This is a genomic window from Aurantimonas aggregata, assembly GCF_010500835.1.
Lineage (GTDB): Bacteria > Pseudomonadota > Alphaproteobacteria > Rhizobiales > Rhizobiaceae > Aurantimonas > Aurantimonas aggregata.
Window position 1 is genome coordinate 166,041 of sequence record NZ_JAAAMJ010000003.1, and the last position, 57,071, is coordinate 223,111.

Consider the following 57,071-nt stretch of genomic DNA (forward strand, 5'->3'; position numbering starts at 1 on the left):
CATCGAGGACCGCCTCGCCTCCCTCCGCCTGTTCGAGGCGAGCCGCGCCGCGCTCGTGCTCGCCGACCGGCTGGAGCGCGACTATGCGCTGCTGAAGCGCCGCCGCGGCCGGCTGGATTTCGAGGATCTGATCGTGCGGACGGCCGATCTCCTCACCCGCTCGGAGGCGGCTTCCTGGGTGCACTACAAGCTCGACCAGGGCATCGACCACGTGCTGATCGACGAGGCGCAGGATACCAGCCCGCGGCAGTGGCAGGTGATGCGCCAGCTGGTCGACGAGTTCTTCGCCGGCGCGGGGGCGCGCAACGCCGTGCGCACCGTCTTCGCGGTCGGCGACGAGAAGCAGTCGATCTATTCCTTCCAGGGCGCCTCGCCGCGCATGTTCGGCGAGGAGCGCCGCGCGATGGAACGCCGCGCCCGGGACGCCGGGGCGGATTTCGAGGCAGTGCGTCTCACCCAGTCCTTCCGCACCGCGGCGCCGGTGCTGGCGGCGGTCGACAAGGTGTTCGCCGATCCGCTGAACCGGCAGGGCGTCGCCTTCGACGACGAGGCGCCGACGCATCACACGGCACGCGGCGACGCGCCGGGCCTCGTCGAGATCTGGCCGGCCTATGTCGCCGAGCCGCAGCCGGAATCGCGCGACTGGTTGCAGCCGCTCGACCACGAGCCGGCGAACTCGCCCGCCAATCGCCTGGCCCGCCGGATCGCGGCCCAGATCGGCGCCTGGCAGGGCGACACGATCATCCACAAGGGCGCCCCGAAAAAGCTGTCGCCGGGCGATTTCATCGTGCTGGTGCGCAAGCGCTCGGGCTTCGTCGCGGCCATGGCCAAGGCGTTGCGCGATGAGAAGATCGCGGTGGCCGGCGCCGACCGGCTGGTGATCACCGACCACATCGCCGTCAAGGATCTGATGGCGCTCGGCCGGACGGTGGCGAATTTCGAGGACGATTTGTCGCTCGCCGAGGTGCTGAAATCGCCGCTGTTCGACTTCTCCGACGACGAGCTGATGGCGCTCGCTTTGTCGCGCGAGGAGCGGGAGCCGCTGTCGCTGGGCCTGCGGCGCCTCGCCGGTCCCGACGGCCTCGTGCGGCTGCCGGAATTCGTCCCTGACGACACGGCCGCAGCATTCCTCGCCAAGGCGCGCGAAGCGCTCGTCCGGCTCGATGCCCTGCGCGACCGCGCGGGCTTCGAGACGATCTTCGCCTTCTACGCCCGCATCCTCGGGCCCGAGGGCGGACGCCGGCGCCTGACCGCCCGGCTGGGCTCGGATGCCAGCGAGGTCATCGACGCGTTTCTCGACCTCGCGCTTTCAGAAGAAGAGGCCGGGATGCCGGGGCTCGACGCATTCCTCTCGCGCCTCGCCTCGGCGCCGCCGGTGCTCAAGCGCGAGATGGACCAGGGCCGCGGCGCCGTGCGGATCATGACCACCCACGCGGCCAAGGGGCTGGAGGCGCCGGTGGTGTTCCTCGTCGATCCGGGCTCGGCGCCCTTCGTCCACGCTCACGGATCACGGCTGATGGCGTGGGGGACCATGCCGGGGCTGCGGCCTGGCCAGGCGCCGGGCTTCCTCTGGCGTGCCGCCAAGGAGCTCGAGAACGGCATCGTTGCCGAACTGAAGGAAACCGAGAAGCAGCTCGCCGAGGAGGAATATCGGCGGCTCCTCTATGTCGGCATGACCCGCGCCGCCGACCGGCTGGTGATCTGCGGCACCGCCGGCACGCGGGGGCCCAACGAAGCGGCCTGGCTGCCGCGCGTGCAGGCGGCGCTGGAAGCCGATTGCCGGCCGGTCGAGGACGCCGACGGCAGTGTCGTCGCCTGGCGCTTCGGCGACGAGGGGCAGGCAGCCGGCGCGGGGCCGGAGGCGGCATCAACGGAGGCGGCTCCCGCACTGCCCAGGCCGCTCGATCTGTCGCCGCTGCCGGCCGAGATCCTGCCGCCACGGCCGCTGTCGCCCTCCTCTGCCGGCGCGGCCACCGAGATCGAGCCTGCCGAGGTCGCCGAGACCATCAGTGCCGCGTATGTCTCGCCGGTTCTGGGCGCCGGCGAAACGCCGTCGCTGGCCATCCGCCGCGGCCTGATCGTCCACCGCCTGCTGCAGGTCCTGCCGGAGCTGGACGCCGGCGAGCGCGAAGCCGCAGCCGAGCGATTCGTCGCCGCGAGCGCCGACGACATGGGCGTGGCCGAGCAGAGCCGGCTTGTCGCCTCGGCGCTCGCCGTGCTGGAGACGCCGGACTTCGCCCCGATCTTCGCGTCGGGCAGCCGCGCCGAGGTCTCGGTCGTCGGCGAAATCCGCCTCGCCGGCCGCGCCTTCCGGGTCAACGGCACGATCGACCGGCTGGCGGTGACGCCGGAAGCGGTGCTGATCGTCGACTACAAGACCAACCGGCCGCCGCCGGCGAACCTCGCCGCGGTGGCGCCAGCCTATGTGCTGCAGCTGGCGCTCTACCGGGAAATCCTGAAGCCACTCTATCCGGACAGGCCGATCCTGGCGGCACTGCTGTTCACCGAGGCGCCGCGGCTGATCCCGCTCGACGAGGCGACGATGGACGCGGCGATCGCGCGGCGGTCCTCGGCAGATGTCGCCGAGCGCGGCGATCCGGCGGTCGTCGCCGCAGGGTCGACGGAACGTCAACCGAACGCGTCCGTCGCTTGATTTGCCGCGGCCCGACTTCTACCTAGGAAGAGAACTCGTTTGAGGAGCCGCCCGATGGCCACGAAGAAGATCGACACCAACAATTTCAAGACCGACGTTCTCGAGAACGCCAAGCCGGTCGTCGTGGATTTCTGGGCGGAGTGGTGCGGCCCCTGCAAGATGATCGCGCCGGCGCTGGAGGAAATCTCCAACGAGATGACGAATATCGACGTCGTGAAGGTCAATATCGACGAGAACCCGGACATCGCCGCGACGTTCGGCGTGCGCTCGATTCCGACGCTGATGCTGTTCAAGGACGGCAAGCCGGCCGCGGTGCAGGTCGGCGCGCAGTCGAAGTCGAAGCTGGTCGACTGGATCAAGGGCGCCGCCTGAGCGCCTTCGACCACCGAGACCGTTTCACATGAATCAGAAAGCCCGGGGCCAGCGCTCCGGGCTTTCTGCGTCAGGGCTCGTGAAAGGTTAGACTTCCCGTTTCAGGCGCCGAGATAGTCCGCGTCGCCGACCGGCTCGAGCCATTCGACGGCGGCCCCGTCCTGCGCTTCCTGCATGGCGAGGTGGCTCATCAGCGTGTCGGGGCCTGCGCCATGCCAGTGCTTCTCGCCCGGCGGGATCCACACGACGTCGCCGGCACCGATCGTCTGGATCGGCTCGCCGAAGGTCTGGAAGCGCCCGGTCCCGGAAGTGACGTACAGCGTCTGGCCGAGCGGGTGGGTGTGCCAAACGGTGCGCGCACCCGGCTCGAAGGTCACCAGGGTCGCGCGCAGCCGCGCCGGCTCGGGCGCCTCGACGATCGGGTCCTGCCAGACGGTGCCGGTGAAATAGCTCGCTGGCGCTCGCTTCGTCGGCACCGATCCGCGACGGATGATCTGCATCTTTGGCTTCCCTCTTCCGGTTGATCGTTCAAGATCGGCCGGGGCGGCGCCCTCAGGCCGGTGCGAGACCACTCTGCGCCAGCACCTCGCCGACCAGATAGAGCGATCCGCAGATCAGGAAGCGGGGCGTCGGCTCGCTTTGCCAGTTGGTCGAGACGAGCTGGATCGCTTCCTCGACGCTGTCGCAGGGCTCGGCGTCGAGGCCCGCCTCGATCGCCGCGTCGGCCAGATCGTCCGGGTCGATGCCGGCATCCGATGAATTCACCGGCACGGTGAAGACATGCCGGGCCATGCCGGCGAAGGACGCGAAGAAGCCGACCGGATCCTTGGTGTTGATCATCCCGACGATCAGGAACAGCGGCCGCTGCACCCGGTCTTCCATGTCCGCCAGGGTCTCGGCGATGGCGGCGCCGGCGCCGGGATTGTGGCCGCCGTCGAGCCAGATCTCGGCGCCCGGCACGGCGGCGCGCCAGAGCGGACCGGTGGCGATCTGCTGCATGCGTCCCGGCCACTCGACGCTGGCCATGCCCGCCTCGATCGCCGCATCGCTCGGCGAAAACCCGGCATGGCGCAGCGCCGCGATCGCCGTCGCGGCGTTGGTCAGCTGGTGCCGGCCGGAAAGCCGCGGCATCGGCAGGTCGAGAAGGCCGGTGTCGTCCTGGTAGACGAGGCGTCCATGCTCGGCGAAGGCGAAGAAATCCTGGCCATAGGTGATCAGCGGTGCGCCGACGCGGTCGGCCATCGAGGTCAGCACCTCCAACGCCACTTCCTCGCCCTGCTGGCCGACGATCACCGGGACGCCCCGCTTGATGATCCCACCCTTCTCCGCCGCGATCAGCTCGACGCGGTCGCCGAGATAGGACTGGTGGTCGAGCGAGATCGAGGTGATGACGCTGGCCGCCGGCCGATCGATGACGTTGGTGGCGTCGAACCGGCCGCCGAGCCCGACCTCGACGATCGCGACGTCCGCGGGCTGTTCGGAGAACAGGAGGAACGTCACCGCCGTCAGGATCTCGAAGACGGTGATCGGCTGGCCGGCGTTCGCCGCCGCTGCCCGCCGCACGGCATCGGCCAGCATCGCGTCATCGACGAGCGCGCCCCGTTGGCCCGGACGGCCCAGCCGGTAGCGCTCATGCCAGTTGACGAGATGCGGCGAGGTGTGGACGTGGGCGGCGCGGCCGTCGGCCTCCAGGATCGCCTGGGAGAAGGCGGTCACGGATCCCTTGCCGTTGGTGCCGGCGACATGGATCACCGGCGGCAACGCATGCTGCGGCTCCCCGAGCGCGGTGAGCAGCCGGCGGATGCGCTCCAGCGACAGATCGAACCCCTTCGGATGCTTGTGCATCAGGGCCTCGATCTCCGCGGTGGCGAGAGAGGTCGTGGTCATCGCGGACAGTTACGCCAGCGTCCGGGCAGATGCAAAAGCGGCCTCAGGCGACGGGCTCGGGCTGGGTCGCGGCATCGGCGCCGGCTGCCGCTTCGCGTAGGCGGGCGGCATCGTTGGCGAGCGGCGTCTGGGTCAAGAGGCTGAGCAGCGTCGCGATCTTCGCCTTCAGCTCGTGGCGGTGCACGACCATGTCGACCATGCCGTGGGCCATCAGATATTCGGCGCGCTGGAAGCCCTCTGGCAGCTTCTCGCGGATCGTCTGCTCGATGACCCGCGCACCGGCAAAGCCGATCACCGCGCCGGGCTCGGCGATGTGGACGTCGCCCAGCATCGCATAGGACGCAGAGACGCCACCGGCCGTCGGGTTGGTGAGGACGACGATGTAGGGAAGCCCGGCTTCCTTCAGCATTTCCACCGCCACGGTGGTCCGCGGCAGCTGCATCAGCGACAGGATGCCCTCCTGCATGCGTGCGCCGCCGGAGGCAGCGAACAGCACCATCGGCCGCTTCTCGGCGATCGCCACCTCGAAGCTGCGGACGATCGCCTCACCCGCGGCCATGCCGAGCGAGCCGCCCATGAAGGCGAAATCCTGCACGGTCGCGACGATCGGCAGCCCGGCGATCGAGCCCTTCGCCGCCATCACCGCGTCGTCCATCTCGGCCTTGGCGCGATATTCCTTCAGCCGGTCGACATAGCGCTTGGAGTCACGGAACTTCAGCGGGTCGACAGGGGCCTTCGGCAGGTCGATCAGCTCGTAGGCGCCGTCGTCGAAGAAGCTCGCCAGCCGGTCCTTGGCGCGGATGCGCATGTGGAAGCCGGACGAGGGAATGACCCACTGGTTGGCCTCGAGATCCTTGTGGAAGACCATCTCCCCGGTCTCCGGACACTTGATCCAGAGATTCTCCGGCACCTCGCGCGGAGCAAGGAGGCTCGAAATCTTCGGGCGGACGTAGTTGGTGATCCAGTTCACGGCGCAGGGCTCCGGTCTTTGTCGTCAGGCGCAGATGGCGCGTGTTTCAGGCGTCGGCAAGGCGGGCGCTGCGAACACCGGCGGCGAGGTCGCGGACGATCGCGGCAACCGCCTCGACGGTTCCGGGACCGGCGCGGCCATCGACGAGCGAAGCCTCGATGACGTCGACGATCGCCGAGCCCACGACGACGCCGTCCGCTGCCCGGCCGATCTCACGGGCCTGGTCGGCGCTGCGCACGCCGAAGCCGACGCAGACCGGCAGCTCGGTGTGCCGCTTGATCCGCTCGACGGCAGCCGAGACCTTGCCGGCATCCGGCGCCGCCGCACCGGTGATGCCGGTGATCGAGACGTAGTAGACGAAGCCGGAGGTGTTCTTCAGGACGGCCGGCAGGCGCTTGTCGTCGGTGGTCGGCGTCGCCAGGCGGATGAAGTTGAGCCCCTTGGAAAGCGCCGGCAGGCAGAGCTCGTCGTCCATCTCGGGCGGCAGGTCGACGACGATCAGCCCGTCGACGCCCGCTTCCAGCGCCGCCGCGACGAAGGGCTCGACGCCGTAGATGTAGATCGGGTTGAAATAGCCCATCAGGATGATCGGCGTCGTCGTGTCACTCTCGCGGAAGGCCCGCACCAATGCCAGCGTCTTCCTGAGGCTCTCGCCGGCCTGGAGCGCGCGCAGGCCCGCCTTCTGGATCGCCTTGCCGTCGGCCATCGGGTCGGAGAACGGCATGCCGAGCTCGATGATGTCGGCGCCGGCCGCCGGCAGCGCCCTGACGATGGCGAGCGCCGTCTCGTGGTCGGGGTCGCCGGCCATGACGAAGGTGACGAGGGCGGGGCGGCCTTCCTCGGCCAGAGCGCGGAAACGGTCTTCGATGCGTGTGGTCATGTCAGTCCTTGGTCGGCCGGACGGTTTCGGCGATCCAGTCGGCGGTGGCGGCGTCGACATGGTCGACGGCAAAGCCGAGGATCGCGGGCGTGTCGTAGGGATGGTTCTGGCGGATCGCTTCGCAGCAATCGTCGAAGCGAGACACAAGTGTCTTGATCGTCAGCGGCCATTCGTCATGGCGCTGCTTCTCGTCCTGCCAGAGATAGCGGCTGTCGACTTCCTTGCCGATATTGACGCAGGCCGCCAGCCGCGCATCGAGCAGGACATGCGACAGCCGGCGCGCGTCCTCGAGCGTCGGGCAGGTGACATGGATCTCGACGATGGCGGTCATGGTTCCGTGATGCTCGCGGTCCGGACGCGTCGCTGTGGCCCTCCCGCAGCGCCGACGTCCGATCTGGCAATACAGGCCGATGGCCGATGGGTCAAAGCACGGCGGTCAGACGAACAGCGCCCTTGCCAGAATGGCGGCGGCAAGGGCGATCATCACGCCGCCCATCCACTTGATGGTGGACAACTCGCCGCGCAGCGCCTGCATTTCGACCCGGAGGCCGCCCATTTCGCCTTTCAGCTCGCCGCGCAGCGCCTGCATCTCGCTCTTCAACTCGCCGCGAAGGTCGGCCACCTCCGTGCGCATCTTCTGATTGTCCTCGCGCAGTTCGCCGAACTGCTTGCGGAAATCCTGGTCCGACGTCGCCATGCCCTCGGCCGCACGACGGGCCTTGGCCTCGTCGGCGCCGGCGCTCATCAGCGCATCGTAGAGCTCGGAGATCATCATGTTCATGGCCCGACCCTAGCTTGGATCGGGCCATGCTGGAAGATATTGCCTTCGTGAGGCTAAGGGCGACCTCAGGTGAGGTCGACACCCAAATGTTTCGCCGCCGTGAACACGTCCTTGTCGCCGCGGCCGCAGAGATTCATCACGATGATCTTGTCGCGGCCCATGGTCGGCGCCCGCTTGATCACCTCGGCCAGCGCATGCGCCGGCTCCAGCGCCGGGATGATGCCCTCGACGCGGGTGAGCATCTGGAAGGCCTCCAGGGCCTCGGTATCGAGGATCGGCACGTATTCGACGCGGCCGGTGTCCTTCAGCCAGGAGTGCTCGGGACCGATGCCGGGATAGTCGAGCCCGGCCGAGATCGAGTGGCCTTCCTTGATCTGGCCGTCCTCGTTCTGCAGCAGATAGGTGCGGTTGCCGTGGAGCACGCCGGGCGAGCCGGCGGTCAGCGAGGCGCAGTGCTCCTCCCCGTCGAGGCCCCGGCCGCCGGCTTCGACGCCGACCATCTCGACCTCCTTGTCGTCGAGGAACGGGTGGAACAGGCCGATGGCGTTGGAGCCGCCGCCGACGGCGGCGACTAGCATGTCCGGCAGGCGGCCTTCGGCCGCCATCATCTGCTCGCGGGTCTCCTTGCCGATCACCGACTGAAACTCGCGCACCAGTTCCGGATAGGGGTGCGGGCCGGCGGCGGTGCCGATCAAATAGTAGGTCGAATCGACGTTAGTCACCCAGTCGCGCAGCGCCTCGTTCATAGCGTCCTTCAGCGTGCCGTGGCCGGAGGTGACGGGCACCACTTCGGCACCCAGCAGCTTCATGCGGAAGACGTTCGGCGCCTGCCGCTCGACATCCGTCGCGCCCATGTAGACGACGCAGGGAAAGCCGAAGCGCGCCGCGACCGTCGCGGAGGCGACACCGTGCTGGCCGGCGCCGGTCTCGGCGATGATCCGGGTCTTGCCCATCTTCTTGGCGAGCAGGATCTGGCCGAGGCAGTTGTTGATCTTGTGCGAACCGGTGTGGTTCAGCTCGTCGCGCTTGAAGTAGATCTTGGCGCCGCCGAGCTTCTCGGTCAGCCGCTCGGCGAAATAGAGCGGCGAGGGCCGGCCGGTGTAATGGGTGTTGAGGTGGTCGAGCTCGGCCTTGAATGCCGGATCGACGCGCGCCTCGTTCCACGCCCGTTCCAGGTCGAGGATCAGCGGCATCAGCGTCTCGGCGACGAAACGGCCGCCGAAGATGCCGAAACGGCCCTCTTCGTCGGGACCGGCGCGGAAGGAATTAGGCTGCAGCTGCTGGTTCACGAGGCTCGGGCCTTTCTGGGTGGGACGTCCTGTGCCAGACGATCCAATGCGTCGAAGAAGGAATGGATGCGGGCGGGATCCTTGACGCCCGGTGCGCTTTCGACGCCGGACGACACGTCGATGCCCGCCGGCCGGGCAATCCGCACGGCATCGGCGACGTTGCCCGCGTCGATCCCACCGGAAAGCATATAGCGCAAGGAAGGGTCAAGCGCGGCGAGCAGCGTCCAGTCGAAGGCGACGCCGTTGCCGCCGGGCAGGACCGAGCCCTTCGGGCGGCGGGAATCGAGCAGCATGCGGTCGGCAATCCCGTCGAACGCGGCGATCGCGCCGAGATCCTCGGCGGTCGCGACCGGCAGCGCCTTCATCACCTTGAGCCCGGTGCGCGCCTTGATGTCGCGCACCCGATCGGGGGTCTCCGCGCCATGCAGCTGCAGCCAGTCCGGCCGGACCTCTTCGGCAAAGCGGTCGACCAGCGCATCGTCGGGATCGACCGTGACGATCACCGTCCCGGCGCGACCGTCGACCAGCCGCACGAGGTCGGCCATCGCCGCGAGGTGGAGATGCCGCGGGCTTTTCTCGAACGAGACGAAGCCGACATGGCTCGCGCCGCGCGAGAGCGCCGCGTTCACCGTCTCGGGCGTGGAAAGACCGCAGATCTTGATGTCCATCCATTCGAATTAGTGTTTGGCGCGGCGTTTGTCGATGCGCGACACGGCGCAGCGACATGCGGGGCGGGCATTCAGCGCGGCGAAAAATCGATCGCGTGAAGCTGGGCGCCGTGCCGCTTCAGCCAGTCGCGGCCGAAATCCATTTCGGGGCAGAGATCGCGGCAGAGCGCCCAGAAGCCCGGCCCGTGATTCATCTCGCGGAAATGCGCCACCTCGTGGGCGGCGAGATAGTCGAGCACGGCGGGCGGCGCCATGACGATCCGCCAGGAGAAGGCGAGCCGGCGATCGGCGGTGCAGGAACCCCAGCGGCTGCGCGTGTCCTTCAGCGTGATGGCGCGGGGCGCAAGACCGACAGACGCCGCATGACGCTCGACGGACACTTCGAGATCGCGCCGCGCCTCGCGTTTCAGCACGTCGGCTACCCGCCGGGCGAAATGTCGCGCGTCGCCGCCGATCAGGAGGCGTTCGCCTGCCTCGTCGGATTCGAACCGGCTCGTCCGCTGCTCCGGCCGGTGGATCAGCAAGACCTCCTTGCCGCGCAGCTGCAGCGTCGCCCCGTCGGCGACGGTGATGGACGCCGGGATACGCGCCAGGCGCCCCTCCACCCAGCCGCGGTGCCGCTCGAGGAATTCGTTGATGGTGCGAGCGGACGTCGAGCGCGGCGCGGTGACCACGACGCCAGCGCCGCCGGGCGCCAGGCGCAGGATCATCCGCTTGGCGCGCGGGTTGCGGCGCACGGTCACCGGCAGCGGGCCGCCGGAGAGTTCCAGGCGATCCGGAACGGGCAGGTCGGGAGCGGTCCGGCGCAGAAGAAACTTCATGAAGGGAATCAAACGACATCAGTTGAAGGTCGGGCCGATGCACCGACGAGCGAATCGCATTCTACACCGGCCGAGACGAAAATGGCGGCGCCCCGGAAGGACGCCGCCATTCACTGTTTCATAGATGAGACCGACGGCCGTATCAGGCCGGCTGGCCGTCGACGATCGGACCGTCGTCGCGACGGTTGCGGCGATCGGCCATGAACCGGTCGAACTCCTCCTGGTCCTTCGCCCGGCGCAGTTCGCGGGCATAGGAAGCGAACTCGGCCTCGGCGTCATGCAGACGGCGGCGCTCCGCATCGAGACGGGCGAGTTCCTTCTCGCGCCAATCGTCGAAGGCGACGTTGCCGGTCTGGGTAGCGAAGGGCTGGCCCATGCCGGTGCGGCGCATCGAGCCCATGAAGCGGTCCGTCGAGCGGCCGACATCACGCCGGAACCCTTCGAGGCGGTCGCCCCAAAGAATATAAGCTAGCATGGCAAGACCAAGCGGCCAGAATATCATGAAACCACCGATCATCAGGGCGATGGTTGCGGGTGTCCACGCGGGACGAATCAAAGCTTGCGAAGTCATCGCAGTCACGTTCCTTTCGAAAATGGCCGCGATGCGCGAGCACCGCGGGAGTTAGTACTCCTCTACACAGTTTCGAAATGGTGAGTGGCGAACCCCCGTTCAATCACCTGCCGGAAAAAATCGACAAATCCGGAACGGGGGGCCAGGTTTTCGCGGTCAGCCGCCGGCGGCAGGTGTCGGGGTCGCACCAGCCGCCCAGTCCGGCACCTCGCCCATGGTCACGCCGAACAAGGTCGTCAGCAGCAGGTAGCCGAGGCTGGAGATGACGATGAGCGCGGCGAGATTATGCCACACGCCGATCTTCGCCATGGTCGGGATCGACATCTTGCCCGAGCCGAAGACGATCGCGTTGGGCGGTGTCGCGACCGGCAGCATGAAGGCCATCGACGCCGCCAGCGCCGCCGGCACCGCCAGCATCAGCGGGTTCTCGCCCAATGTCAGCGACAGGGCCGCGACCAGCGGCAGGAAGGTCGCCGCCGTCGCCGTGTTCGAGGTGAACTCGGTCAAGAGCAGAATGACCAGCGTGACCAGCGCCACGAGGCCGATCAGCGGCAGATAGCTGGCCGTAGACCCCAGCGCCTCGCCGATCCACTGGTCGAGGCCGGTGCCGGCCACGGCGCTGGCAAGGCTGAGCCCACCGCCGAAGAGCAGCAGGATGCCCCAGGGCAGCGTCGAGGCCGTCCGCCAGTCGAGCACCGCCTCGCCGGGTTTCCTGCCCGAGGGCAGCAAAAACAGGATGACGGCGGCGGCGATGGCGATGCCGCTGTCGTTGAGGTTCGGCAGGATCGACTGGAGCGAGGTGCGGAACACCCAGAGGAAGGCGGTCACGACGAAGACGATGCCGACCAGCACTTCGGGGCGCGACCATTTGCCGAGGCCGGCGAGCTCCGAGCCGATGAGAGCCGTCGCGCCTTCGATCTCGCCGGTCGACAGGCGCACCACGAAGCGCGTCAGGAGCAGCCAGGAGATCAGCAGCATCACGATGGCCACCGGCAGGCCGATCAGCATCCAGCGGCCGAAGCCGAGATCGTAGCCATAGGCCTGGTTGAGACTGCCGGCGAGCAGCGCGTTGGGCGGCGTGCCGATCAGCGTGGCGACGCCGCCGATCGAGGCGGCATAGGCGACGCCGAGCAGCAGCGCGATCGAGAACTTGCTGTCGGTGCGGCCGTCGGGATCGAGCAGCTCGGCCACCGACAGGGCGATCGGCAACATCATCACCGTCGTCGCCGTGTTCGACACCCACATCGAGCAGAACGCCGTGGCGATCATGAAGCCGCCGACGACGTTGTGCTGGCGCGAGCCCGTGCGGGAGACGATGTTGAGCGCCACCCGCCGGTGCAGCCCCCAGCGCTCCATCGCCTTGGCCAGGATGAACCCGCCCATGAACAGGAAGATCACCGGGTCGGCATAGGGCGAGGCGGCCTCGCCCATCGAGCGCGCGCCGAGAAACGGGAACAGCGCCAGCGGCAGAAGAGCGGTCACCGGGACCGGGACCGCTTCGGTGATCCACCAGACGATCATCAGGGCGGCGACGGCGACGACGGCCCAGGCCTCCGGGGTCAGCCCCTCGGGCGCCGGCAGAAGCAGCAGCAGGACGAAGACCGCGATCCCGACGAGAGCCGGCAGGAGGCGCAGCGAGCCGGCGTCCTCGGCCTCCGGCGGCGGTGTCCTGGTGTTGTTGCTGCGGCCGGGCGTCCGGCCCTTGTTCCGCTTGCTCGCTGTCGCCATTGGGTGCCCTCTCCATGCGTTGCGGGAGGGTGATAGGCGAAATGCCGGGCGCCGCCAACGGCTTGGCTGCGGTTTGTCGTCGCCCTGTCATTGCCCTGACGCATCGCCGCTTTATCGATGTCGGCTTTCCCTGGTCCCGAAGATGGTCTGCTCGCCCGATGCCTGTTTGTCCGATCCGTCCCGTCTTGCCGTCCGACCTGCCCCTCATGGACGCCCCCAGGATTCGCCTTGACGCTCGGAGAAGGCTGCGATGATGATGCTGGCAAGAAGATGGGCGGAGATGCTGTCGCGCCGACCGGCCCAAGGCTTACTGGGAGGTTCAGCATGGCTTCGACGATCATCCCGACGCTACGATACCGGAACGCAAGGGCGATGATCGCCTGGCTCTGCGACACGTTCGGCTTCGAACGCCATGCCGTCCACGAAGGCGACGATGGCACGATCGTCCATGCCGAACTCGTCCGCGGCCACGGCATGATCATGCTGGGCGATGCGCGTGACGATGCCTTTGGCGCCCTGCAGGCTCCACCGACCGGCAAGGGGCCGGTGAGCCAGAGCCCCTATCTGGTGGTCGAGGACATCGAGCACCTCTACGAGGCTGCCCAGGCGGCCGGTGCCACCATCGTGATGGACCTGCGCGACCAGAGCTATGGCTCCCGCGAGTTCTCCTGCCAGGATCCGGAAGGCCAGTTGTGGAATTTCGGGACCTACAATCCGTGGAAGACCGGCGAGTGACGGGCTAGGCCACGCGACGCGGAGACGCCGGAGCGATGGGCTGGACAGAGGCGATCGACGGCTACTGCGAGCGCACGAGCGACGCGTTCTGGGCCGAGCCCATCAATGCGATCACCAATCTCGCCTTTCTCCTCGCCGCGCTGATCGGCTTCAGCCTCTGGCGGCGCGCCGGCCGGCGCGATGCTGCGAGCCTTTTCCTGGTCGTCCTCGTCGCCGTGATCGGGGTGGGGTCGTTCCTCTTCCACACCTTCGCCAATCGCTGGTCGAGCCTTGCCGACGTCGTGCCGATCGCGGTGTTCATCTATGCCTATTTCGGTATGGCGCTGGTGCGGTTCGTCGGCTTGCTGCCGCTGGTCGCCGGGCTGGCGACGCTGGCCTTCCTCGGCGCCTCGTTCATCGCCACACCGCTGCTCGCCCCGCTCGCCGGCTCCTCGTCCGGCTATGTCCCGGCGCTGCTGGCACTGGTCGGCATCGGCGGAGGGCTCACTGTCGCCGGACAGGCGCAGGGCAGGCTGGTGCTGATGGCCGGCGGCGTCTTCGCGCTATCGCTGGCGTTCCGGATCGGCGATCAACCGCTTTGCGCGGACTGGCCACTCGGCACGCATTTCGCCTGGCACATCCTCAACGCCACGACCCTCGGCCTGCTGCTGGTCGCGGCGATCCGGGGCGCGCCCCAGAGTCCGGAACGGTCCGACCCGGGCGCGGGATAAAAAAAGGCCGGATGCCTCCCCCGAAGCATCCGGCCCTGGCGGTCCCCCGCCTTGGTAGCTTTGTCGGGGCGTCGCAGCGCGGCGCCCGATCCTTGCGTCAGCGAGCGGCGAGCCGCTCGGAACCCTGGCGAACCACGACCTTGGCATCCATCGGAACGCGCTCGTAGAGATCGATGATGTCCTGGTTCATCAGGCGGATGCAGCCCGACGAGGCCGCGGTGCCGATCGTCCACCATTCCGGCGTGCCGTGCAGGCGGAACAGCGTGTCCTTGCCACCCTGGTGAAGATAGAGGGCGCGGGCGCCGAGCGGGTTCTGCAGGCCGGGGTCCATGCCCTGGCGATACGGCTCGAGCTCGGGCTTGCGATCGATCATCTCGGCCGGCGGAAACCACTTCGGCCAATGCTGCTTGTTGCGGATATTGGCCTCGCCTGCCCAGGAGAAGCCGCTCTTGCCGACGCCGATGCCGTAGCGCATCGCCATGCCGTCGGCCTCGACGACGTAGAGGAAGCGGTTGGGCGTGTCGACGACGACGGTGCCGGGCGCATGCTCGCGGCCTTCCTCGAAGGAGACGCGCTGACGCAGATACTGCGGATCGATCTTCTGGGTCGGGATCGGCGGCAGCGTATAGCCGTCATCGACGGTGCCGGCGTAGCCGAGCGCGGAAGCCGCGGCCATGGTGCCGCCGTTCTGCAGACCGTCCGGCCCCGTATAGGCGGCCGAAATGTTCGACGGTTGCAGGGACGCCCGCTGGGAACTCGCGCAGCCCGACATGGCGGCGATGGACACGACAGCGACGCCGACGAGAAGGAACGACTTGATCTTCATCACGATGCCAATTTCGGTGCGATGGGTGGGGCCCTTACCAGGCTGCGCTGCCTTCGCGGGTCCGGCCATCTTGAGCCAGTCCCTCGATAGGCTGCGCAATCTGGCGAAGCAATGGCAGCATTAGGCACTGCGATGGTTAAGAAAGGCTTTGTTGCGAGCGGGTGACAGTTGACGGCGAAAGCTGCCGCAACATCTCACCGCCAGTGGACATCGAAGCGACAGGCGAGGGCTTCTCATGAACATCGGAGAGGCATCCAGACTATCGGGTCTGCCGCCGAAGACGTTGCGCTACTATGAGGAAGTCGGGCTGGTGACTCCGGCGCGCTCCACCAACGGCTATCGCAACTACCGCGACCGGGACGTCCATATGCTGCGCTTCCTGCAGCGCTCTCGCTCGCTGGGCTTCTCCATCGACGAGGCACGGCGCCTGCTCGCGCTCTATGGCGACGAGAATCGCAAGAGCGAGGACGTCAAGCGCCTCGCGAGCCGCCGCATGGCCGAAATCGACCGCAAGATCGCCGAGCTGATGTCGCTGAAGCGCGTGCTGGTCGACCTCACCGAACAATGCCACGGCGGCGGCGGGCCGGACTGCCCGATCCTCGAGGAGATCGCCGGACGGACGGACGCCTGATCCAACAGCGACTGTTTCCGGTTTGTTCGTTTTCCGCTTGCCGGGAACCGGCCATGACGGTTATCTCTTCGCCATGCCCCTGGTCGCTCCCTTCCGCGCCGATCCGCTGATCGACGGTCGCCAGTCCGAACGCGCGCTGATGGTCCGGCGCGGCGTGCAGCGGCTGATGATGGCGAGCCGCGTCGCGGTGCTGCCGGAGGTTCCGCTGGTATCGGGGCGCCGGGCAGATTTGTTGTGTCTGTCGGAGAAGGGCGAGTTCTCGATCATCGAGATCAAGACCTCGATCGAGGATTTTCGCACCGACCGCAAATGGCCGGTCTACCAGCTGCATTGCGACCGGCTGTATTTCGCCACGCATCCGGGCGTGCCGATCGACATCTTCCCCGAGAGTTGCGGCCTGATCCTGTCGGACGGCTACAGCGCCGAGATCCTGCGCGAGGCCGAACCGGTCAAGCTGGCACCCGCCACGCGGAAGGCGCTGACGCTGCGCTTCGCGCGACTGTCGGCGGACCGGCTGCTGCGGGCGGAATGGATCGCCAACCCCTTCATGACCGGGCCGTTGGGCTGGGAAGACGATAACTGATCCGTCCGCGGCACGCTGCCGCGGACATTGCCCGAGCCGGTTTCAACAGCCTCAGCGCGGCGCGCGCTTGGCGAGGATGCGCTGGAGCGTCCGGCGGTGCATCGACAGGCGACGCGCCGTCTCCGAGACGTTGCGGTCGCAGAGCTCGTAGATGCGCTGGATGTGTTCCCAGCGGACCCGGTCGGCCGACATCGGGTTTTCCGGCGGCGCGGCGCGATCGCCGGGCTCACGGGTCAGGGCGCCGATCACTTCGTCGGCATCGGCCGGCTTGGCGAGATAGTCGATGGCGCCGAGCTTCACCGCCGTCACCGCCGTCGCGATATTACCGTAGCCGGTCAGCACGACGACGCGGGCATCCTCGCGGGCCCGCTGCAGCGCCTCGATGACGTCGAGGCCGTTGCCGTCGGCGAGCCGCATGTCGACGACCGCATAGGCCGGCGCGGCGTTGCGCAGCGCCGCGATGCCGTCGGCGACGCTTTCGGCGGTGGTGACGGCAAAGCCGCGCTGCTCGAGCGCGCGGCTCATGCGCTGCAGGAACGGACGGTCGTCATCGACGAGGAGAAGCGAGCGGCTGCCTTCCGGCAACCTGGCAGGGGTGGCGAGGGTTTCTTCCATCAGCATGTCATGCACTCCCATGAGGCGGCTCGAGCGAGCCGAAACCGGACATGGCGCCGGTTTTGCGGGGTTCAACGGCTGCATCCTGCCCTCACGTCAAACGTGACCGCCGCGTGATCTGCCCGAGCGTCAGCAACGTGTTCGACAGCCTGACTTCGCGCGGCGTTCAGTCGTGGCTGGCCGACCGGCTGGCGAGGAACACGTCGAGCGGCCAGACGATCTCGACGCGGGCGCCGCTGCGCAGACCATCGGCGTAGTTCACGGTCCTGACGGTGGCGCCCGAGCGCTCCAGCAGCGTCTTGGCGATGAACAGGCCGAGGCCCAGACCGCCGCCGCCCTTGCGCTCGGCCGGCTCGCGGTCGGACATATACGGGTCGCCGATGCGGCCGAGGATCTCCGGGGCGAAGCCCGGCCCGTCGTCCTCCACCACGATGCGGATCTCGCGCTCTGTCCAGCCGAGGGCGATGGTGACGTCGGCGGCGGCGAAGTCGACGGCGTTCTCGACGATGTTGCCGAGCCCGTAGACGATGCCGGCATTGCGCCGCGCGACGGGTTCGGGCCCGACGCGCTCGCGCACCACCACCCGCACCGCGACGCCGAAATGCCGATGCGGTTCGGCGACCTCGTCGATCAGCGACGTCAGCGAGAGATTGGCAAGATGCGATTCGCTGGCCGAGGACAGCGAGCTCAGCTGGCGCAGGATGGTGCGGCAGCGCTCGGACTGTTCGACCAGCAGCTCGACATCCTCGCGCTGCGGATCGTCGCGCGGCACCTGCGTGGCCATTTCCTTGGCGACCAGGGCGATGGTCGCCAGCGGCGTGCCGAGTTCGTGCGCTGCGGCTGCGGCTAGGCCGTCGAGGGCGGAGAGATGCTGCTCGCGCTGCAGCACCAGTTCCGTGGCGCTCAGCGCGTCGGCGAGAGCCCGTGATTCCGCCGCCACCCGGTAGATGTAGATAGAGGCGAAGACGAGGGTCGTAACGATGGCGAACCAGAGACCGCCGACATAGCTTGCCGGCAGCATCAGCGAATGGCCCTCGGGCCAGGGCACCGGCAGATGGTAGGCGGCGAGGAACGTCGTCGCGGCGACGGCCAGGACGCTGAGCGCGACGGTTGTCAGCGGCGGCTGCGTCGCCGCGGCGATGATCGCCGGCACGACGAGGAAGACGGTGAAAGGGTTCTCGATGCCGCCGGTGAGGAACAGGAGGCCCGTCGGCTGCAGGATGTCGAAGGTCAGGACCGCCGCGGCGGCCGTTGGCGACATCCGCCGGCTCGCCGGGAAACGCAGTGTCAAATAGATGTTCAGCGCCACCGACACGGCGATCAGCAGCAGGCAGGAGGCGATCGGGAACGGCCACCACAAGCCCCAGGCGACGAAGACGCAGGCGGCAGTCTGGCCGGCCACCGACAGCCAGCGCAGCCGCACCAGCGTGGCGAGGCGCAGCCGCTGGCTCTCCCGCATCATCGTGACAAAGGCGGGCAGGCGCAGGTTGAAGCTGGCTCGGGTGGCTTGATCCATCCGCCACACCTAGCGCCCGGCGCGGTGCGGCGACAGTGGGCAAAGCGGCGCAGCAACGATCACGGGCGGAGACGATGGAACGCGGCAGCCCGTCGAAGGCTTACCTGATCAACCCCATCACGAAAGGACGCCCCATGGCCCTGAACAATCTCAAGGACATCTATATCGACCAGCTGCAGGACCTCTACAGCGCCGACAGCCAGGCCGCCAAGGTCACCCGCGAGCTGGCCGGCAAGGCAAACGACGCCAGCCTGAAGGAAGCGCTGGAAGCCGGCGTCGAAGGCATCGAGGAAGGCATGGCGACGCTCAAGGAGCTGATCACCTCGCATGGCGCCGATCCGAAGGGCGAGTTCTGCCGCGGCATGGAAGGCCTGGTGAAGGAAGCCCGCGCCCACGCGATCGAGGAAGAGATCACCGATCCGGACGCGCGCGACGCGATGATCATCACCCAGTACCAGCGCATGACGCATTATGGCATCGCCGGCTATGGCTGCCTCGTCGCCTTCGCCAAGCGCCTCGGTCTCGAGTCGGACCGCGAAAAGCTGCAGGAATGCCTCGACGCCACCTATGACGGCGACGACACGATGACCGCCATCGCCACCGGCGGCATCAACGAAGCGGCCATGAGCTGATCGGATGGGGGCGGCCGAACCCGCCCCTCTTCCGCCCTGCGATCACCTGCCGCGCCGCGAGAGGCTTCAGCGGCGCGGCTTGGCTCGTGCCGTGGCGCGGGCCCGTGCCGGATCCTCCGGCCATTCGTGCTTCGGATATCGGCCACGCAGTTCGGTCCGCACGTCGGCCCACGACCCTTCCCAGAAGCCCGGCAGGTCGCGAGTGATCTGGATCGGCCGGTGCGCCGGCGACAGCAGTTCCAGCGTCAACTTCAGCCGACCGTCGGCGATCGTCGGATGGCGGATCAGGCCGAAGAGTTCCTGAACGCGGATCGCCAACACCGGCTGGTCGGTCTCGTAGCGGATCGGCACCATCGAGCCGGTGGGCGCCGCGAAATGCGTCGGCGCCATCGCGTCCAGCCGGCTGGCGACGCCGTCCGGCAGCAGGCCGCGCAAGGCTTCCGAGAGTGCTCCCGACGCGATCTGGGCCAGCCCGGTCACCCCCGGCAGATAGGGCATCAGCCAACTCTCCAGCCCGGTCAGCAAGGCCTCGTCCGACAGGTCCGGCCAGGGCGGGCCATAGGCCGCGGCGAGAAACCGCATGCGCCGCAGGAGCCGCTCGCCGTCCTTGCCGAAGGGCAGAGCCTGGAAGCCGAGTCGGCGGATGCCGTCAGCGAGGGCAGTAGCTGCGGCCTCGCCCGCCGGCACCGGCTGCGGCGCTTCCTCCAGCGTCGCGCGGCCCAGCCGGCGCACGCGGCGGGCCCGCACCTGCCGTGCCGCCATGTCGAAGCTCACGACATCCTCCACCGTGCCGCGTTCGGCGACAAGGCGCTCCATCGAGGCCGTCGGCAACGCCGCGGCGGCAAGAATCCGCCCGGCCCGCGCCGCGCCCTGCAGCTCGGCGACGACGATGTACTTCTCCCGCGCCAGAGCCTGCGCGGCGTCGAGCACGCCGCCGCGGCCATTGGCGAGGACGAAATGGCCGCGTGCGCCGCGGGCAATGGCGACGCGGTCGGGATAGGCCAGCGCCAGGAGATCGCCCGGCTCGCTGCCCGCATCGGTGAAGGCCGAATCGGGAACGCCGGGCGACGCCGCGATGCGCCGGGCGAGCTTGGCGGCGCCGCGGGCCCGCGGCCCGTCGTCGTTGCGCATGCGCCGCAGCCGCTCGCCGAGATCGATGTCGGTTCCGCCGAGGCCTCGCTCGGTGAGCAGCACCGCCAGCATCGCCGCATCGCGCCGCGCCGCCGGATCGGCACCCACCACCATGCGGGCAAGACGCGGCGGCAGTGGCAGGGCACGCATCGCCTCGCCGGCTTCGGTCAGCCGTCCGTCGGCATCGAGACCGCCGAGTTCGACCAGCAGGGCCCGCGCCTCCGCCACGGCCGGGGGCGGCGGCGTATCGAGGAAGGCCATCTCGGCCGGCTCGCCGACACCCCAGGCAGCGCAGTCGAGCACGAGGCCCGACAGGTCGCTGGCGAGGATCTCCGGGCGGTCGAAGGGCTCGAGCGCCGTCGTCTGCTCGGCCCGCCACAGCCGGATCGCGGTTCCGGGCGCGGTTCGGCCGGCACGCCCTGCCCGCTGGTCGGCGGCGGCTTTCGAGATGCGCACCGTTTCCAGCCGTGACAGGCCGGTCGCCGGCTCGAACACCGGCCGACGGCGGAGGCCGGAATCGATCACCACCGAGACGCCGTCGATGGTCAGCGAGGTCTCGGCGATCGAGGTCGCCAGCACGATCTTGCGCGTGCCGACGGGGGCCGGCCGCACGGCGATATCCTGCGCCGCGCCTTCCATGGCGCCGTAGAGCGGGGCGACGATCACGCCCGCCGGCACCCCGTCCCGCAGCCGCTCGGCGACCCGCTCGATCTCGCGCTGGCCAGGCAGGAACACCAGCAGGCTGCCGGTCTCCTCCGCCAGCGCCGCGCGGACGGCGGCGGCGACGGCGTTCTCGACTGGCTCGGTGCCCGGCCGGTCGCGGTAGCTGATCGTCACCGGAAAGGCCCGGCCCTGGCTTTCGACCACCGGCGCGTCGCCGAGTAGTGCCGCCACGCGCGCGCCGTCGAGCGTCGCCGACATGACGAGGAGGCGCAGATCCTCCCGCAGCGCCGAGGCGACGTCGAGCGCCAGCGCGAGTCCGAAATCGCCGTCCAGCGAACGCTCGTGGAACTCGTCGAAGATCACCGCGGCGACGCCGGCGAGCTCGGGATCGGACAGCACCATCCGGGTGAACACGCCCTCGGTGATCACCTCGATCCGCGTCCGCGCCGAGACTTTCGTGTCGAGCCGCATGCGCCAGCCGACGGTCTCGCCCACCGCCTCGCCGAGAATATCCGCCATCCGCCGCGCCGCCGCCCGCGCCGCGAGGCGCCGCGGCTCGACGAGCAGGATCTTGCCGTCGCCGCGAAACGCCGCGCCGAGGAGATGCAGCGGCACGAGCGTGGTCTTGCCGGCGCCGGGCGGCGCGACGAGGACGGCGCGGCGACGGCTTTCGAGCGCTTCGGTCAGTTCGTCGAGGACGGCGGAGACCGGCAGGTCGGGCAGCGGCGGCCGGGTCATTCGGGACTTTCCGCGAGATCGATCACCGGCCCGCCGGCCGCCGCCGCGTCGTCGCGATCATGGGTGACGAGGACGGCCGAAATGCCGCGATCGGCGACCATGGCGAAGACGAGGTCGCGGACGGTCGAGCGCAGATCCGCGTCGAGCCGCGAGAACGGCTCGTCGAGGAGCAGCGCCTCCGGCTCGGCGAGCAGCGTCCGGGCGAGCGCCACCCGCGCGGCCTGGCCGCCGGAGAGCGTCGCCGGGTCGCGGCCGAGATAGCCGGCGAGCCCGACCTTCGCCAGCATCGCCTCGGCGGCCTCCAGCCGCTGGCGGCGGCCGCGCAGGCGCGGCGGCAGCGCGAAGAGCAGATTGCCGCCGACCGACATGTGCGGATAGAGCAGCGCGTCCTGGAAGAGCAGGCCGACCCGCCGGCGCTCCGGCGGAAGGCCGGTGAGGTCGCGGCCGTTGAGGCGGACGTTGCCGCCCGCCGTGAAGGCGGGATCGAGGAAGCCGGCGATCAGCGCGAACAGGGTGGATTTGCCGGAACCGGACGGGCCCATGACGCTCAGCGTCTCGCCGCCCGCGACATGGCGATCGATGGCGAACAGGCGGCGCGTCCCGAGCCGGACGGTCAGGCTGTCGAGCCGCAGCCCCTCGTCCTCGTTGGTCATGCGGCCCTCATGCCGCGTCGGCGGCCGGCAAGCAAGGCCGGCACGAGGGCGGCCAGCGCAAACAGGGCGAAGGGCAGCAGCGTCTGGAGCAGCGCATAGACGCCGATGACGCGCCGGTCGCCGCCGGCGGCGAGCGCCACTGCCTCGGTGGTGATGGTCGGCAGCCGCCCGGCACCGATCAGCACGGTCGGCAGGTATTGGCCGATCGAGACGGCAAAGCCGATGGCGAGCGCGGTCATCACGGGGGCTGCCAGCAGCGGCAGCCGGACGCGCGTGAAGGCCGTCAGGCGCCCGCGGCCAAGGCTTGCGGCAACGCGCTCGTAGCGCGGGTCGAGGGCGAACCAGGGATCGGCCAGTGCCAGCGCCGCATAGGGCGCGACGAAGACGAGGTGCACGGCGACCAGCAGCGGCAGCGAGGGCGTCAGCCCGGCGGCGATGATCAGCACCTGCAGCCCGAATACGAAGGCCACCTGCGGCACGATCAGCGGCAGATAGATCAGCCCGGCGACCGTCGGGGTGAGCCGGACGGCGCCAGACCGCGCCGCGGGAAACCGCCGCCGCCGGCCTTCGAGCAGCAGTACGACCAGCACCAGTGCCAGCAGAGCAGCCGCCAGCGCGACGACGAAGCTCGTCCAGAGCGGGCCGGATGCGCTGGCAAGGGCGCGCTGCCAGTTGCGCAGGGTGAGTTCCACCGGCGCAAGATCGGGAAATGCCCAGAAGCCGGCGAACGACCAGAGGACCAGCAGCAGGAGACCGACGATCACCGCCAGCCCCGACAGCGCCACCGGCAGCGCCGCGAGGGTCCGGGCCGGACCGTCGGTGGCGAAGCGCCGGCCCGAGCGCGACAGCAGACGCCGGAGCGCCAGGGCAAGCCGTTCCAGCCCCAGCCAGGCGAGGATGACCGCGAGCGTCACGGCAAGTTGCAGCAGCGCCCCCGCCGAGGCGACGAAGCGCTGCGCCAGATCCGGATCGTTCATCCAGGAGAGCAGGCGCACCGCCAGCGGCGCCGGCGTCGAGGGACCGAGGATCATCGCGACGTCGACGACCGAGGAGGCGAAGGCCGCGACGGCGACGATCGGCAGGCGGATCTGCCGGTAGACGGTCGGCCAGATGGTGAGCAGGAACGCCGCCATCCGCCCGTAGCCGAGCGAGCGGGCGAGTTGCATGCGCCGCTCCGGCTCGGCCTGCGGCAGCGCGGCGAAGGCGACGAGCAGCAGGAACGGCATCTCCTTGGCGATCAGCGCCGCCATCATCGACAGGCCCATCGGGTCGCCGACGATCAGCAGGTCCGGCGGCCGGTCGAGCCCCAGTAACGGCGCGGCCATCCGGAAGACGAGGCCCGACGGGGCGATGAGGAAGAGCAGGCCGAAGGCGGCGGCGGCGTGCGGCACCGCGAGCAGCGGCGCGAGACCCTGGCGGGCGGCGTGAAAGGCCGGCGTGCCGAAGAAGGCGGCGAGGAAGATCGCGATGCCGGCGACCGAGACGAGGGTCGTCAGGAGACCGGCGGCAAGGCTCAGTCCCGCCGATGCGGCGAGGCCCGGCTCCGCGACGAGCTGGCGGAACGGGTCGAGGGACAGGCTGTCGCCGCCCAGCGCGGGCAGATAGCCGAAGGCCGGCAGCGCAACGCCCGCCAGCCCGACGGCAACGGGCGCCGCCAGCAGCAGCGCGATCAGCGAAGGCAGCGCCAGGCCGCGCATGGCGCCCTGCCCGGACGGCCTCAACTGCCGTAGCGCTTCGTCCACTCTTCCTCGATGCGGGTCATCCAGGAGGCATGCGGTTCGGGCAGGACCGGGCCGAGTTCGTCCGGCGAGAGCGTTGCAACGCCGCGGTCGATGGCGGCGAAAGACTCGCGGTCGGCTGCCGGCAGGCTGTCCAGCTTGAGCACGGTCGGGTCGCCCCAGAACTGGGGATCTTCCTTGCGGATCTGCGCTTCCGGCGACAGCAGGAAGTTCGCCAACACCATCGCCCCGGCCTTGGCGCTGGAATTGTACGGAATGGCGACGAAATGCGTGTTGCCGAGCGTCCCGCCCGGAAAGGTGAAGGAGCGGACGGTGTCCGGGAGCTCGCCGGCGGCGATCGCCGCCGAGGCTTCGGCCGGGTTGAAGGCGAAGATGATGTCGAGCTCGGAATCGGCCAGAAGCTGCTTCATCGCCGGATAGTTCTGCGGATAGTCGCGCCCCTCGCGCCAGAGCACCGGGCGGATCTCGTCCAGCCATTGCCAGAGCGGCGCGGTGACGATGTCGAAGGTGGCCTCGTCGACCGGTTCGGCGAGCAGCGCGGCATCCTCGATCTGCTCGATCAGCACCTGCTTGAGGAAGCTCGACCCGACGAAGTCCGGCGGTGCCGGATAGGAGAAGCGGCCCGGATGCTCGACGGCCCAGGCGAGCAGCGCGTCGGTGTCGGCCGGCATGTCGGCGATCGGGCCGGAGCGGGCGGTGTCGGTGAAGAACACCATCTTGGCGCCGCCCCAGGGCGATTCCTGGCCCAGCGTCGGCACGGTGAAATCGGTGGTGACGGTCGGATTGTCGGTGTCGACATAGCGCCAGTTCGGCAGGTCGGTGGCAAAGCCCTCGGCCAGCAGCCCCTGCTCCTGCATCGAGACAAAGTTCTCGCCGTTGATCCAGATCAGGTCGACCGAGCCGCCCTCGTCGCGGCCCGCGGCCTTTTCGGCGACCACCTTGGCGACGGCGGTCGCCGTATCCTCGAGCTTGACGTGCTCGAGCGTCACGCCGAACTGGCGCTTCACCTCCCCCGCGGCCCAGACTATGTAGTCGTTGATCGCTGACGAGCCGCCCCAGGCGTTGAAGTAGACGGTCTGGCCTTCGGCCTCGGCCATGACCGCCGGCCAGTCGGCGGGGTCGGGGTCCGCCGCAGCCGCGGGCTGTGCGAGCGAGACAAAAAGCCCGAGCAATGCACCGAGCCTGAGCAAGTTCACGATCATCCCGCACTCTCCGTTCACCGCATGGCCACTCGACATTTTCGCCGCTTGGCCTCACATCGTGCCAGATGGCCCGGCACTCGTGCTAAAAGCAACCGGTGCCCGGACCGCTCGCATTGCCTTGATCGCCGTGTGATGGCAATCGCCACCACGCGTCCAACTGGAAAGAGATCCGCCGATGTCGCAGACACCAGGCGACGACCGCAAGACACTGGTCCTGACGGGTGCCTCGCGGGGCATCGGCCATGCGACGGTGAAGCGCTTCTCCCGCGAGGGCTGGCGCGTGATCACCTGTTCGCGCCAGGAATTCGCCGACAACTGCCCGTGGCCGGCGGGACCGGAGGACCATATCCGCGTCGATCTGTCGGACCAGGAAGACGTCGGCTACGCCATCTCGGAGATCCGCCGCCGGCTCGAGGCCAACGGCTCGGAGCTGCACGCGCTGGTCAACAACGCCGCGATCTCGCCCAAGGCCGAGGCCGGCGCGCGGCTCGACTCGATCCGGACCCCGATGCATGTCTGGCGCGACGTGTTCCAGGTGAATTTCTTCGCGCCGATCATGCTGGCGCGCGGCCTGTTCAAGGAACTTGCGGCGGCGCGCGGCTCGATCGTCAACGTCACCTCGATCGTCGGCAGCCGGGTGCATCCCTTCGCCGGCACCGCCTATGCGACGTCGAAGGCGGCCCTCAACTCGCTGACCCGCGAGATGGCGGCGGATTTCGGACCGGCGGGCATTAGGGTCAACGCCATCGCGCCCGGCGAGATCGAGACGGCGATCCTGTCGCCAGGCACCGAGAAGATGATCGACGACATCCCGCTGCGCCGGCTCGGCCAGACGGCAGAGGTCGCCGACGTGATCTATTTCCTGTGCTCGAACCAGTCGTCCTACGTCAACGGCGCCGAGCTGCACATCAATGGCGGCCAGCACGTCTGAGCCGGTGCTTCAGGCGGAGGCGATGTCGTCCAGCGCCTTGTCGAGATCGGCCCTGACCAGCGCCGTCAGCAAAGCGGGGAACTGCGCGCGATCGACATGGGCGGCGAGTTGCCGCGCATCGTCGCCGAGGCCGAGCTTGCGGCCGGCTTCCAGCGCGCGGGCATCGGCGAACGGGTAGAGCTCGTCCCAGGCCAGCTGCGCCTCGCGGAAGAAGATGTCGGCACCGACGTCGCCGATGCCCTTGAACTCCTTCAGCAGCCGGCGCTCCGCGGTCGGATCGCGGCCCGCCGCCTCACGCAATTTGCGCAGTTCGCCGCCATAGGCCTTGCGGCAATGGTCGGCCATGTCCTTCAGAAAAGTCGAGGTCTTTTCGTCGAAGCGGGCGTAGCCATTGCGGTTGAGGATCAGCACCCGCTCCTTCCACGTCGCCTCCGCCATGCGCTCGGCGGTGGTCAGGCCCGACTCCTTCAGCGCCTTCGCCGCCTGCAGCGCCTGCTCCGCCCCGATGCGGGCGGAGAACAGGTTGGCTTCAACCAGCCAGAGGAAGAGCGGCATCGGCGTGTTCTGCGACAGGTCGAGCCCCAGGGAACCGGCATAGGTCTCGGCCCCATAGCGCTCCATCAGGCGCCCGGTCACGTCCTTCGAGGCAGCGGCCATCCGTTCAGATGGTCCGGCCTGTCGGCCCGTTGCGGGACCCGAGGGCGGCGAACAGCAATGCCGCGCCGGAGCTGATGAAGGAGACGCCGAGGAACAGGCCGATCGCCCAGACCGCCGTGCCCGGCAGACCCATCACGAGGAAGATCGCCAGCGCGATGTTGATCACGCCGGAAACCAGCAGCAGCCAGAAGCGGCCGGTCGAGGCGCGCACCGCCTGGGCGATGACGATGTTGATGATGCCGGACATGAGGAAATACAGCGCCATCATCCAGGTCAGGGTCACCGATCCGGCGAAGGGATCGTAGATGATGACGAGGCCGAGCAGGACGGCGAGCACGGCCAGGACCAGGTTCGACCAGAAGCCGGGCGCCCCGCGTGCGCGGAAGGCCGAGACTGTGCCGAGGATGCCGCCGAAGACCAGCAGCCAGCCGAAAAACAGCGTAGATGCAAGGGTCGCGGCCCAGGGCGCCAAGAGCGCCAGCAGTCCCACAAGGATCATCAGCGCGCCCTGGAAGGCATAGAACTTCCAGTGATCGTGGAGATAGCGCTCCGCGAGACCGGCGGGGCCAGAGTTCGGGCGGTGGCGGGATGCGGGGTCGACGGTCATTGCCAGATTTCCCTTCGGCGAGGGCCTGTTGCCCGGGACCACCCTATAGCATGGCAGCCGGTTCCGTCACCGCCCGCCCTCGCATACGCTGGTATGGTCTCAGGCGTGGCGACCGAGGCTGCGGGACGTGTCGAGAAGCTTGTCGACCAGGGCCTCGAGCGCGGTGCGGGCGACGTCGTCGGCGAGCCGGCCGGTCTCGTCGAAACTCGCGGCAGCATTGGGCACGGTGCATTGCTCGGTCAGAACTTCGGCGTTCAGCGCCCGCATGACGATGCGCAGCGCTTCCAGGCCGCGCATGCCGCCGAAGCGACCCGTCGAGGTCGATGCCAGGCCCGCGACGATGCCCTTGAAGGGCTGGATCGGGCGGCCCTGCACCTTGCGCACCCGGCTGACCCAGTCGATCGTGTTCTTGATCAGCGGCGTCAGCGAGTGGTTGTATTCGGGGCTGACCAGCAGCAGTCCATCCTGGGCGGCGATGCGCTGCGCCAGGAGGACGGCGTTCTGCGGCACGCCCTGTTCCTCCTCGTGGTCGCCGTCATAGATCGGCAGCGGATAGTCGCCGAGGTCGAGCAGCGTCACCACGGCGTCGGAGAGCGCCAGCATCCGCGTCGCCTCGGCAGCCAGCCGGCGATTGTGCGATGCCAGCCGCAGCGAGCCCGGAACGACGAGGATGTTGACGGTCAATGCGTTGCGGCCCTTGCCGGGGCGCTCTGGTCCTCGTCGTAGACCCAGACTCTCGCCGGCGGAATGTTGCTCCAGACGATCGGCGAGTGCCGGACCGTGAATACGCCCTTCACCGGCTCGACCGGCGGCTTCCAGAGATAGGACAGCTGGGTGAGATTGCCGCCGGGCAGCAGCCGCGAGAAATAGTCGGTGAACAGCGCCTGACGCTTCGCCTGTGAAAAGCTGATGATCGGGATGGCGAAGAGGATAGCGGCGAATTTCTCGTCGCGGCGTGCGCCAAGCGTCTTGTCGAGGTCGAAGCCATCGCCCTGGATGATGTTCACCTTGGGAAAGCGCTGCTTCAGCTCGCGGGCAAACTCGGCATCGTATTCGATCGAGGTGATCCGCTCCGGCGCGACGCCGGCGCTGAGCATGGCGCGGGTGACGACGCCGAGCCCGGGTCCGAGCTCGAGGATCGGTCCGTCCAGCGACGTGGTGGCGTGTCGGACCATCATCGCGCAATAGGACGGGCTCGACGGCGCGACGGCGCCCATCTTGACCGGATGCTTCACCCACGTGGCAAGGAAGCGTGCCCAGTCGCTCCCGCCGCCGTCTCTCACTTCGCCATTCGTCGCCATGTCCGTCCCGCCTTTGGTTTGGCTGCTGCCGGCTGTCCCTCTGCCGAGCGGTAGACCAACACCCGTGCCGGCGGGAGGTTGCGTTTCACCCATGGACTGGTTTCGAGCCGGGCGCCGATACGCTCGGGCTTTACCGGAACGGTCAGCGCGTAGGAGAACTGGATGAAGGGAGCGCCCGCCGGCATCTGGCGCAGCGCGCCGCCGACGACCTCTTCGCGCTTGGCGTCAGGCTTGGTGAACAGCGGCAGGCCGGAGATCACCGCCTCGAGCCGCCGGCCCTTCAACACGTCGCGCAGCGTCTCGTGGACGGCGTAGGCATCGCCTTGGATAACCCGGGCGGCCGGAAAGCGCGCGCGCAGGAGAACGCAGAATTCCTGCGAGTATTCGACGAGGACCAGTGCTGATTCGGGGACGCCGTGCTCGATCAGGCACTTGGTGACGACCCCCGTGCCGGGGCCAAGTTCCAGGACGAGCGAGGTTTCGTCGAAGCCTGACGGATCGGGAACATAGGCGGCCATGGCGCGGCCCAGGCTGCGCGAGGATGGCGAGACCGCCCCCATCACCAGCGGGCGCTGCAGCCATCCCCTGAAGAACCGGGCTTCGTCGCTGACCTTCCGGCGCGGTCGGGTCCGCTGCGGAAGCCGCGGCTCAGGCGTTACCAACACTCGCGATACTCCCTTGCTGCGGAGCCTCTGCCCCGCCCCCTGTGTCGCCCAGCACTGTTACGGATTCACGACAGCGCCACCACAGGGGATATCATCAGCACATGGCGCAGCTCAGGTCTCGCTCAACCCCTCGAAGAATTCCTTCATGCGGGCGAAGAATCCGTTCGACTGCGGCGAGGTTTCCGAAGAGGACAACTCCTCGAACTCCTCCAGCAGTTCGCGCTGGCGACGAGAAAGGTTCTGCGGCGTCTCGATCGTCACCTGGATGAACAGGTCCCCAACCTGCGTCGAACGCAGCACCGGCATGCCCTTGCCGCGGACGCGGAACTGCTTGCCGGTCTGGGTGCCCTCCGGAACCTTGACCCGCGTCGTCGCGCCATCCAGCGTGTTGACGTCGAAATGCCCGCCCAGGGCGGCGGTAATCATCGACATCGGCGCCTTGCAGAACAGATCGGCCCCGTCGCGCTGGAAGAACTCGTGCGGCCGCACCGACAGGAAGATGTAGAGGTCGCCCGCCGGCCCACCGCGCAGGCCCGCCTCGCCCTCGCCGGCTAGGCGGATGCGGGTGCCGTCCTCGATGCCGGCCGGAATGTTCACCGACAGCTTGCGCTCTTCCGGCAGCCGTCCGTCGCCGCCGCATTTGCGGCAGGGATCGGCGATGACCTGGCCACGGCCCTCGCAGTTCGGGCACGTGCGCTCGATCGAGAAGAAACCTTGCGCGGCACGAACCCGGCCGACGCCGCCGCAGGTCGGGCAGGTCTGCGGGCTGGTGCCCGGGCGGGCGCCCGAGCCGGTGCACTCGTCGCACTGGATGGTGGTGGGGACGCTGATCTCGGCCGTCTTGCCACCGAAGGCCTCCTCCAGGGAGATCTCCATGTTGTAGCGCAGGTCCGAGCCGCGCTCGCGGCCCGAGCCGCCGGCGCTGCGGCCGCCGCGGGCGCGTCCGCCCATCATCTCGCCGAAGATGTCGTCGAAGATGTCGGCCATGGAAGAGCCGAAATCGCCGCGGAAGCCGCCGGCGCCGCCGCCGTTCTGGAACGCGGCATGGCCGAAGCGGTCATAGGCGGCACGTTTCTGCGGATCCTTGAGGACCTCGTAGGCCTCGGCAAGTTCCTTGAACTTCACTTCCGCCGCAGCGTCACCGGGGTTCTTGTCGGGATGATGCTGCATCGCGAGCTTGCGAAATGCGACCTTGAGTCCCTTTTCGTCGACCTCGCGGGACACGCCGAGCATCTCGTAGTAATCGGCCTTCATTCACGCTTCCATCGTTTGTTCGGCGGGCTGGGACGCAGCAGACGACGGCGCCGGTGACGCCTTTCGTCGCAAGCCCAGCATGTAGGAATGGCCGCCGGGGGTTACCATAGCGGCAGCCGGAATGGAATCGGGCGGCTTCAGGCGGAAGCCAGCCGCGCTTCGCAAGCCGGCCGCGGCCGCGGGCCGGCGATCAGGGCGCCGAAGCGCTTCTCCAGATAGCGATCCGACAGCATCGCCACCGCCAGCGTCGCCGCCATCGGCAGCAGCCAGAAGACGTAGAAGTCGACGATGCCGGCGGGCTCGAGCCAGCGGGTCCAGATGACGGTAAGGAACAGGAACTCCATCACCGGGTGCCAGAGATAGATGCCGAAAGAGACGCGGGTCACCGGCATGGCGAAGCGCAGCGCGGCGGTGGAATTCGGCCGGGCGGTCTCCGCCAGCGCCGTCGCGCTCAGCGAGAAGGCGAGCAGCGCCAGCACGAGATAGGTCGGCAGTTGCCAGATCATCGCGGCGAGCGCTCCGGCGAGCAGGGCAAGGCCCGGAAGGTGCGATCGAATGTCAAGCGCCCGCCGGGCGACGACCCCGGCGATGCAGGCGCCGATGCAGAAATCGGCGAAGGCCCGGTAGGCGCCCATTGTGTCGGCGGTCGTCCAGTGGCCGGACGGAAAGACGCCCCACTGCGACGCCATCTCGAGCGCGGCGATCCAGCCGAGGGTCAGGAGGCCGAGACCCGGCAGCCCCTTCCATCGCATCGCGACGATGATCAGCGGAAACGCCGCGTAGCAGAAGATTTCGGCACTGACCGACCAGGAAACGAAGTTGAGCGCCAGATGGTCGGTGGTTCCCAGCGCGTGGATAGCCAGGAGATGCAGCGGCATCGCTTCCAGCTCCTGGCGCCATGGATAGTTGTCGGCGCCGGCGATCATCGCCAGCAGAGCCACCGCGACGAAGAACAGCGTGACGATGACGTGCAGCGGATAGAGCCGGGCGATCCGCCGCCGCAGGAAGCCGCGATAGTCGGCGACGTCCCGCAGCTCGCCGCCGTAGCGCGTGGTGATGAAGAAGCCGGAGATCATGAAGAACATGTCGAGCAGCGGCAGCAACCGGTGGAGGAACTCCGTGCCGGCCTCGGCCCCATAGGGTGCCGCGAACAGGAAATGATACGCCATGATAAGGATGGCAGCGACAAGGCGCCAGCAGTCGAACAGGCGAAAGTACACGGCACGCTCCGGTCCGATGCGGGGCAGCGCGATACGCGAAAGCCCGACGTGGAAACGCTGTCCATTGGCACGACCGGCCCCCCACCGTGCAAGCGGAAGGTGAAAACTCCGTTAACAGCGCAGTAGCCACGAGGGTGGGTGCCGCAACGCCGCGGCCATTAAAAAAGCCCCGGCGGTTTGGTCCGCCGGGGCTTTCGTCTGTCTCGCTGTGGTCTGAAGCGTCAGGCCGACTTCTTGCGGTCCTCGTCGTCGACTTCCTCGAAGTCGGCGTCGACCACGTCGTCCTTGCCCGATGCACTCGTGTCCTCGCCGCCCGCTTCGCCAGCGGCGTCGCCGGCCTGCGCGGCCTCGTACATCGCCTGGCCGAGCTTCATCGAGACTTCGGCCAGCCGGTCGCTCTTGGCGCGGATCGAGTCGGCATCGGCCGCCTCGTTCTGCAGCTCGGCGCGCAGCTCGTCGATCGCCGTCTGGATCGACGCGCGGTCATCCGCGGAGACCTTGTCGCCATAGTCGGCCAAGGACTTCTCGGCCGAATGCAGCAGGCTTTCGCCCTGGTTGCGCGCCTCGACGGTGGCGCGACGCGCCTTGTCGGTCTCGGCGTTGGCCTCGGCGTCCTTCACCATCTGCTCGATGTCGGCGTCCGACAGACCACCGGAAGCCTGGATGGTGATCCGCTGCTCCTTGTTGGTGCCCTTGTCCTTGGCCGACACGTTGACGATGCCGTTGGCGTCGATGTCGAAGGTGACCTCGATCTGCGGCACGCCGCGGGGTGCGGGCGGAATGCCCTCGAGGTTGAAGCGGCCGAGCGACTTGTTGTCGGCGGCCATCTCGCGCTCGCCCTGGTAGACCTGGATGGTCACGGCGTTCTGGTTGTCCTCGGCGGTCGAGAACACCTGGCTCTTCTTGGTCGGGATCGTGGTGTTGCGATCGATCAGGCGGGTGAACACGCCGCCCAGCGTCTCGATGCCGAGCGACAGCGGCGTCACGTCGAGCAGCAGCACGTCCTTGACGTCGCCCTGCAGCACGCCGGCCTGGATGGCCGCGCCCATGGCGACGACCTCGTCCGGGTTGACGCCCTTGTGCGGCTCCTTGCCGAACAGGTTCTTCACCGTCTCCTGGACCTTCGGCATGCGGGTCATGCCGCCGACCAGCACGACTTCGTCGATGTCCGCGGCCGACAGGCCGGCATCGCGAAGCGCCGCCTTGCAGGGCTCGACCGTACGCTGCACGAGGTCATCGACCAGGCTCTCGAACTTCGAGCGCGTCAGCTTCATCGTCAGGTGCTTCGGCCCGGAGGCGTCGGCGGTGATGAACGGCAGGTTGATCTCGGTCTGCGAGGCCGAGGACAGCTCGATCTTGGCCTTCTCGGCCGCTTCCTTGAGGCGCTGCAGCGCGAGCTTGTCGTTCTTCAGGTCGATGCCCTGGTCCTTCTTGAACTCGGACGCGAGGTAGTCGACGAGGCGCATGTCGAAATCCTCGCCGCCGAGGAAGGTGTCGCCATTGGTCGACTTCACCTCGAACACGCCGTCGCCGATCTCGAGCACCGACACGTCGAACGTGCCGCCGCCGAGGTCATAGACCGCGATGGTCTTGCCGTCGTTCTTGTCGAGGCCGTAGGCGAGGGCCGCGGCCGTCGGCTCGTTGATGATGCGCATCACCTCGAGGCCGGCGATCTTGCCGGCATCCTTGGTGGCCTGGCGCTGGGCGTCGTTGAAGTAGGCCGGGACGGTGATGACCGCCTTGTCGACCTTTTCGCCGAGATAGGCCTCGGCGGTTTCCTTCATCTTCTGCAGGATCATGGCGGAGATCTGCGAGGGCGAATATTTCGTCCCCTCGGCCTCGACCCAGGCATCGCCATTGTCGGCGCGCACGATCTGATAAGGGACCATGCCCTTGTCTTTCTGCGTGGTCGGATCCTGGAAGGTCCGGCCGATCAGGCGCTTGATCGCGAAAAGCGTGTTCTCCGGATTGGTCACCGCCTGGCGCTTGGCCGGCTGGCCGACCAGTCGTTCGCCGTCGTCCGTGAACGCGACCATCGACGGCGTCGTGCGCGCGCCTTCGGCGTTCTCGATCACCTTGGCCGTCTTGCCATCCATGACCGAGACACAGGAATTGGTGGTGCCAAGGTCGATACCGATTACCTTCGCCATGAGCATTCTCCTTTGCGAGCGAGCCGCCCGGGACCCTCTAAGAGGCATTCCGCCAAGGGCGGCCCCCAGAATTCTTGGATACACCGCCGGGCCAAAACCGTTGAACAATCAGGCTCTGCGGGGCTGGCGGCTATATATGAACCGGCATTTGGGCGCGCAAGGCGGACGGTCGCGGTTTCGTGAGCAGGCCCACAGCGATCGGCCCGAATCCCGGGAATGCGACAACGGTAGGGAACCGCAACCGTTCTCGTGCCCTTTACCGACCATATGATCCCAAAACGGGTGGCCAGGCCAGCCTGAGCGGGGTCCTCGCAACTGGAGTACCGTCATGAACAGTATCATTTATATCGTCGGGCTGGTCGTCGTGGTCGCCATCGTGCTGTCGCTTATCGGCGTCCTCTGACGCACCGCGACGCTTCACCGATCACAACGTGATTTTGGCCCTGCCGGTCCTGCCGGCGGGGCCAAATTGCGTCCGGCGCCAGATTTCATTCTTTCCTAGCCGCCGAAGATGCGACGGAACAGCGACTCGTCGCTTGATCTCCCGCCGCTACCGACGCGGCCCTCCACGGTCAGGCCCGGTGGTGGCGGACCGTCGCTGATGATCGCGCCGCGCGGGATGTCGCCCGGCGGCACCGGAGCGCCTCCCTGGCCATCGTAGTAATAGCCGCTGTCCGGCGATGCCGGATCGTAGTAGCCGCCTTCGCCGTAGCCGCTGTCGGCCGTCAGCGGGGCTTCCTGTTCGCCGATGCGGTAATCGCCCGGCAGCGGCGTCGCCGGCAGACCTTCATGCGCGGCGACCATGAAGGCGTGCCAGGCCTGCGCCGGCAGCGTGCCGCCGGTGACCTTCTGCATGTTGGCGCCGTTGTCGTTGCCGAGCCAGACGCCGGTGATCAGATTGGCCGTGTAGCCGACGAACCAGGCATCCTTGAAATCCTGGGTCGTGCCGGTCTTGCCAGCGGCCTGCCAGCCCTCGATCGCGGCGCGCTGGCCGGTGCCGGCTGCCACGACCTGGGTCATCATCGCGTTCATCATCCCCACCACCTCGGCGGAAACGAGGATCGGCGGGACCTCGGCGCCGCGTTCCCACAGCACCTTGCCGTCCTCCGAGGTGACGCGGTTGACCAGATGCGGCGTCGCCCGGTAGCCGCCATTGGCGAACGGCGCGAAGGCGCCGGTCAGTTCCAGCAACGAAACTTCCGACGTGCCGAGCGCGATCGAGGCATTCTCGACCAGCGCCGACCCGATCCCCAGCCGGCTGGCCATCTCGATGACGGCCGGCGCGCCGACGGCCTCGACCAGCTTGGCGGCGACGGTGTTCAGCGACTGGCGCAGCGCGTCGGCGAGCGTAACCGGACCGCGGAAGCGGTTGTCGTAGTTCTGCGGCGACCAGTTGCCGATCTGGACCGGTCCGTCCTCGATCATCGTCTCCGGGCGCCAGCCTGCCTCGATCGCGGCGGCATAGACGAACGGCTTGAAGGTCGAGCCCGGCTGGCGCTTGGCATCCACGGCACGGTTGAACTGGCTCTGGGCGTAATCCCTCCCGCCGACCATGGCCCGGATCGCGCCGGTTCCGTCGAGGGCGACGAGCGCGCCCTGGCTGACATTCTGCTTGGCACCGTCGACGGTGGCGCGGATCGCCTTCTCGGCGGCCCGCTCGAGGCCGAGATCGATCGTCGTCTCGACGATCACGTCCTCCTTCACCTGCCCGACGAGGTCGAGGATATCGCGCATGACGACGTCGGCGGCGTAATGCTCGGCGCCGTTCCAGTAGCTGCGCGCGCTGGTCGGCTTCTGCGCCCTCGCATCGGCCAGCGCAACGTCGTCGATGAAGCCCGTCTCGCGCATCGCCGAAAGCACGACTTCGGCGCGGGCCTTGGCGGCCTCCGGGTCGCGAGCCGGGGACAGTCGCGAGGGCGCCTTGAGGAGGCCCGCGAGCAGTGCCGCCTCGGCGAGGTCGAGTTCGGACGCCGGCTTGTCGTAATAGCGTCCCGCCGCCGCCTCGATGCCGGTGGCGCCCGAGCCGAAATAGACCCGGTTGAGATACATCTCGAGGATCTGGTCCTTGGTGAACTGGTGCTCCAGCCAGAGCGCCAGCACCGCCTCCTGGAGCTTGCGCTCCATGGACTGCTCGGGGCTGAGGAAGATGTTCTTCGCTAGCTGCTGGGTCAGCGTCGAGCCCCCCTGCACGGTCTCGCCGGCAGCCATGTTCTCGAAGAAGGCGCGGACGATGCCGACCGGGTCGATGCCGTAATGGTCGTAGAACCGCCGGTCCTCGATGGCGATCACCGCCTGGGGCACGTAGGGGCTGATCTCGTCGAGGGCGACGGCCTTGCCGCCGGTCAGGCCGCGATTAGCGAGGACCTCGCCAGCGACCGAGACGATCTTGACGTTGGGCGGCCGGTCCGGGATCGCCCAGGCTTCCTGCGGCAGCTTGACGGCGACGTAGCCGACGAGGCCGGCGACGGCGAGGCCGCCGACCATGCCGACGAGGACGAACAGGCGGAACAGGTGACCGATGAAGCTGCGCCGGCGCCGGCCGCCGCCTGCACCGCCGGAACCGGAGGAGCGGCCGCGGCGCGCGGCGTTCCGGCTGCCGGAAGCGGCGCCGGCCTTGGCGTTCTTGCGCGATGACTTGCGGCGAATGTCGTTGGCGGCGGGCGGCACGGCGCGGTCGTCGGCGCTGATCCGGAACTCGTCGTCGGCCGGCCCGGAAAAGGTCGGTTCGATTCGCTCGTGCCGTTTCGCAGCCATCTGCAGCCCTTGTCCGAAGGGCAAGCCGGCATGCCCGGCAGCCCTGTCCCCACTCGATCCCCCGGCGGGCCGGCCTTCCGGGGAAGTCGGCACCGCCTGCATCGCCGCCCTTGGTCGAAGCGGCGAAACGATCGTCGGGGTGGAGCCTAAATGCGGCGAATTAACGGGGCGTTAAGCAATGCGGCGGGGCATGGACCGGCGGTTTGCTGCCGATGCGGCGAGCGCCGCGCCTACCAGAGGTCGAGCGAGAAGCGCTTCGAGACGCCGAGGCCGAAGGTGAACTGGTTGGCGTCGCCCGCCTCGACGATCGGCGAATCCTTGGCGTCGCCGATCAGCCGCGCATAGGAAGCGTCGGCGTCGACGAACCAGTCGGTGTAGACCTCGTAGCGGGCCGACGCCGCGACGCCGACGCTCTTGAAGCCGCCATCGGGATCATAGGGCTCCAGCCGGCCACCGGTGTTGAAGGATTCCGACGTCGTCACGCCGAAATAGGCGTCCATGTAGTCGCTGGACGCGAAGCTGGCGGTCGGGCCGGCCTTGAGGACAAGGCGCTCGGTCGGCCGGGAAATCAGGTTGGCGCCGATATCGCCGACGACACCGTCAGCGCCGCCGAAGGCGTAGCGCACGGCACCGTAGATTTCGGCATGGTCCCATTCGTAGCCGGCTCTCACGCCCAGCTCGTAGGTGTCGTCGACGTCGTCAAGTCCGTCCAGGCCATCGAAATCCGAGGCGTCGCGCTCGCCGACATAGCCGAAGGAGGGACCGATCGAGAAGCCGAGGCCATCCTTGCCACCGAAGGCGCCGATACCTGGGATGCTCAGATACTCGACATTGATGATCGGCCGGGGACTCAGTTCGTAGTCGTCGGCGCCGTCATACTGCGGCGTGACGGTCCCGCCGATACCGAGGAAGATGACGAGATCGGTGTCGCCGTAATCGAAGGCCGCGGGCGCCGGCGGCGCCGGGTTCGGATCGTAGGGCGCATAGACGTCCGCAGCGGCCGCGCCAAGGCTCGTGCCGAGCAGTAGGGCGAGGCCCGCGGCGGCGGTAAGAATACGCATGTCCTGATACTCCAGCCTTCCGCGTCTCTTCAGTCGCCAGTCAAGCCGGCAGGACGCGTGATGCCCTCCGTTCATACGGGAAATTTATGAATCGACAATCAAGGATTGGTCGCTCTGGCGGCGGTGTTCGATGTTTGCGTGGGAGCGTTGCGCCGCGACAACAGCGACGCGATCCGGGCCACCGTAAACGCAGAAGGGCGCGGCAACCCCCTCGGCGCCGCGCCCTTCCGTCTAACCCCGCTTCCCCGTCGGACGAATCACGCCCAGGGAAAGTGCGGCACCCCTCATAAGTCAGATTGGCGGCAATCCGTTAAGCCTTCCTTAACGCGGCCCGCCGCCCAGCGCCGCCAGCACCCGCGCCCAGGAGCGCTGGCCCTTGTGGTAGGACGACATCTCGTACTTCTCGTTCGGCGAATGGATGGCGTCGTCGCCGAGACCGAAGCCGATCAGCAGCGACTCCATGCCGAGCAGTTCCTTGAACTCGCCGACTACCGGGATCGAGCCGCCCATGGCGATCATCACCGCCGGCTTCGGCCATTCGTCCGAGAGCGCCGTCTTCGCCGCCCCGAGCCAGGGCGAGTCGAAGGGCATCTGGATCGCCGGCGACCCGCCATGGTCCTCGAACTCGGCCGTGCAGTCGGCCGGCAGGCGCTCGGTGACGAACTGGCGGAAGGCGGCGCGGATGGCCTCGGGATCCTGCCGCGAGACCAGGCGGAACGAGATCTTGGCATGCGCTTCGGCGGCAATCACCGTCTTGAAGCCCTCGCCGGTATAGCCGCCCTCGATGCCGTTGAATTCGGCCGTCGGCCGCGACCAGACCTGCTCCAGCACCGAGCGATCCTTCTCGCCGGCCGGCACCGACAGGCCGACCTCGCCGAGGAAGTCCGTCTCGGAAAAGCCGAGCCCGTCCCAGATCGCGCGGACCGAGTCCGGCAGTTCGTCGACGCCGTCGTAGAAGCCAGGGATGGTCACCCGACCGTCGGCATCGTGGATGTCGGCGAGGATCTTCGCCAGCACCCGCACCGGGTTCTGGGCCGCGCCGCCGTAATAGCCCGAATGCAGGTCCCGGCTGGCCGCCTTGATCGTGACCTCCTCGCCGACCATGCCGCGCAGGCCGGTCGAGATCGCCGGCGTCTCGCGGTTCCACATGTTGGTATCGCAGACCAGCGCGACGTCGGCTGTGAGCTCGGATCGGTTGGTCTCGAGGAACGGGCGCAGCGAGGGCGAGCCGGATTCCTCCTCGCCCTCGAGAAAGATCGTGACCTTGCAGGGCAGACCGCCGGTCTCCGCCTTGAAGGCGCGGCAGGCTTCGATGAAGGTCATCAGCTGACCCTTGTCGTCGGCGGCGCCGCGGGCGACGATCCGCTTCGAGCCGTCGGGCATGGTGACGACGCGGGGCTCGAATGGATCGGTATCCCAGAGCGCGACCGGGTCGACCGGCTGGACGTCGTAATGGCCATAGAAGAGGACGTGCGCCGCACCGTCGGGGCCGGCGTGATGGGCGACGACCATCGGATGGCCCGGCGTGTCGCGCACGGCGGCGTCGAAGCCGATCGCCGACAGGTCGCCGGCCAAGTATTCCGCCGCGCGCCGGCAATCGGCGGCATAGGCCGGATCGGTGGAGATGGACGGGATCCGCAGAAGGTCGTTCAGGCGCTCGACCGACCGGTCGAGATTGAGGTCGAGCCAGGCGAGGACACTGTCGAGCTTGGGCATGGCGCGGATCCTTGGAAGGCGGCGGTGAACGCTGGCCGCCACGCAAAGAGCGGGCAGCGCGAGCGGATGCCAATGCCTAGAGGAGCCGGTGCGCCGTGATCAAGGGCGAGCGGCGACATCAGCCGTCATTTCGCGACGCCGAGGTCGGCGCCGAACGGCACCCGCAGGCCCAAAGGCCTAGTAGTTCCGAAGATCACAAATGCCTGGAATGAAGTGATCCCAAAGCAAAGAGAGCCGCCGCGGCCTGGAGGGGGATACACCGCAACGACTCTCTCGCTTTCAACGAGCGACGGTCCCGGAGAGGGGGAAGAGGACCGGATCGCTCTTATATTCGGCACAAGAGCGGGGGACGTGCTTTGGCCGAACACGGCACCAATGATGCCGTCCTCAACAAGATGCGACTCGCCCATAGGGAAATCAAGACCGCGCACGGGCGCGTTCGTCACAACGGCGTGAAGATTTATTAACCGACGGTAACAAACACGGAGTAGTGCCGGAACGCAAGAGGGCACGCATGCCGCAGGGTCAATTATCGTGCTCAGTGGTCTGCGGTCGCGCCGGCCAGCCGCCGTCGCCCGTGTTGCGGACGATTCAAGTCGGACCGCGCCATCCACGGTGCCGCCCGGAGAGGTCTGGCAGCCGATGGACTTGGGCGAAGACCCGCGATACCACCGGCGCATGAACAAGGGTGATCATCTCTTCCTCGTCGACGGCTCGGCCTACATCTTCCGGGCCTATCACGCGCTGCCGCCGCTCACCCGCAAGTCCGACGGCATGCCGGTCGGCGCGGTCGCCGGCTTCTGCAACATGTTGTGGAAGCTGGTCGAGGAGTCGCGCGACACGTCGGTCGGCGTCGCGCCGACGCATTTCGCGGTGATCTTCGACCATTCCTCGACGACGTTCCGCAACGAGCTCTATGCCGAGTACAAGGCCAACCGGACGGCCCCGCCGGAAGACCTCGTGCCGCAATTCGCGCTGATCCGCGAGGCGGTGCGCGCCTTCGACCTGCCCTGCATCGAGAAGCAGGGCTTCGAGGCCGACGACCTGATCGCCGCCTATACGTGCCGGGCAATCGAGGCCGGCGGCGACGTCACCATCGTGTCCTCCGACAAGGACCTGATGCAGCTGATCCGGCCGGGCGTCGTGCTCTACGACCAGATGAAGGACAAGCGCCTCGGCCGCGACGAGGTGCACGAGAAGTTCGGCGTCTATCCGGAAAAGATGATCGACCTGCAGGCGCTGGTCGGCGACACCTCCGACAACGTTCCGGGGGTGCCCGGCATCGGCCCGAAGACCGCGGCGCAGCTGCTCGACGAGTACGGCGACCTCGAGACGCTGCTTTCGCGGGCGGGCGAGATCAAGCAGGCGAAGCGGCGAGAGAACCTCCTCGCCTTCGCCGACCAGGCGCGGCTGTCGAAGCAGCTGGTGACGCTCGACTGCGACACGCCGCTCGACGTGCCGCTCGAGGATCTGTTCATCCACGAGCCGGACGGCGAGAAGCTCGTCGGGTTCCTCAAGGCGATGGAGTTCGTCACGCTGACGCGGCGCGTCGCAGCCCAGCTCGGCACCGACGCCAGCGGCGTGGCGAGCGCCGAGATCGCCGTCGACGGGCCGGCACGCGGTCCCGACCTCGATCCGGCCGCGGCGATGGCGGCAGCAGGATCCGGCACGGCGCAGTTGTCGTTCACCCCGGCACAGCTGGCGGAAACCCGCCGCGCGGCGGCGATCAGCTCCGTCTTCGACCGCAGCGCCTACGTCACCATCCGCGACGCCGCGACGCTTTCCGCCTGGATGGACGAGGCCCGCCAGACCGGCATTCTTTCGATCGACACCGAGATCTCGTCGCTGTCGGCGATGACCGGCGACCTCATCGGCGTCTCCTTCGCGACGCGGGCCGGCCGGGCCGCTTATCTGCCGCTCGCCCATGTCTCGCCCTCCGGCGAGGCGGATCTTCTCTCGGACAAGAAGGTCGAGGAGGAGATCGGTCCGCAGGTACCGTTCGCCGAGGCCATGGCGATCCTGAAAATAGTGCTGGAGGACGCCGCGGTCCTGAAGATCGGCCAGAACATCAAGTTCGACTATCTGGTCCTGCGCCGCCACGGCATCACCGTGTCGCCGTTCGACGACACGATGCTGATCTCCTACGCGCTCGATGCCTCCGCCTCGCTCGAAGGCCACGGCATGGACGAGTTGTCCGAGCGGCTGCTCGGCCACAAGCCGATTTCCTACAAGGAGCTCTGCGGCTCGGGACGCGGCGTGAAGGCGATCGCCGCCTGCTCGATCGACAAGGTCACCGAATACGCCGCCGAGGATGCCGACGTGACGCTGCGGCTGTGGCTGGTCCTCAAGCCGCGGCTCGCTGCCGAAGGGCTCGCCGCGGTCTACGAGCGGCTGGAGCGGCCGCTGGTGCCGGTGCTGGCGCGCATGGAAGAGCGCGGCATCACCACCGACCGGCAGATCCTCTCGCGGCTCTCCGGCCGCTTCGCCCAGAAATTGGCGGGGCTGGAGGCGGAGATCGCCGAGATGGCCGGCGAGGCGTTCAATCCGGGCTCGCCCAAGCAGCTCGGCGAGATCCTGTTCGGCAAGCTCGGGCTGCCCGGCGGTCGCAAGACCAAGACCGGCCAGTGGTCGACCGACGTGAAGGTGCTGGAGGAGCTCGCCGCCGAAGGCCACGAGCTGCCGCGCCGCATCGTCGACTGGCGCCAGCTCGCCAAGCTGAAGGGCACCTACACCGACACGCTGCCGGCGCACATGGACCGCGAGGGGCGGATCCACACCAGCTACGCCATGGCCTCGACCACGACCGGCCGGCTATCCTCCTCCGAGCCGAACCTGCAGAACATCCCGGTGCGCACGGAAGAAGGGCGGGCGATCCGCACGGCTTTCGTCGCGCCGCCCGGCAAGCTCCTGGTCTCGGCCGACTACAGCCAGATCGAGCTCCGTATCCTCGCCCATATCGCCGACATCCCTCAGCTCAAGGATGCCTTCCGCCAGCGCCACGACATCCACGCCATGACCGCCTCGGAGATGTTCGGGGTACCGGTGGAGGGGATGCCGGCCGAGGTGCGGCGGCGCGCAAAGGCGATCAATTTCGGCATCATCTACGGGATCTCGGCCTTCGGCCTCGCCAACCAGCTGTCGATCCCGCGCGACGAGGCCGGGCTCTACATCAAGCGGTATTTCGAGCGCTTCCCGGGCATCCGCGACTACATGGATTCGACCAAGGCCTTCGCCAAGAAGCATCTCTATGTCGAGACGCTGTTCGGCCGGCGGGTGCACTATCCCGACATCAAGTCGCCCAACGCGTCGGTGCGCGCCTTTTGCGAGCGCGCCGCGATCAACGCGCCGATCCAGGGCACGGCCGCCGACATCATCCGCCGCGCGATGATCCGCATGGAGCCGGCGCTGGCGGAAGCCGGCCTGTCGGCCCGGATGCTGCTGCAGGTCCACGACGAGCTGATCTTCGAGGTCGAGGAGGACGAGGTCGAGGCGACGCTGCCGGTGATCCAGAAGACCATGGCCGAGGCCGCGCATCCGAAGGTGGACTTGTCGGTGCCGCTCGAAGTCGACGCCAAGGCCGCAGGCAACTGGGACGAGGCGCACTAAACCCCGGGCTGCACGATGTCGCAGCGTGTCGCGGCTCCGCAACCCTGCCTTGCCGGCCATCGCGGAAGCGTTAGAATGACGCGGTTCGTCCCGTCGGTCTCTCCCGCATGACGAACACGGTCGAGCGGCGGCGGAGCGGTATGGGTCACCAGGAACGAGAACAGACGGGCACGAGTGCGATGCCTGCCGGAGTCAGCGCGGCTGCGCTGGCGAAGGTCCCCTTGGCGCTCGTGCTGACGAATCCGTATCTCGACGGCAATCCGATCGTCTATGCCAACCGCGCCTTCGAGAAGATCACGCGCTACAGCGTCGAGGCGGCGATCGGGCGCAATTGCAAGTTCCTGCAGGGCGACGACACCGATCCGGCGCATGTCCGCCAGATCAGCGAGGCGCTTGCCGCCGAGCGCGACGTATCGGTCGACATCGTCAATTACCGGGCCGATGGCACCAAGTTCCTCAACCGGCTGATGATCACCCCGCTCTATGACGATGACGGCAGGCTGCAGTGCTTCCTCGGCGTCCAGCGCGACATGAGCGAAGGCGAGGATCTCAGCATTCCCGCCGCCGCCGACCAGGTCAGCGAACTCGACGCGGCGCTCGGCGAGATCCAGCACCGGGTGAAGAACCATCTGGCGATGATCATCGGCATGATCCGCATGCAGGCCCGCACCAACACCAGCGAGGAATCCTTCCACACGCTGGCCCGCCGGATCGAGAGCCTGCAGCTGCTCTACCAGGAGATGACCGAGGCCGGCATCGGCTCGGCGTTCTCCAAGCGACTGCCGCTGGGCGCCTATGTCAGCCGGATCGCCTCGACGATCGGCCATCTCGACGGCCGCCGTTCGGTTCGGATCAATGTCGACTGCGACGCCGTCGAAGTCAGCGTCGAGCGGGCCGCCCGGGTGGGGCTCCTGTTCTCCGAATTGCTGACCAACGCGCTGAAGCATGCCTTCGCGGGTCGCGAGGAAGGACTCGTCGAGGCGCGGCTGAAGATGCTCTCGTCCGGCGTGATCCGGATGACCGTCACCGACGACGGCATTGGCCTGCCGGAGGGCAGCGACTGGCCGTATGGCGGCGGCAAGGAGCCTGCCCCGATCGACGCCGAGACCGTCGCGACGATCAGTGAAGCCGCCGAAGAGCCCAACGCGGCGCGGGAGATTGCCAGCGCGATGGGCATGTCCCGGCACGGCGAGGCCGACGAAGGCAGTGCGGTCGTCGAGAGCGGCGAGCAGGCGGCGCGTCGGCAGCGGGCCCGCGAGGCACAGCGCGGTCTCGGCGGGCGGATCATCGTGTCGCTGGTGCGCGGCCTCGGCGCCCGGCTCGACGTCAACGCCAATACCTCCGGCACCACGGTGACGGTCGACATTCCCCCGGACCCCGAGGATTGATGACAGACCTGCAGAACACTGCACGCGACCGGCTGATCGTCGGTCTCGACGTGGCGACGCGTGCCGAGGCCGAGGCGATCGTCGGGCAGCTGGGCGAGACGGTCCTGTGGTACAAGATCGGCTACCAGCTGGCCTATGGCGGCGGCCTGCCGCTGGTCGGCGAGCTGACACGGGCCGGCAAGAAGGTCTTCCTCGACCTGAAGCTGCTCGACATTCCCCATACGGTCGAGAAGGGCGTCGAGTCCGCCATCGGTCTCGGCGCGGCGATGCTGACCGTGCACGCCTACCCCCACGCGATGAGGGCGGCGGTCGCAGCAGCCCGCGGCACCGATACGACGTTGCTCGGCGTCACTGTGCTGACGTCGCTCGACGAGGCCGATCTGAAGGAGGCCGGCTACGCCCTCGGTGTCGCCGATCTCGTGCGGCGACGGGCGACCCAGGCGCGCGACATCGGCATGGGCGGCATCGTTTCCGCGGTGTCCGAGGCAGCCGCAATGCGCGCCCTGCTCGGCCCGGACATCGCGATCGTCACGCCCGGCATCCGCCCGGCCGGATCGGCGGCGGGCGACCAGAAGCGCGTCGCGACGCCGGCCGAGGCGTTGATGGCTGGCGCCTCGCATCTCGTCGTGGCCCGGCCGATCATCGCAGCTGCGGATCCGCGGCAGGCGGCGGCTTCCATTCTGGCCGAAATGAACGCGTCCGGCGTTACGGCGTGACAACCGGCGCCGGCATGGTCCGGCAGATGACAGACTGAGGAGAGAACCGATGGCGAAGGGTTACTGGATCGCGCGCGTCGACGTCCACGATGCCGAGGCCTACAAGGATTACGTCGCCACCGCCGCGCCGGCCTTCCAGCAATATGGCGCGAAATTCCTGGCGCGGGGCGGGCTATACGTCCAGCTCGAGGGCCCGGTGCGCGGGCGCAACGTCGTCATCGAGTTCGACAGCGTCGAGACCGCCAAGGCCTGCTACGACAGCGAACAGTACCAGAAGGCGGCGGCGATCCGGCAACGCTGCGCCGACGCCGAGATGGTCATCGTCGAGGGTCACGACGGCTGACATGGGCGTTGCCGCGCGCCCGATCTCCGGGCGCAAGCCGTTCCGGGGCATGGCGCCGAAGGGCTATCGGCTGCGGATGATGGAGCCCGGCGAGGCCGAGGCGCTGCTGGCGATCCGTCGCGCCTCGGCAGAGCCCGACGCGCAGCCCCTGGACATGGCGGATTTCATTCGCCTGATCCTCACCCACGAGGTCTATGTGGCGGTGGCCAAGCGCGAGGATCGCGCCGTGGGTTACGCCGTCGCGGGCGGGCGTGGGCCGGTCTACTGGCTCGTCGACCACCGCGTTGCCGCAGATCATCGCGGCCGAGGCGTGGGTGCTGCGCTGCTCGATTCCGTGTCCCTGAGGGCCCGCTGGTTCGACCATCGCGCCCTCGCCTTGCCTGCCCCTGTCGGACGGGATCGGATTGCGTCATTCTATCGTCGTCTTGGGTTCATGCCGGCGTCACCGGGGGACCTGCCGCTGCGGCCGGACAGCGGCCCGGCAGCGGAGATGCCAGTCATGGGCGGGCCCGTGATGGTGAAATGGGTTTGAGCGACCGGCCGGAGTCACGGCAACCGGGCACCTCGTTTGTGCGTTGCAGCATTCATTGCTATATTCGATGTCACTCCGGGAGAAGATCGGCGACTGATGTTGTACCATTTCTACGAAATGAACCATGCGGCACTCGTGCCGCTGCGCGCCATGGCGGACGCCACGCGCCTGTTCTACCAGCATCCGTTCAACCCGATGTCCCACACCCAGGCCGGCCGTTCGATCGCCGCGGCCGCGGAAGTCTTCGAGCGTAACACCCGGGTCTATGCGAAGCCGGAATTCGGCCTTCACGAGACTGTCGTCGCCGGCCAGCGCGTCCCGGTGCAGGACAAGGTCGTCTGGGAAAAGCCGTTCGGGCGGCTGCTGCATTTCGAGCGTGCGACACCGCCGCGGCATGGCCAGGATCCGCGCATCCTGATCGTGGCGCCGATGTCCGGCCATTACGCGACGCTGCTGCGCGGCACGGTGGAAGCGCTGCTGCCCTATGCGGACGTCTACATCACCGACTGGACCGACGCCCGCATGGTGCCGATCACCGAGGGCCGCTTCGATCTCGACGACTATGTCGACTACCTGATCGAGATGATGCGCTTTCTCGGGCCGGATACACACGTCGTCGGCGTCTGCCAGCCGGCGGTGCCGGTGATGATCGCGACGGCGCTGATGGAAGCGGATGAGGATCCCTGCGCGCCGGCGACGATGACGCTGATGGGCGGGCCGATCGACACGCGGGAGAACCCGACCGCGGTCAACCGGCTGGCACAGGAAAAGGGCATCGACTGGTTCCGCGACAACGTCATCATGGCGGTGCCCTTCCCGCAGCCGGGCTTCATGCGGCCAGTCTATCCGGGCTTCCTGCAGCTCACCGGCTTCATGTCGATGAATCTCGACCGGCACATGACCGCCCACAAGGATTTCTTCTGGCACCTCGTCAAGGATGACGGCGACTCGGCCGACAAGCACCGCGGCTTCTATGACGAGTACAACGCCGTGATGGACCTGACCGCGGAGTTCTATCTCCAGACGGTGGAGGAGGTGTTCATCAAGCACTCGCTGCCGAAGGGCGAAATGATGCATCGCGGCAAGCGCGTCGACCTCACGGCGATCCGCCGGACGGCGCTGCTCACCGTCGAGGGCGAGAATGACGACATTTCCGGCGTCGGCCAGACCAAGGCGGCCCAGAAGCTCTGCATCAACATCCCCGAGGACAAGCGCGTCCATTACATGCAGCCGAAGGTCGGCCATTACGGCGTGTTCAACGGCTCGCGCTTCCGCGCCGAGATCGCACCGCGCATCGTCGACTTCGCTTTGACCCACGGCACCACTCATGCGGCCGCCGCGCTGCCGCGCAAGGCCGCGGCGCCGAAGATGGAGAGCCTGAAGCCGGAGACGGCCGCGACGCCCAGCGAGAACGCCAAGAGCGCGAAGGCCGCCGAGAGCCTGGCGGCTGCGACCGTTGTGCCGGCCGAGGTTAAGAAGCCCGCTACGCCAGCCAGGCCTGCTGCCAAGGCCAAGCCCGCCGCCAAGGCCAGGCCAGCTGCCGAGGCCAAGCCAGCGAAGGCCGAATCCCGCGCCACGATGTCCGCAGACGCTAAGCCAGTGAAGCCGGCCGCCAAGCCGGCCCAGCCGAAGGCTGACAAACCGACGGCTGCTGCCGCGACCCAGGACGAGCCGCCGCGCCGCGCCGACAACGACCAGCCGGCAAGAGCTCCCGAGGCTGCGCCCGCCCCGGCCGATCCCGTCACGCCGGCCAAGGCCGCCGCCCGGCCGAAGGCCGCGCCGCGGCCCGTGCAGAAGAAGGAGCGGCGCAAGCCCGTCGCGCCGCAGGGTCCGCAGAAGTTGCGCATGGTGACGGCGGCGAGCCCACGCTCGCCCACCCGCGCGGCGGCAAATGCTGCTGCGCCGGCAAAGACCGCAGAGCCGGCCGCGGCCGCTCCGGCCAAGGAGAAGGTCGCGCGGGGCCGCAAGGCGTCCACCGACCCCAAGGCGACGAAGGGCAAGACCGGCACACGTCAGAACCGCCGGACGCCGCGCGCCGGCAAGCGGACGCTCACCAGCCGACGCTAATCCACAGGCTCCTCCGCTCCGCGGGAGCTTGGCGGGCGACGCCGAAGCGCCGCCCCGTCAACCTCAGCCCGCGAGCTGGGCCTTCTTCTCCAGACGGCGGCGATGCAGCACCGGCTCGGTGTAGCCCGAGGGCTGTACCCGTCCCTCGAAGACGAGGTCGCAGGCGGCCTTGAAGGCGATCGAGTTGTCGAAGTCGGCCGCCATCTTCGTGTAGGCCGGGTCGCCGGCGTTCTGCTGGTCGACCTTCTCCGCCATCTCCTTCATCGCGGCCATCACCTCGTCCTTCGAGACGACGCCGTGATGCAGCCAGTTGGCGATGTGCTGGGAAGAGATCCGGCAGGTTGCGCGGTCCTCCATCAGGCCGACATCGTTGATGTCCGGCACGGTGGAGCAACCGATGCCCTGGTCGATCCATCGCACGACATAGCCGAGAATGCCCTGGGCGTTGTTGCGCAGCTCGCCGCGGATCTGCTCCTCCGGCCAGTTCGCCCGATTGGCGAGCGGGATGGTCAGGATGTCGGAGAGGATCGCCCGGCGGCCCTTGGCGGCAATCGAGTCCTGCCAGGCCAGCACGTCGACCTTGTGGTAGTGGGTCGCGTGCAGCGTCGCCGCGGTCGGGCTCGGTACCCAGGCGCAGTTGGCGCCGGCCTGCGGATGGCCGATCTTCTGGGCCAGCATGTCGTGCATCTTGGCGGGGGCCGCCCACATGCCCTTGCCGATCTGCGCCTTGCCGCGGAAGCCGCAGGCTAGACCCACGTCGACGTTCCAGTCCTCGTAGGCGGCGATCCAGGTGCGGTCCTTCATCACGGTCTTGCGGACCATCGGACCGGCCTCGATCGAGGTGTGGATCTCGTCGCCGGTGCGGTCGAGGAAGCCGGTGTTGATGAAGAACACCCGGTGGCGGGCGGCGCGGATCGCCTCCTTGAGGTTCACCGTGGTGCGGCGCTCCTCGTCCATGATCCCCATCTTCAGCGTGTAGCGGTCGAGGCCGAGAATGTCCTCGACGCGGCCGAAGATCGCGTCGGAGAAGGCGACTTCTTCCGGCCCGTGCATCTTCGGCTTGACGATGTAGGCCGATCTCGTGCGCGAATTGCGCATGCCGCCGGTCTTCTTCAGGTCGTGCATGGCGATCATCGACGTGATCATCGCGTCGAGCAGGCCTTCCGGCGCATCCGTGCCGTCGCTGAGCTGGATCGCCGGGTTGGTCATCAGGTGGCCGACATTGCGGATCAGCAGCAGCGAGCGGCCGGGCAGGGTGAAGGCGTGGCCGTCCGGGCCGACATAGTTGCGGTCGGGGTTGAGCCGGCGGGTGACGGGCGTGCCGCCCTTGTCGAACGTGTCCTCGAGGTCGCCCTTCATCAGGCCGAGCCAGTTGCGGTAGACGGCGGTCTTGTCCTCGGCGTCGACGGCGGCGATGGAATCCTCGCAGTCGCAGATCGTCGAGATCGCCGATTCCATCAGCATGTCGGCGACATTCGCGCGGTCGTTCTTGCCGACGCGGTGCTCGGCGTCGATCACCACTTCCAGGTGCAGGCCGTTGTGCTTGACGAGGATCGCCGAGGGCGAGGCCGCGTCGCCGCGATGGCCGGCAAAGGCCGCGGGGTTCTTCAGCTTGGCGGTCTTGCCGCCATTGTACTCCGCGACCAGCGTGCCGCCGGCGACGGTGTAGCGCTCGACGTCGATATGCGAGATGCGGTCGAGCGGCGCCAGGCCGTCGAGGAAGCCCTTCGCCCAGCTGACCACGCGGGCGCCGCGGGCGCGGTCGTAGCCCTTGCCTTCCGGCATGTCGCCCATGGCATCGGTGCCGTAGAGCGCGTCGTAGAGCGAGCCCCAGCGGGCATTGGCGGCGTTCAGCGTGTAACGCGCGTTCATCAGCGGCACGACCAGCTGCGGGCCCGGGATCAGCGCGATCTCCGGGTCGACATTGGCGGTGTCGATGGAAAAGTCAGGGCCTTCCGGCACCAGATAGCCGATGTCGCGCAGGAAGGACTGGTATTTCTTCATGTCGATGGGCTTGCCGCGGCGCTCGCGATGCCAGTCGTCGATCTTTTCCTGCAGCGTGTCGCGGGTCTGCAGCAGTTCACGGTTCTTCGGCGCGAGATCCTCGAGCATCCCGGCAAAGCCCTGCCAGAAGGTCCGGGCTTCGATGCCCGTGCCCGGCAACGCTTCCTCGTCGATGAAGGTCTTCAGTATTGCCGCGACCTTCAGGCCGTGAACATCGATCATATCCGGCATGCGCCCACTCCCGTTAGCTTCGGGAGCGGACATCGGCCATGGTGTTCGCGAAGTCAAATTCTTCGGGGCGGTGACCGTTTCCGCGCGGGACCAAGCCCCTACTCGGGACCCGGGTCGGGCGCTTCCATCCCCTGCAACTCGCCTTCGGGCGCGTTGCTCGCCTGCGAGAGGTAAAAGCTGGCGAGGCCGACCAGAATGAACAGCACGATGCCAATGGCGACGGCGACTGGTGTCTTCATGGATATCTCCTTCGTGTTGAAGGACGAAACAGTAAGCCGTTCGGTTCCGCGGCTTCCCCGCCTGACTTCTTGCCCGGGCATCGATCCGGTTCCTGGGACGTTTACCGGCCGCGGCCTTGAGCTTTGCGTCCCGGCAGGTACTAATCGCGCCGAGAGCCATGCCGGCTCTATGGGAGGATCATGCATGAAGATTTTCAACCGGCTTGCCGGGACCGCCATCGTCGCAGCGCTTGCCTTCGCGCCCGCCAGCGCCTCGGCGCAGCAGTTCATCAACGTCCTGACCGGCGGCACGTCGGGCGTCTACTATCCGCTCGGCGTCGCGCTGGCGAAGATCTACGGCGAGAACATCGAGGGTGTGAAGACCCAGGTGCAGGCCACCAAGGCGTCCGTCGAGAACATCAACCTGATCGCCCAGGGGCGCGGCGAGATCGGCTTCGCGCTCGGCGATTCCGTCAAGGCGGCCGTCGAAGGCGACACCGATGCGGGTTTCCAGGCGCCGGTCGAGAACCTGCGCGCCATCGCCGCGATCTATCCGAATTTCGTGCAGATCGTCGCTTCACGTGAGTCAGGCGTCACGGATCTCGCGGGCCTCAAGGGCAAGGGCCTCTCAGTCGGCGCACCGGCGTCCGGCACCGAGCTCAACGCGCGGGCGATCTTCGAGGCGGCCGGGATGAGCTACGACGATCTCAGCAAGACCGAGTATCTGCCCTTCGCCGAATCGGTGGAGCTGATCAAGAACCGCCAGCTCGACGCCACGCTGCAGTCGGCCGGGCTGGGCGTCGCCTCGATCCGCGATCTCGCCTCGTCGCTGCCGATCAACGTCGTGTCGGTCCCGGCCGAGATCGCCGAGACGCTCGGCGCGCCGTTCCAGGCAGCCGAGATTCCGGCCGGCACCTACGAGGGCCAGGACGCGGCGGTGCCGACGCTGGCGATCACCAACATCCTCGTCACCTCGAGCGATGTCGACGAGGAACTCGTCTACCAGATGACCAAGCAGCTCTTCGAGCACATCCCGGACCTCGTCGCGGCGCATAACGCGGCGACGGCGATCGACCCGGCGACGGCGGCGAAGAACCTGCCGGCACCGCTGCATCCGGGCGCCGAGCGCTACTTCAAGGAAGCCGGCCTGCTCTAGGCCCCTCCCGCCCCCGGCCAGGCCTCGATCGACAGGTCCGGCCGGGGGCATTTGCGCCCTTCCGCCCGCGTCGCTAATGTCCCGCGCGACAAGGGTTCGGAGAGATTCGCATGACCAGCCAGAGCGCTGCCCACAAGCCGGACGGGGCGGAGACCGGCGGCGGCGAGAACGCCGAGCTGCAGGATCCGCTCGCCTCGGCCTTTCCCGCCAGCCTCGAAGGCAGGATCCTCTTCGCGATCGCCTTCCTGTTCTCGATCTTCCAGCTTGCCACCGCCGCGCATCTCCTCGACATGCCGTCGCAGATCGTGCGGGCGATCCATGTCGGCTTCCTCTGCCTGCTCGGCCTGCCGCTCGTCGCCGCCATCAGGGGCGACAGCGTCCCGGTGCGGGCGGTGTTCTGGGCGCTCGGCGTGCTCGGGATGGCCGTCGCCGCCTACCAGTGGTGGGAATACCGCGCGCTGATCTTCCGCGCCGGCCTGCCGCTGCCGACCGATACGGTGGTCGGCGTCGGCGCCCTCGTCATCCTGTTCGTCGCCACATGGCGGATCATGGGCCCTGCGCTGCCGATCATCGCCGGCGCGTTCCTCGCCTACTGCCTGTTCGGCAACTATCTGCCGTCGCCCTTCGTGACCCGCGGCTATTCCTTCTCGCAGGTCATCGACCACATGGCCTTCGGCACCGAGGGCATCTACGGCATCCCGACCTACGTCTCCTCCACCTACATCTTCCTGTTCATCCTGTTCGGCTCATTCCTCGAGCGCGCCGGCATGATCAAGCTGTTCACCGACGTCTCGCTCGGCCTCGTCGGCGGGGCGCGCGGTGGCGCGGCGAAGGTGGCGGTGATCTCCTCCGGCCTGATGGGCACGATCTCCGGCTCCGGCGTCGCCAATGTCGTGACGACCGGCCAGTTCACCATCCCGCTGATGAAGCGCTTCGGCTACAAGCCGGCCTTTGCCGGCGGCGTCGAGGCGACCGCCTCGATGGGCGGGCAGATCATGCCGCCGGTAATGGGCGCCGTCGCCTTCATCATGGCCGAGACGCTGAACGTGCCCTATGCCGCCGTCGTTCAGGCGGCGATCATCCCGGCGGTCCTTTATTTCGGCTCGGTGTTCTGGATGGTGCATCTGGAGGCCGGCAAGCGCGGCCTGATGGGCCTGACGCGGGCCGAACTGCCCTCGCCGCTCAAGGCGCTGCGCGAGGGCTGGTACCTGTTGCTGCCGCTCGGCGTCCTCGTCTGGCTGCTGTTCTCCGGCTACACGCCGCTCTATGCCGGCACGATCGGCCTGGCGCTGACGGCGCTCCTGATCATCGGGGCACCGCTCGCCGGGCGGATCTCCGTCCAGGCCCTGCGCTACGTCTTCTGGATCGGGCTCGGCGTGTCGGCCGCCTCGTTCTTCCAGTACGGCATCATGCCGGTGGCGGTGACGCTGGTGGTGCTGATGCTGCTTGCCGCCCTCTTCCGCGGCGGCCGCGAGACGCTGCTGCTCACCCGCGACGCGCTCGCCGAGGGCGCCAAGACGGCGCTGCCGGTCGGTATCGCCTGCGCCATCGTCGGCATCATCGTCGGCACGATGACGCTGACCGGCGTCGCCAACACGTTCGGCCAGTTCATCGTGGCGGTCGGCGACAACTCGCTGTTCCTGTCGCTGGTGCTGACGATGATCACCTGCCTGATTCTCGGCATGGGGATCCCGACCATCCCCAACTACATCATCACCGCCTCGATCGCCGGCCCGGCGCTGCTGGCGCTCGGCGTGCCGCTGATCGTCAGCCACATGTTCGTGTTCTATTTCGGCATCCTCGCCGACCTGACGCCGCCGGTGGCGCTCGCCTGCTACGCAGCCGCACCGATCGCCAAGGCCCCGGGGCTGCAGATCTCGTTCCAGGCCGTGAAGGTGGCGCTGGCCGGCTTCGTCATCCCGTTCATGGCGGTCTACACGCCGGCGCTGATGATGCAGGACGGCGGGCCGCTCAGTGACGCGATCGGCTTCTGGCCGGCCGTAATCTACATCGTCTTCAAGGCGTCGCTGTCGATCGCGCTGTGGGGCGCGGCGGCGATCGGCTTCCTGTTGATGCCGCTGAAATGGTGGGAGCGGATCGTCGCCACCGTCGCCGCCTTCACGCTGGTCGCGGCACTGCCGATCACCGACGAGATCGGCTTCGGCCTGTCGGCCGCCTTCATCGCCTGGCACGTCTACCAGCGGCGGCGGCACGGCGCGCCGGCGATCGCCAACCAGACCGGCGGCGGCACGACGCCGCGCGCAGCGGCCTCCGCCGACGAGCGCGTCTCCGCCGCGCAATGATCTGCATCCTTGCCGCCGGCAAGGCGCTGACGCTGGCGGCGTCCGCCTTCACCCTCGCCTGGACGCATTCGGTCGAGAAGACCTTGTGGGAAGAGAGCTGGACCGCCGGTCCGGCGGGCCTGACGGTGGTCGAAGGCCAGATCGCCGGCTCGGGCGCCGGCATGGAGCCGCCACCGGACGCGGTGCGCGAGGGCGATGCGTATGTCTACCGGCCGAGCGTGCCAGCGATCCCGGAGCTGGTATTGGCGGCATCGGGCGCGACCGGGTCGGGCTGGACGCTCTGTCCGGCAGGCGGCGGGGCGGCTTCCTGCCTCACGCTCGGGGCGGAGCCGGGGCCGCCGATCACCGTGCGCTGGTGCGATTTGCCCCTCGGCAGCGGTTCGGCACCGCGCTAAGTCAGCGACAATGCGAAGAAGCCAGGAGCCCGCTTCATGTCATTCACCGGCGCGATCCTGTCGGCCCTTTCCCAGTACGCGACGTTTCGCGGCCGGGCCCAGCGCGCCGAGTTCTGGTGGTTCGTGCTGTTCGCGCTCCTCGGCAATCTGGTTCTCTTCATCGTCGACGGGCTCATCGTCGGCCCGATCCTCGGCTATCCGGTGTTTTCGCTCGAGGGTGCGCAGCCGGCCGAATCGTTGTTCAGCCTCGCGATCCTTCTGCCAGGGCTCGCCGTCGGCGCCCGCCGCATGCACGATACCGGCCGCTCGGGCTGGTGGTGGCTGATCAACCTCGTGCCGGTGGTCGGCTGGGGCATCTATCTCTATTTCGCCAGCCAGCCCGGCGAGAGGGCGATCAACGCCTATGGCCCGCCGCCGCCTGCAGCGGGCACCCCGCGCCCGTCCCGGCGGCCATCACGGCGTTCATAGCCGCCTAGCGCTGCGCGTCCCGCCAGCCGGGATTCATCCAGGGCTGCTTGTCCGGCTGCGGCGCCAGCATGCCTTCGCCGAGAATGTGGTCGGCGGCCTTCTCGCCGACCATGATCGACGGGCCGTTGAGGTTGCCGTTGGTGATGCGCGGGAAGATCGAGGAATCGGCGAGGCGCAGATTCTGCGTGCCGATCACCCGGCATTCCGGATCGACCACGGCGTCCGGATCGCCAACCGCGCCCATGCGCGCCGCGCCGCACGGGTGATAGGCGCTCTCGGCATGCTCGGCGATGAAGCCGTCGAGCGCCTCGTCGCTCTGGAGCGCATCGCCCGGCTGGATTTCGGCCCCGCGATAGGCGTCGAAGACCGGCTGGCCGAAGATCTCCCGGGTCAACCGGATCGCCTGGCGGAACTCCGCGAAGTCGTCTGGATGCGACATGTAGTTGAAGCGGATCGCCGGTGGCTCGGACGGGTCGCTGCTCTTCAGCCGGATATGGCCGCGCGACTTGGAGCGCATCGGCCCGACATGCGCCTGGAAGCCATGGCCGGCCGCCGCCGCCTGGCCGTCATAGCGGATCGCGCCGGGCAGGAAGTGATACTGGATGTCCGGGTACTCGATCCCGGGGGCGGAGCGGATGAAGCCCGCCGCCTCGAAATGGTTGGTGGCGCCGTGGCCGGTATGCAGCATCATCCATTCGAGCCCGACCCGGCCCTTGCCGAACAGGTTGAGATAGCCGTTCAGGGTAATCGGCTGGGTGCAGGACTGCTGGATGTAGAGCTCCAGATGGTCCTGCAGATTGCTGCCGACGCCGGGGCGCGGCAGGCGGGCGTCGATGCCGACGCGGCCGAGATCGGCGGGATCGCCAATGCCCGAATGCATCAGCAGCAGCGGCGAGTTGATCGCGCCGGCGGCGAGCACCACCTCGCGCCGCGCCTTGACGAGGCCTTTGCGGCCGGCGCCGCGCAGGCCGGGGCGGGAGATTTCGACCCCCTTGGCGCGCAGGTCCCCATCGCCGCTCTCGAAGGCGACCCGCAGGGCGTTGCCATGCAGAAGCCGGCAATTGCCGCGGGCGATGGCGGGCCTCAGATAGGCGTTGGCGGCGGACCAGCGGCGCCCGCGCCAGATCGTCTGCTGCATCGGGCCGAAGCCCTCCTGCGCGTAGCCGTTGTAATCGTCGGTCACCGGGTAGCCGGCCTCGCGCCCGGCCTCGATGAAGGTCTGGTAGAGCGGGTTCAGCATGTCGCCGCGCCGCACGTTCAGCGGCCCCTTCGTACCCCGCCAGGCCGGATCGCCGCCCTCGAAGGCCTCCATGCGCTGGAAATACGGGAGCACGTCGGCAAAGCCCCAGCCGTCCGCGCCGGTATCGGCCCAATGGTCGAAATCCTTGGCGTGGCCGCGCACATAGACCATGCCGTTGATCGAGGACGAGCCGCCGATCACCCGGCCGCGCGGCGTCGCCAGCCGGCGGCCGCCGAGCGCCGGTTCCGGCTCGGCGCGATAGCCCCAGTCGTAGCGGCGCATGTTCATCGGGAAGGACAGCGCGCCCGGCATCTGGATGAACGGCCCGGCGTCGGTGCCGCCCGCCTCGATCACCACGACGTCGTAGCGGCCCGATTCCGACAGGCGGTAGGCGAGCGCGGAACCCGCCGAGCCGGACCCCACGACAACGTAATCGGCTTCGTCGACGACCTTCATTTCGCACCCATTTCAGCATCGATGTAGCGTTCGACCATCGCGATGGCCGTGGCCCCGTCCGGAGCGGTGAGCGGCGTCAGCGCCTGGCGCAGCCACACGCCGTCGATCATCGCACCGGCAGCGGCGGCGACGCCCTGCGCCCGCGGCATGCCGAGCAGCGGCGTCAGCGCCGATACCAGATTGGTTTCCAATCGCCGGAAATACAGCCGCAACAGCCGGGCGGCCTCGGCCGAGCGGCGGGCATAGAGATAGAACGCCAGCCAGGCAGCGATCGCTTCGCTGACGAACTGGCTCGGGTCGAAGGACGCCTCGATGATCGCCGAGACCCGCCGGCGCGGGGTCTCAGCCTGCCGGAGCCGGCTGGTGACGCCGGCGCGAAAGCCCTGCAGCAGATGGCGCATGGCGGCGATCAGCAGGTCATCCTTGGTGCCGAAATAATGATGCACGAGCGCGGGCGACACGCCGGCGCGCGCGGCGATGTCGGCAACGGTCACGTCGAGCGAGCCGGCGGCCTCGATGGCGCCGATCGTCGCGACGATCAGCGCTTCGCGCCGCGCTGCCTCGCCGCGACCGTTTCGGGGAATGGAAAGATGGGACATGGCCGTAAGATATGGTCGTTGATTGATCAGTCAATCAAC

50 protein-coding genes and 1 pseudogene (1 of these 51 only partly in view) are annotated in these 57,071 nt (G+C 68.2%); 18 read left to right on the top strand and 33 right to left on the bottom strand.

Annotated features, from left to right (window positions below; all coding sequences use genetic code 11):
- Both addA and trxA read left to right on the top strand, forming a co-directional pair.
- Positions 1-2,653, top strand: the 3' portion of a protein-coding gene (gene addA / locus GTW51_RS06975; protein WP_163043178.1) for a double-strand break repair helicase AddA. 1,031 nt of this gene lie to the left of the window's left edge; only the last 2,653 of its 3,684 coding nucleotides appear in the window; its start codon lies off the left edge, out of view; its stop codon occupies positions 2,651-2,653.
- Positions 2,654-2,707: 54 nt separating this feature from the next.
- The gene (trxA, locus tag GTW51_RS06980; RefSeq protein WP_163043179.1) at positions 2,708-3,025 is read left to right on the top strand and encodes a thioredoxin; all 318 of its coding nucleotides are present in this window, start codon (positions 2,708-2,710) and stop codon (positions 3,023-3,025) included.
- Between the two features lie 101 nt (positions 3,026-3,126).
- On the opposite strand, the gene GTW51_RS06985 is transcribed toward trxA, so the two are convergent.
- The 11 genes from GTW51_RS06985 to GTW51_RS07035 all read right to left on the bottom strand — a co-directional run bounded on the left by GTW51_RS06985 (position 3,127) and on the right by GTW51_RS07035 (position 12,620).
- Positions 3,127-3,525 carry a (R)-mandelonitrile lyase gene (locus GTW51_RS06985; RefSeq protein WP_163043180.1) on the bottom strand — a complete coding sequence of 133 codons (399 nt, stop codon included), beginning with the start codon at positions 3,523-3,525 and terminating at the stop codon, positions 3,127-3,129.
- Positions 3,526-3,577: 52 nt separating this feature from the next.
- Entirely contained in the window at positions 3,578-4,912 is a 1,335-nt protein-coding gene (locus GTW51_RS06990; RefSeq protein WP_163043181.1) for a bifunctional folylpolyglutamate synthase/dihydrofolate synthase, read from the bottom strand.
- A gap of 43 nt (positions 4,913-4,955) precedes the next feature.
- Positions 4,956-5,882: an acetyl-CoA carboxylase, carboxyltransferase subunit beta gene (accD, locus tag GTW51_RS06995; RefSeq protein ID WP_163043182.1), complete on the bottom strand. Its 927-nt coding sequence runs from the start codon at positions 5,880-5,882 to the stop codon at positions 4,956-4,958.
- A gap of 46 nt (positions 5,883-5,928) precedes the next feature.
- Positions 5,929-6,762 (bottom strand): tryptophan synthase subunit alpha, encoded by an 834-nt coding sequence (gene trpA, locus GTW51_RS07000; protein WP_163043183.1) that lies wholly within the window; start codon positions 6,760-6,762, stop codon positions 5,929-5,931.
- A gap of 1 nt (position 6,763) precedes the next feature.
- Positions 6,764-7,093, bottom strand: a complete 330-nt coding sequence (gene cutA, locus GTW51_RS07005) for a divalent-cation tolerance protein CutA (protein WP_163043184.1) — start codon at positions 7,091-7,093, stop codon at positions 6,764-6,766.
- Between the two features lie 105 nt (positions 7,094-7,198).
- Positions 7,199-7,543 (bottom strand): hypothetical protein, encoded by a 345-nt coding sequence (locus GTW51_RS07010; RefSeq protein ID WP_163043185.1) that lies wholly within the window; start codon positions 7,541-7,543, stop codon positions 7,199-7,201.
- Positions 7,544-7,608: 65 nt separating this feature from the next.
- On the bottom strand, positions 7,609-8,832 hold the full coding sequence (gene trpB / locus GTW51_RS07015) for a tryptophan synthase subunit beta (protein WP_163043186.1): 1,224 nt from the start codon (positions 8,830-8,832) through the stop codon (positions 7,609-7,611).
- A complete protein-coding gene (locus GTW51_RS07020; protein WP_163043187.1) occupies positions 8,829-9,500 on the bottom strand; it encodes a phosphoribosylanthranilate isomerase in 672 nt (223 codons plus the stop codon). The genes trpB and GTW51_RS07020 overlap by 4 nt, the downstream gene beginning before the upstream one ends.
- 71 nt (positions 9,501-9,571) lie before the next feature.
- Positions 9,572-10,321 carry a M48 family metallopeptidase gene (locus GTW51_RS07025; protein WP_163043188.1) on the bottom strand — a complete coding sequence of 250 codons (750 nt, stop codon included), beginning with the start codon at positions 10,319-10,321 and terminating at the stop codon, positions 9,572-9,574.
- Between the two features lie 142 nt (positions 10,322-10,463).
- Positions 10,464-10,892, bottom strand: coding sequence for a DUF2852 domain-containing protein (locus tag GTW51_RS07030; RefSeq protein WP_163043189.1), 429 nt, complete (start codon positions 10,890-10,892; stop codon positions 10,464-10,466).
- 156 nt (positions 10,893-11,048) lie between these two features.
- Positions 11,049-12,620 (bottom strand): SLC13 family permease, encoded by a 1,572-nt coding sequence (locus GTW51_RS07035; RefSeq protein WP_163043190.1) that lies wholly within the window; start codon positions 12,618-12,620, stop codon positions 11,049-11,051.
- Positions 12,621-12,944: 324 nt separating this feature from the next.
- Between GTW51_RS07035 and GTW51_RS07040 the strand changes: the two genes are divergently transcribed.
- Both GTW51_RS07040 and GTW51_RS07045 read left to right on the top strand, forming a co-directional pair.
- The gene (locus tag GTW51_RS07040) at positions 12,945-13,355 is read left to right on the top strand and encodes a VOC family protein (RefSeq protein WP_163043191.1); all 411 of its coding nucleotides are present in this window, start codon (positions 12,945-12,947) and stop codon (positions 13,353-13,355) included.
- 35 nt (positions 13,356-13,390) lie between these two features.
- The gene (locus GTW51_RS07045) at positions 13,391-14,065 is read left to right on the top strand and encodes a ceramidase domain-containing protein (protein ID WP_163043192.1); all 675 of its coding nucleotides are present in this window, start codon (positions 13,391-13,393) and stop codon (positions 14,063-14,065) included.
- A gap of 97 nt (positions 14,066-14,162) precedes the next feature.
- Here GTW51_RS07045 and GTW51_RS07050 read toward each other — a convergent pair whose 3' ends face one another.
- Entirely contained in the window at positions 14,163-14,891 is a 729-nt protein-coding gene (locus GTW51_RS07050) for a L,D-transpeptidase (protein WP_203565957.1), read from the bottom strand.
- A 235-nt stretch (positions 14,892-15,126) separates the two neighbouring features.
- On the opposite strand from GTW51_RS07050, the gene cueR reads away from it, so the two are divergent.
- Both cueR and GTW51_RS07060 read left to right on the top strand, forming a co-directional pair.
- Positions 15,127-15,522, top strand: coding sequence for a Cu(I)-responsive transcriptional regulator (gene cueR / locus GTW51_RS07055; protein ID WP_163043193.1), 396 nt, complete (start codon positions 15,127-15,129; stop codon positions 15,520-15,522).
- Between the two features lie 73 nt (positions 15,523-15,595).
- Positions 15,596-16,105, top strand: a complete 510-nt coding sequence (locus GTW51_RS07060) for an MmcB family DNA repair protein (protein WP_163043194.1) — start codon at positions 15,596-15,598, stop codon at positions 16,103-16,105.
- Between the two features lie 51 nt (positions 16,106-16,156).
- Here GTW51_RS07060 and GTW51_RS07065 read toward each other — a convergent pair whose 3' ends face one another.
- The gene (locus tag GTW51_RS07065; RefSeq protein ID WP_163043348.1) at positions 16,157-16,720 is read right to left on the bottom strand and encodes an ActR/PrrA/RegA family redox response regulator transcription factor; all 564 of its coding nucleotides are present in this window, start codon (positions 16,718-16,720) and stop codon (positions 16,157-16,159) included.
- Between the two features lie 166 nt (positions 16,721-16,886).
- On the bottom strand, positions 16,887-18,236 hold the full coding sequence (locus tag GTW51_RS07070; RefSeq protein ID WP_163043195.1) for an ActS/PrrB/RegB family redox-sensitive histidine kinase: 1,350 nt from the start codon (positions 18,234-18,236) through the stop codon (positions 16,887-16,889).
- A 134-nt stretch (positions 18,237-18,370) separates the two neighbouring features.
- On the opposite strand from GTW51_RS07070, the gene GTW51_RS07075 reads away from it, so the two are divergent.
- Positions 18,371-18,868 (top strand): ferritin-like domain-containing protein, encoded by a 498-nt coding sequence (locus GTW51_RS07075; protein ID WP_163043196.1) that lies wholly within the window; start codon positions 18,371-18,373, stop codon positions 18,866-18,868.
- A 66-nt stretch (positions 18,869-18,934) separates the two neighbouring features.
- Here GTW51_RS07075 and hrpB read toward each other — a convergent pair whose 3' ends face one another.
- The 4 genes from hrpB to GTW51_RS07095 are packed head-to-tail and all read right to left on the bottom strand — an operon-like array spanning position 18,935 to position 24,994.
- Positions 18,935-21,400 carry an ATP-dependent helicase HrpB gene (gene hrpB / locus GTW51_RS07080; RefSeq protein ID WP_163043197.1) on the bottom strand — a complete coding sequence of 822 codons (2,466 nt, stop codon included), beginning with the start codon at positions 21,398-21,400 and terminating at the stop codon, positions 18,935-18,937.
- Positions 21,397-22,053, bottom strand: a complete 657-nt coding sequence (locus GTW51_RS07085; RefSeq protein WP_163043198.1) for an ATP-binding cassette domain-containing protein — start codon at positions 22,051-22,053, stop codon at positions 21,397-21,399. Before GTW51_RS07085 ends, hrpB begins: the two co-directional genes overlap by 4 nt.
- Complete coding sequence (locus GTW51_RS07090; protein ID WP_343033939.1) at positions 22,050-23,795, bottom strand: ABC transporter permease; 1,746 nt, start codon at positions 23,793-23,795, stop codon at positions 22,050-22,052. Before GTW51_RS07090 ends, GTW51_RS07085 begins: the two co-directional genes overlap by 4 nt.
- Positions 23,771-24,994 carry an ABC transporter substrate-binding protein gene (locus GTW51_RS07095; protein WP_163043199.1) on the bottom strand — a complete coding sequence of 408 codons (1,224 nt, stop codon included), beginning with the start codon at positions 24,992-24,994 and terminating at the stop codon, positions 23,771-23,773. Before GTW51_RS07095 ends, GTW51_RS07090 begins: the two co-directional genes overlap by 25 nt.
- Before the next feature lie 175 nt (positions 24,995-25,169).
- Between GTW51_RS07095 and GTW51_RS07100 the strand changes: the two genes are divergently transcribed.
- Positions 25,170-25,925 carry an SDR family NAD(P)-dependent oxidoreductase gene (locus GTW51_RS07100; RefSeq protein WP_163043200.1) on the top strand — a complete coding sequence of 252 codons (756 nt, stop codon included), beginning with the start codon at positions 25,170-25,172 and terminating at the stop codon, positions 25,923-25,925.
- 9 nt (positions 25,926-25,934) lie between these two features.
- On the opposite strand, the gene GTW51_RS07105 is transcribed toward GTW51_RS07100, so the two are convergent.
- The 11 genes from GTW51_RS07105 to GTW51_RS07155 all read right to left on the bottom strand — a co-directional run bounded on the left by GTW51_RS07105 (position 25,935) and on the right by GTW51_RS07155 (position 39,310).
- Positions 25,935-26,582 carry a hypothetical protein gene (locus GTW51_RS07105; RefSeq protein ID WP_163043201.1) on the bottom strand — a complete coding sequence of 216 codons (648 nt, stop codon included), beginning with the start codon at positions 26,580-26,582 and terminating at the stop codon, positions 25,935-25,937.
- A gap of 4 nt (positions 26,583-26,586) precedes the next feature.
- Positions 26,587-27,189 (bottom strand): HdeD family acid-resistance protein, encoded by a 603-nt coding sequence (locus GTW51_RS07110; protein WP_163043202.1) that lies wholly within the window; start codon positions 27,187-27,189, stop codon positions 26,587-26,589.
- 99 nt (positions 27,190-27,288) lie between these two features.
- Complete coding sequence (locus GTW51_RS07115) at positions 27,289-27,873, bottom strand: NADPH-dependent FMN reductase (RefSeq protein ID WP_163043203.1); 585 nt, start codon at positions 27,871-27,873, stop codon at positions 27,289-27,291.
- Positions 27,870-28,490: a class I SAM-dependent methyltransferase gene (locus GTW51_RS07120; protein WP_163043204.1), complete on the bottom strand. Its 621-nt coding sequence runs from the start codon at positions 28,488-28,490 to the stop codon at positions 27,870-27,872. The genes GTW51_RS07115 and GTW51_RS07120 overlap by 4 nt, the downstream gene beginning before the upstream one ends.
- Positions 28,469-29,155 (bottom strand): class I SAM-dependent methyltransferase, encoded by a 687-nt coding sequence (locus tag GTW51_RS07125; protein ID WP_343033941.1) that lies wholly within the window; start codon positions 29,153-29,155, stop codon positions 28,469-28,471. Before GTW51_RS07125 ends, GTW51_RS07120 begins: the two co-directional genes overlap by 22 nt.
- A gap of 111 nt (positions 29,156-29,266) precedes the next feature.
- The gene (gene dnaJ / locus GTW51_RS07130; RefSeq protein ID WP_163043205.1) at positions 29,267-30,409 is read right to left on the bottom strand and encodes a molecular chaperone DnaJ; all 1,143 of its coding nucleotides are present in this window, start codon (positions 30,407-30,409) and stop codon (positions 29,267-29,269) included.
- Between the two features lie 137 nt (positions 30,410-30,546).
- Positions 30,547-31,629 carry an acyltransferase family protein gene (locus tag GTW51_RS07135; RefSeq protein ID WP_343033942.1) on the bottom strand — a complete coding sequence of 361 codons (1,083 nt, stop codon included), beginning with the start codon at positions 31,627-31,629 and terminating at the stop codon, positions 30,547-30,549.
- A gap of 221 nt (positions 31,630-31,850) precedes the next feature.
- On the bottom strand, positions 31,851-33,779 hold the full coding sequence (gene dnaK, locus GTW51_RS07140) for a molecular chaperone DnaK (protein ID WP_246232728.1): 1,929 nt from the start codon (positions 33,777-33,779) through the stop codon (positions 31,851-31,853).
- A gap of 498 nt (positions 33,780-34,277) precedes the next feature.
- Positions 34,278-36,533 (bottom strand): transglycosylase domain-containing protein, encoded by a 2,256-nt coding sequence (locus GTW51_RS07145; RefSeq protein ID WP_163043207.1) that lies wholly within the window; start codon positions 36,531-36,533, stop codon positions 34,278-34,280.
- Positions 36,534-36,763: 230 nt separating this feature from the next.
- Complete coding sequence (locus GTW51_RS07150; RefSeq protein ID WP_163043208.1) at positions 36,764-37,594, bottom strand: MipA/OmpV family protein; 831 nt, start codon at positions 37,592-37,594, stop codon at positions 36,764-36,766.
- Positions 37,595-37,915: 321 nt separating this feature from the next.
- Positions 37,916-39,310, bottom strand: a complete 1,395-nt coding sequence (locus GTW51_RS07155) for a M20/M25/M40 family metallo-hydrolase (RefSeq protein ID WP_163043209.1) — start codon at positions 39,308-39,310, stop codon at positions 37,916-37,918.
- Between the two features lie 678 nt (positions 39,311-39,988).
- Here GTW51_RS07155 and polA point away from each other — a divergent pair.
- The 6 genes and pseudogenes from polA to GTW51_RS24455 all read left to right on the top strand — a co-directional run.
- The gene (polA, locus tag GTW51_RS07160) at positions 39,989-42,916 is read left to right on the top strand and encodes a DNA polymerase I (RefSeq protein ID WP_163043210.1); all 2,928 of its coding nucleotides are present in this window, start codon (positions 39,989-39,991) and stop codon (positions 42,914-42,916) included.
- Positions 42,917-43,146: 230 nt separating this feature from the next.
- On the top strand, positions 43,147-44,304 hold the full coding sequence (locus tag GTW51_RS07165) for a PAS domain-containing protein (RefSeq protein WP_343033953.1): 1,158 nt from the start codon (positions 43,147-43,149) through the stop codon (positions 44,302-44,304).
- Positions 44,304-45,020, top strand: a complete 717-nt coding sequence (gene pyrF / locus GTW51_RS07170; protein WP_163043211.1) for an orotidine-5'-phosphate decarboxylase — start codon at positions 44,304-44,306, stop codon at positions 45,018-45,020. Before GTW51_RS07165 ends, pyrF begins: the two co-directional genes overlap by 1 nt.
- Before the next feature lie 49 nt (positions 45,021-45,069).
- Positions 45,070-45,363, top strand: coding sequence for a DUF1330 domain-containing protein (locus GTW51_RS07175; RefSeq protein ID WP_163043212.1), 294 nt, complete (start codon positions 45,070-45,072; stop codon positions 45,361-45,363).
- Between the two features lies 1 nt (position 45,364).
- Positions 45,365-45,895 (top strand): GNAT family N-acetyltransferase, encoded by a 531-nt coding sequence (locus GTW51_RS07180; RefSeq protein WP_163043213.1) that lies wholly within the window; start codon positions 45,365-45,367, stop codon positions 45,893-45,895.
- Between the two features lie 96 nt (positions 45,896-45,991).
- Positions 45,992-47,212, top strand: a pseudogene (locus tag GTW51_RS24455) (polyhydroxyalkanoate depolymerase); the annotation flags it as partial.
- An 813-nt stretch (positions 47,213-48,025) separates the two neighbouring features.
- Here GTW51_RS24455 and GTW51_RS07190 read toward each other — a convergent pair.
- Positions 48,026-50,197 (bottom strand): malate synthase G, encoded by a 2,172-nt coding sequence (locus GTW51_RS07190; RefSeq protein ID WP_163043215.1) that lies wholly within the window; start codon positions 50,195-50,197, stop codon positions 48,026-48,028.
- A 98-nt stretch (positions 50,198-50,295) separates the two neighbouring features.
- Positions 50,296-50,436, bottom strand: a complete 141-nt coding sequence (locus GTW51_RS07195; protein ID WP_163043216.1) for a hypothetical protein — start codon at positions 50,434-50,436, stop codon at positions 50,296-50,298.
- A gap of 184 nt (positions 50,437-50,620) precedes the next feature.
- Here GTW51_RS07195 and GTW51_RS07200 point away from each other — a divergent pair, with 184 nt between their 5' ends.
- The 4 genes from GTW51_RS07200 to GTW51_RS07215 all read left to right on the top strand — a co-directional run bounded on the left by GTW51_RS07200 (position 50,621) and on the right by GTW51_RS07215 (position 54,737).
- Entirely contained in the window at positions 50,621-51,571 is a 951-nt protein-coding gene (locus GTW51_RS07200) for a TAXI family TRAP transporter solute-binding subunit (protein ID WP_163043217.1), read from the top strand.
- A gap of 110 nt (positions 51,572-51,681) precedes the next feature.
- Positions 51,682-53,874 (top strand): TRAP transporter permease, encoded by a 2,193-nt coding sequence (locus GTW51_RS07205; protein ID WP_163043218.1) that lies wholly within the window; start codon positions 51,682-51,684, stop codon positions 53,872-53,874.
- Positions 53,871-54,269 carry a DUF1850 domain-containing protein gene (locus GTW51_RS07210; protein WP_163043219.1) on the top strand — a complete coding sequence of 133 codons (399 nt, stop codon included), beginning with the start codon at positions 53,871-53,873 and terminating at the stop codon, positions 54,267-54,269. Before GTW51_RS07205 ends, GTW51_RS07210 begins: the two co-directional genes overlap by 4 nt.
- Positions 54,270-54,305: 36 nt before the next feature.
- Positions 54,306-54,737 (top strand): DUF805 domain-containing protein, encoded by a 432-nt coding sequence (locus tag GTW51_RS07215; protein WP_163043220.1) that lies wholly within the window; start codon positions 54,306-54,308, stop codon positions 54,735-54,737.
- Between the two features lie 4 nt (positions 54,738-54,741).
- Here GTW51_RS07215 and betA read toward each other — a convergent pair whose 3' ends face one another.
- Entirely contained in the window at positions 54,742-56,433 is a 1,692-nt protein-coding gene (gene betA, locus GTW51_RS07220; protein WP_163043221.1) for a choline dehydrogenase, read from the bottom strand.
- Complete coding sequence (betI, locus tag GTW51_RS07225; protein ID WP_203565939.1) at positions 56,430-57,032, bottom strand: choline-binding transcriptional repressor BetI; 603 nt, start codon at positions 57,030-57,032, stop codon at positions 56,430-56,432. Before betI ends, betA begins: the two co-directional genes overlap by 4 nt.
- Between the last annotated feature and the right edge of the window lie 39 nt (positions 57,033-57,071).

Coding starts and splice junctions, on each gene's coding strand:
- trxA (WP_163043179.1), top strand. CDS start 2,708: ATGGCCACGAAGAAGATCGACACCAACAATTTCAAGACCGACGTTCTC.
- GTW51_RS06985 (WP_163043180.1), bottom strand. CDS start 3,525: ATGCAGATCATCCGTCGCGGATCGGTGCCGACGAAGCGAGCGCCAGCG.
- GTW51_RS06990 (WP_163043181.1), bottom strand. CDS start 4,912: ATGACCACGACCTCTCTCGCCACCGCGGAGATCGAGGCCCTGATGCAC.
- trpA (WP_163043183.1), bottom strand. CDS start 6,762: ATGACCACACGCATCGAAGACCGTTTCCGCGCTCTGGCCGAGGAAGGC.
- cutA (WP_163043184.1), bottom strand. CDS start 7,093: ATGACCGCCATCGTCGAGATCCATGTCACCTGCCCGACGCTCGAGGAC.
- GTW51_RS07010 (WP_163043185.1), bottom strand. CDS start 7,543: ATGAACATGATGATCTCCGAGCTCTACGATGCGCTGATGAGCGCCGGC.
- GTW51_RS07020 (WP_163043187.1), bottom strand. CDS start 9,500: ATGGACATCAAGATCTGCGGTCTTTCCACGCCCGAGACGGTGAACGCG.
- GTW51_RS07025 (WP_163043188.1), bottom strand. CDS start 10,321: ATGAAGTTTCTTCTGCGCCGGACCGCTCCCGACCTGCCCGTTCCGGAT.
- GTW51_RS07030 (WP_163043189.1), bottom strand. CDS start 10,892: ATGACTTCGCAAGCTTTGATTCGTCCCGCGTGGACACCCGCAACCATC.
- GTW51_RS07035 (WP_163043190.1), bottom strand. CDS start 12,620: ATGGCGACAGCGAGCAAGCGGAACAAGGGCCGGACGCCCGGCCGCAGC.
- GTW51_RS07040 (WP_163043191.1), top strand. CDS start 12,945: ATGGCTTCGACGATCATCCCGACGCTACGATACCGGAACGCAAGGGCG.
- GTW51_RS07045 (WP_163043192.1), top strand. CDS start 13,391: ATGGGCTGGACAGAGGCGATCGACGGCTACTGCGAGCGCACGAGCGAC.
- GTW51_RS07050 (WP_203565957.1), bottom strand. CDS start 14,891: ATGAAGATCAAGTCGTTCCTTCTCGTCGGCGTCGCTGTCGTGTCCATC.
- cueR (WP_163043193.1), top strand. CDS start 15,127: ATGAACATCGGAGAGGCATCCAGACTATCGGGTCTGCCGCCGAAGACG.
- GTW51_RS07060 (WP_163043194.1), top strand. CDS start 15,596: ATGCCCCTGGTCGCTCCCTTCCGCGCCGATCCGCTGATCGACGGTCGC.
- GTW51_RS07065 (WP_163043348.1), bottom strand. CDS start 16,720: ATGGAAGAAACCCTCGCCACCCCTGCCAGGTTGCCGGAAGGCAGCCGC.
- GTW51_RS07070 (WP_163043195.1), bottom strand. CDS start 18,236: ATGGATCAAGCCACCCGAGCCAGCTTCAACCTGCGCCTGCCCGCCTTT.
- GTW51_RS07075 (WP_163043196.1), top strand. CDS start 18,371: ATGGCCCTGAACAATCTCAAGGACATCTATATCGACCAGCTGCAGGAC.
- hrpB (WP_163043197.1), bottom strand. CDS start 21,400: ATGACCCGGCCGCCGCTGCCCGACCTGCCGGTCTCCGCCGTCCTCGAC.
- GTW51_RS07085 (WP_163043198.1), bottom strand. CDS start 22,053: ATGACCAACGAGGACGAGGGGCTGCGGCTCGACAGCCTGACCGTCCGG.
- GTW51_RS07095 (WP_163043199.1), bottom strand. CDS start 24,994: ATGATCGTGAACTTGCTCAGGCTCGGTGCATTGCTCGGGCTTTTTGTC.
- GTW51_RS07100 (WP_163043200.1), top strand. CDS start 25,170: ATGTCGCAGACACCAGGCGACGACCGCAAGACACTGGTCCTGACGGGT.
- GTW51_RS07105 (WP_163043201.1), bottom strand. CDS start 26,582: ATGGCCGCTGCCTCGAAGGACGTGACCGGGCGCCTGATGGAGCGCTAT.
- GTW51_RS07110 (WP_163043202.1), bottom strand. CDS start 27,189: ATGACCGTCGACCCCGCATCCCGCCACCGCCCGAACTCTGGCCCCGCC.
- GTW51_RS07120 (WP_163043204.1), bottom strand. CDS start 28,490: ATGGCGACGAATGGCGAAGTGAGAGACGGCGGCGGGAGCGACTGGGCA.
- dnaJ (WP_163043205.1), bottom strand. CDS start 30,409: ATGAAGGCCGATTACTACGAGATGCTCGGCGTGTCCCGCGAGGTCGAC.
- dnaK (WP_246232728.1), bottom strand. CDS start 33,779: ATGGCGAAGGTAATCGGTATCGACCTTGGCACCACCAATTCCTGTGTC.
- GTW51_RS07145 (WP_163043207.1), bottom strand. CDS start 36,533: ATGGCTGCGAAACGGCACGAGCGAATCGAACCGACCTTTTCCGGGCCG.
- GTW51_RS07150 (WP_163043208.1), bottom strand. CDS start 37,594: ATGCGTATTCTTACCGCCGCCGCGGGCCTCGCCCTACTGCTCGGCACG.
- GTW51_RS07155 (WP_163043209.1), bottom strand. CDS start 39,310: ATGCCCAAGCTCGACAGTGTCCTCGCCTGGCTCGACCTCAATCTCGAC.
- polA (WP_163043210.1), top strand. CDS start 39,989: ATGAACAAGGGTGATCATCTCTTCCTCGTCGACGGCTCGGCCTACATC.
- pyrF (WP_163043211.1), top strand. CDS start 44,304: ATGACAGACCTGCAGAACACTGCACGCGACCGGCTGATCGTCGGTCTC.
- GTW51_RS07175 (WP_163043212.1), top strand. CDS start 45,070: ATGGCGAAGGGTTACTGGATCGCGCGCGTCGACGTCCACGATGCCGAG.
- GTW51_RS07180 (WP_163043213.1), top strand. CDS start 45,365: ATGGGCGTTGCCGCGCGCCCGATCTCCGGGCGCAAGCCGTTCCGGGGC.
- GTW51_RS07190 (WP_163043215.1), bottom strand. CDS start 50,197: ATGCCGGATATGATCGATGTTCACGGCCTGAAGGTCGCGGCAATACTG.
- GTW51_RS07195 (WP_163043216.1), bottom strand. CDS start 50,436: ATGAAGACACCAGTCGCCGTCGCCATTGGCATCGTGCTGTTCATTCTG.
- GTW51_RS07200 (WP_163043217.1), top strand. CDS start 50,621: ATGAAGATTTTCAACCGGCTTGCCGGGACCGCCATCGTCGCAGCGCTT.
- GTW51_RS07205 (WP_163043218.1), top strand. CDS start 51,682: ATGACCAGCCAGAGCGCTGCCCACAAGCCGGACGGGGCGGAGACCGGC.
- GTW51_RS07210 (WP_163043219.1), top strand. CDS start 53,871: ATGATCTGCATCCTTGCCGCCGGCAAGGCGCTGACGCTGGCGGCGTCC.
- GTW51_RS07215 (WP_163043220.1), top strand. CDS start 54,306: ATGTCATTCACCGGCGCGATCCTGTCGGCCCTTTCCCAGTACGCGACG.
- betA (WP_163043221.1), bottom strand. CDS start 56,433: ATGAAGGTCGTCGACGAAGCCGATTACGTTGTCGTGGGGTCCGGCTCG.
- betI (WP_203565939.1), bottom strand. CDS start 57,032: ATGTCCCATCTTTCCATTCCCCGAAACGGTCGCGGCGAGGCAGCGCGG.